Here is a 55,918-nt window from a genome sequence, read left to right as displayed (position 1 = left end):
CTACTTGCGTGTAAACGCGCTTGGCGCCGCGGTTCAGGTAGAACTCCTGTACGAGACCTAGCTCTTTCAGCTTATCCTTGGCGTTCTCCAACGAGCGTCTATTCAGCGCGAGATCCTCTTGCCAGTTGAGTGCGGTCAGGCTGAACCAGGGATACCCGGACTCGACGGACTTGCGCTGAAGCTGGAGCAGTCGCGACAGAAGTAGACCGGCGTTCACTCCGCCGGTCACGTCTGCCAGGATGCGGTGATACGCCGTAGTTGGCCCGAGCAGATCCCGCACCGCGCGCTCAGGCGCGCGCATGAACTCAAATGTGAGTTCGACAGGAAGGGCCTCCTTCCTGCACACCTCCAAGGCCCTCGCTATGTTCGGAAGGTTCATTCGATACCACAACGTGGCTGGCCGGCCCGCCAATGTCTCCTCTACGAAGCCGAGATTGCGGAGCCTGCGGCGCGCGGTGTCGAGCTCCGCGCGCGACAGGCCTGTCTCAAGCCACCACTGCTGCTGAGTTTTAAAGATCCAGCCGTTGGTTTGAGCTACGTCTCGTCCGGTTCGCGTCCAATGCGCGAGCTGGGACAGTACGATCGCCGCCTTCGGATTCCCGGTCATACGTGCCAAGAACAGTCCAAAGGCGATAGGCCGGCTCCGCTTCAGGGCCAGCCAAAGTCGGTCGTAGGCGATGTTGGTCGACATACGACTGTCAGCTACTCAGGCTCGGAGATGGACGCGCCAGCGCCGCGTTCGCGGCCTGTACGCGTAGTTCCCTATCCACTACCAGCCAGTTGACGCGAACGGCCGTTCGCGGGGGCATTCCGATGCGCATCGTTTCCAGAAAGCCGTTCCGCTCCAATAGTCTTCGCGCTGTGAGCTGCTCTTTGTAGGACAGTCCCAGGCGCGAACGCCATTCCTCCGCGTCGATATAGACCCAGTCGCCCGCTAGTTCGGTCAGGTCGGATTGGGCGGCAAGGTCGCTCAAGATGGCCGCAGCGTTGAGACTGCCTGCGAGCTCTACGAAGGCGCGATGGATGGTGATCGGCGCGTCCAAGACTCTTAGCAAGTAATGCTCGTTGGCCTGGTCGCGCTGGGCGACGGCATCCGTATCGGCGTTCGCTGTGTACTGTCGCCCGTAGGGATCGAGCGCAAAATCCCATGCTGTCATTGCGGACTCCCGTCTGGGCACACGTGCCGACCCTCGGTGACGAACTGAGGATCGTTCGCAGCGCTTCCGCGTCGATCAAAGAGGCGAATTGGGAACCACGCAGGGTCGATGGGCGAAGCCAAAGGTCCCAAGCCCCTCCTGGGCATTGGGAAGCAACTCAACAGCGACAGGATCCTAATCACGGCCGGCCCTCCACAGGCCGGCACGGCCTGACATCGCCTTCATAGGGGGCTGATCTGCCGCACGTTCCACGACCCGTTGCATCGCGAGTGTGTACGTCAGCGGGCGAAACGCCGGCGTGCCCTTGAGGACGGTGACCATGGCACCAGGAGCATCCTCGCCAGCGTTTGCGGGTAAGGCCCGCGGTGATTTTGTCGAAGTCATCGGCGATCTCCAGTTAGCGCTGATTGAGCGCGGCGAACAGTGTGAGAAGCGTGTGCTTTGGAAATGCCTCATGGAGTGCGAGATATCGCTCCCGGACGTCAGAAGTGGTCCCCTGCAGCTCCTTCCAAATGCTGTGCACCCGAAGGTATTCCGCTGGATCCAGCTCAACGGCTGGGCCAGGCGGACTTAGCCGCATATGCGCCCGCATCTGGTCCACTTCCGCTGCCGGTATTGCCGGAAACAGCGCGCGGATCAGCGATCCGCCCGCTTGTGCGCGGAGAAACCGTCGAAGCTGCGCCATGAGCTCCTGGCGTCGCTGGTGCTCGCTCTGTTGTTCCACCAGTGCTTCGGGGTCCACGTAGATGCGCACCGTGACTGCTGGAAGCATTGCATCAAGCCCTCGATCGCGAAGGCCAGCCAATAAAAGTTCCGCCGTGTGCTGTGGTAGCGCCCCGTCGGCATGTGCGCGCCGCCGGATCTGTTCGTTCAGCTCTCGCAGCGCTTTGCGTTTCAGGGTGGGATGGGTCAACTCCAGGAAATTCATGACGCGCCTCCAGTCAACTCCACCGGCACGCCCACCGATTGCCAGAATGAGTCCTTCGAACGCTCAGGAAATGCTTGATTGAACTGTCGGACGGCTTGGATCACCCTGAGATACACAAGCCCAGTGGCATCATCCGGGTCCGTCATTCGACGCACGACGTGGTAGGAGCCGTCTGCGTAAACCGGGTCTCCCAACAGGTTGTCGCACGCATCCTGCCAGGAGTCAGTGCTTTCGGCGTGGAGCTTGAAGTCTGACTCAAGGGACAGAGCCGCGAGGCCTGCGGGCGTGTTTTGTTGCGACAGAAGGACCAGCCACCACCACGCGTAATAACGTTCGGCGTAGTCCCCACCCTGCAGAGCTTGTTCTTGCAATGAGCCCAGGTCGCCGCCAACATCCTTGGGTATCTCGACCATGAAGCGCAAAGGCAGCTCGTCAACGGACAGGAGGCACCCTTGAAGATGGCTGACCGTCACGAGTTCCTCCAGCGCATGCCAGAGTTCCCGTTCGGCGGAGCCTCGACTGTCGGCGGGCGGCTGCTTCGAACTCGGCTGCGCGCCGGCGGCTTCAGTGTCGTGCTCACCATTCCGCCGCGAGGTTGAGGCATTGGAGGTTTCATGCTGCGGAGGCAGCTTCATCTGCGTGGCCACGTTCGCTGAATCACGGCCTGAACTTTCATCGGCACCGTCCGAGGCTTGCGTGTCTGCCAGGGAGCTGCCTGGTGCTGGCGCATGCTGCTTCGCGTCACGCACCAAGCTCGCGGATTCAGCGTCCGGATTAGCCTGGAGGATCTGCACCGCGCGTTGGAGCTCGTCCACCGTAAGACTGATGCGCTGGGCGAAGTTCTCGTCAAGACGAGCAGTGAATGCCGCGAAGTCCAGCGACTTGGTCGCGACGTAGCGCTCTCGCATGTGATCGATCGCGAGCGTCCAAGCCTGGTCGAGAGCCTCCTCGGCACCAAGCTTCGCCGCAATCGTCGCCAGCCGACTGCGTGCCGGTATGAAGCGGTCCTGCACATCGCGCCTGGAGAGCTGGCTGGCCGCGCACGCCAGGTCGGCCAGATGCTTCATGGTGAAACCATAGTGGCTCAGAAGCGCAGGGGACGCCTGTATTCCTTCACCTGCTTTGAGGTGTTCGGAAAAGTCACGCAAGCTCATCGGGCCGCCGCGTTCGCGCTCCACCTCCTGCTTCAGGTCAAAGGTCGAACGCGCTGCGTCCCAAAACAGCAGGCCCGAGCGTTGGTCGTTCTCCACCATATGGGCCGCGAGAAGGGCTGCCTCGCTGCGGTACGGAACCTTCACGAAGTCCATATGCAAGAACTGCATATGGCCTTCGGCGACCAGTTCCTGCAGGATTTCCAAGCGGGTGTTGCCGCCCTTAGCCGGGATGTACTGCTTCTCGCCAGGTCTCTGCGTAACAGCAATCATCTGATCGAGGCCGCGCGTGCGGATCGACTCCTTGATCTCGTCGTACTTTTCATTGCGAACCGTCCGCGGGTTGCGCTCGTACAGACGGCAGTCGTCTCGGACATTGAGGGTAATCACGTTGGTCAACGCCGAGTCGATTGCGGCAGGGTCCGGCGACCTTTCGCTCAGCCGCGAAGCGATCATTTGGTCCAGGTCTACTTTCTTCGATGCGGGCTTCATCAGTTGCCCCTCAGGATTGGCAGCTTTTCGTCCTCGCCAGCGAGGGCGGTGGCCATGAAAAGCAAGTCGTCTTCATCAAGCACGCCGAGGTTTCGATACGCGCTCACGGCGCCTAACACCACGCCCAAGTGCAGGGCGCGTTCGGGGGAGCCCGCGGTTGCACGATGCAAAAGATCGAGCTCGGTGCTCAAGTGCAGGAGAGCAAGCTCCTTGTTCGTGCTCATGCCTCTACCCTCCCCGAGCTGATGGCGGACCACGCTTTCAAGTAGGGCGTTGGGTCCGGCACGATAAAGATCGGGCGGTGGACCCAGCGATGGAGGACTGGGTCTTCAAAAATTCTTGCGGCCTCGGTCTCTGAGACGCCCATAAGGCTCATTTCGCTGAAGCTCACGACTTCGGAGGGAGCCGTCGACGTAGAATCAAGGCCGACGGGTCGCATCGCGAGGAGAGCGGTCTGCACTACGGCAGCAGCACGCGCGCGTCGCATTTCCAGGGGCGCGTGATCTGAAGACACGGCCACGTAAAACGTCAGGGGCGGCTGCTCTCCTCCAGCAGGCGCGGTTGCGCGGAACACGTCTCCGATGTCCGGCAGTTCGGGAAGTCTAATGGCTCTTTTCATTGCTCAAGCCCCCGCGTCACTAGGCTGGCCCTGACCGTCCACGTAGATGCCGTTCAATGCGGGGAAGAGCTCCCAAGCCAAGCGGTGCATGACGTCCCAGGGCGACTTGTCCCCCCTGCGACGGTCGTATTGATGAACCGGAATTCGTGCAGTCGTCGCAGCGGTATAGGCGGCTGCATGCGGAACGACCGTCTCTAGAATGCCCTTCACCTGCCGATGACCGAGGAAGCTTCGGCGAATTTGATCCGCAACGTGACGCGCGTTGTTGTTACGCTCCAGGGCGCTGATGACGACGTATAGGTCCCCACTGCGGAAGTCGGCGCCGAAGTCGGACAGACTGTTCAAAGACTCCATCATGCGCAGCGTGCCGTCTGCAAATTCAGCCGCAGACAGAACGTCAGGCTTGATCGGCGACAGGATCACGTCCGCCGCCATCGCCGCCGTCTTCTGCAGCTCGCCCGCCGCGCCCTGGGTGTCGATGATGATCGCGTGGTATTTCTCGACGGCCGCTGAGCGCCTCACTGCCCGGCGCATTATCAACAGACGATCTTCACGATCCTTCAGCCACGTTTGCAGATTCCCCGCGACAGCATCCGAGCAAACGATGTCGATTCCCGGAATCGCGGTCTTGCTGATGCAGTCTTCGGTGACGAGGCCACCGCGCGTAATAACTCGCGTCAGCCCGTGTTCAGCGCGCTGTTCGATGGGGTAGTACTTCGTCAGGCTGTTCTGTTCGTCCGCGTCGAACAACAGCACCTGCATGCCGAAATCGGCAAATATTCCTGCGAGATTTGCGCAGGTTGTGGTCTTCGTGACTCCACCTTTGGTGGACGCGACAGCGATCACGTGTGGCATGGCGTTCCTCTTTTCGGCGCTAGGCCATTCGGCCCAGTTGCATACCCGTTCAAGGGCGGTTATCGTTAGTCAAAACACGGTTCCGTGTTACACGATTTTGTGTAATTCAGGGCGACATTACCCGAATCCGTGTAATTCGGCAAGATAGGACTGGCGATGGAATATCAGGAATTTGTAGAAGCCGCGCTCAAGGGGCGCAGCGTGAACAGCATGGCGAAGGCGTGGGGTCTGAAACAGCAGACCCTGGATCGCTATGTGAAGGGCACGCACCTTCCGGACTACCGGACTGCTATGCTGATGGCTCAGGAAGCGGGCGTCGCGATCGATGCGACGTTCATCTTGCTGGCACAGGAAGAGAGCAAACGCAAAAAAGCCGGCGCCGCTTTCGCGGTTCCGGCTATTGCTGCTGGTGTCGAGAACACCACCAAGAATTCGACCACAGATAAGTGGTCGGGGCGAGAGGATTCGAACCTCCGACTCCTGCGTCCCGAACGCAGTACTCTACCAGGCTGAGCTACGCCCCGAGTCTTACTACCTTACTGCTGATCTCGTTGCGCTCAGTGCAACCAAACCATCTTCGCTTTGACAGAACCGCTACGTTTCAGGCTGCTGGGTTTCCCCAGATTTTTCGCCTAATTCGCTTAGCGATCTCTATTCACCGCGAAAGCGCAGAATTCTAACAGAGAATTTAGAAAAGGGGAAATGGGGTAGCCAGAAAGTGCCTGGCGAGCCAGATCGGCCTCGGCCACGGCAGCCTGGCGGGCGTGCTCCAGGGCGTCGGTGGCCTGGATGGCGGCGGCCACGGCGGCGAAGTCGGCGTCGCCGGTCTTGATGGCGTCGCGGATCAATTGCTGCTGTTCCGGGGTGCCCACTTCCATCACGCGGATCAGCGGCAGCGTGGGTTTGCCCTCGCGCAGGTCGTCGCCGACGTTCTTGCCCAGGGCAGCGGCGTCGCCGCTGTAGTCCAGCACGTCATCCACCAGCTGGAAAGCGGTACCCACGTGGCGGCCGTAGGCGGCTGCGGCGGTTTCCTGTTCGGGGGTGGCGCCCGCCAGCACGGCGCCCACCTGGGCGGCGGCCTCGAACAGCTTGGCGGTCTTGTAGCGCACGACTTGCAGGTAACGTTCCTGCGATACGTCCGGGTCATGCACGTTCAGCAGCTGCAGCACCTCGCCTTCGGCGATCACCGTGGTGGCCTCGGACAGGATGCTCATGACACGCATCGAGTTCGCTTCCACCATCATCTCGAAGGAGCGCGAATACAGGTAATCGCCCACCAGCACGCTGGCGGCGTTGCCGAAGACCGCGTTGGCGGTCTCGCGGCCGCGGCGCAGGTCGGATTCGTCCACCACGTCGTCGTGCAGCAGGGTGGCGGTATGGATGAACTCGACCACGGCGGCCAGCAACTGATGGTGCGTGCCCTCGTAGCCCAGCGCGCGCGCCACCATCAGCACCATGGCCGGCCGCATGCGCTTGCCGCCCGCTCCAATGATGTAGTCGCCGATCGTGCGGATCAGGACCACTTCGGAATTCAGCCGCTCGCGGATGACCGCGTCGACGGCTTTCATATCGTCTGCAATGGGGGCAACAAGCTCGGGGAGATTCAAGACGTATCCGGGAGAGTGAAACGAGCCGTGGCGCGGACGCGTGCCGGCTCTTACCGCTGGGCCCGCCGCAGAGGGCGGGGGATTCGACCAAGGATTATACGGGGAGTGACGGACCTGAGCCGTCACCCTGGCAGAATCGCCGACGGGGACGGCGCCCAGCGCGCCCTCCCCCTGCCCGGCGCCATCTTGCAGCGGATCAGGCCTCTTGCCGCAGCATGCCGCGGCCGGCCAGATTGGCATAGAGCGCGCGCACCCCGAAGGTCCAGGGCTCGATCTCGGTGGCCAGCCGCACTTCGTTGACCAGCGCCCCCAGGCGTTCGGAGGCGATCACGACGCGGTCGCCCAGCTTGTGGGTGAAGCCAGTGCCCGGACCCATGCGATCCTGGGTGGGCGAGAACATGGTGCCCAGGAACAGCATGAAACCGTCCGGATACTGGTGGTGCCTGCCGCAAGCCTGGCCCACCAGGTCCAAGGGATCCCGGCTGATTTCGCGCATGTGGCTCACGCCGTCCAGTTCGAAGCCGTCCAGGCCCTCAATGCGCAGGGACACATCAGCCTGGCGCACGCTGTCCAGGTTGAAGCCGCCATCGAACAGGCGGATAAAGGGGCCGATGGCGCAAGAGCCGTTGTTGTCCTTGGCCTTGGTCAGCAGTAAGGCGGAGCGACCTTCGATGTCGCGCAGGTTGACGTCGTTGCCCAGGGTGGCGCCGACAACTTCGCCGCGGCTGTCGACCGCCAGCACGATCTCGGGTTCGGGATTGTTCCAGCGGGATTCGGGCAGCACGCCGATCCGCGCGCCCGTGCCCACCGACGCCATGGGCGGCGCCTTGGAGAAGACCTCGGCGTCCGGGCCTATGCCCACCTCCAGGTACTGCGACCACTGGCCCCGCCCGGTCAGTTCGGCCTTCAGCTTGGCCGCTTCGGGCGAGCCCGGTCGCAGGCGGGACAGGTCCGAACCGATCAGCGCCTGCATGCGGACGCGGATTTCCTCGGCGCGGCTGGCGTCGCCGCCCGCTTCTTCCTCGATCATGCGTTCCAGCAGGCTGATGGCGAAGGTGACGCCCGCCGCCTTGACGGGTTGCAGGTCGCAGGGCGCCAGCAGGCGCAGTCCGTCCTGGCCCGCCAGGCTGGCGGCCATCAGGGTCCGCACGTCGCCCAGCGACTCGCCGGTGGCGCTGGCCGCCAACGCCACGCGGTCGGGACGGTCCAACAGGTCCGCCATGGTGGGCACGGCCGCCGTGATGTCGATCACCTCGCCCTGGCGGACCGCCACCACGCTGGGGCCATTCACCAGCCCCGGCCGCCACACTCGCCCCACCAGCAACGCCTGTTCCAGGTCGGCAGGTAGCGCCTTTGCTTGATCCATGAGTCTCCCTCGCCTTGCTCGAATGATGTGCGGGGCAGTCTAGGAGAGTTCGATTATCATGTCCAACACCCTGAATTAATGTCCAATATATTGGACAATCAACATGACTTCCGAGTACGACGTCCCCGCCATCCGCCGCACCCACGACATCCTGCGGGTGCTCGCCAGCCGCCGCGCGCCGGTCAAGGCATCCGAGCTGGCCGAATCCTGCCAGCTGGCCCGCAGCACGCTGTACTTGCTGCTGGATTGCCTGGAGCAACGGCGCTGGATCGAACGCCGCGAAGGCGGCTACGTCATCGGCATCGAACTGATGGCGCTGGGCTACGCCTACTTGCGCCAGGACGGGCTGCAAACCGCTTTCCAGGCGGCGGCGGGCGCCTTCGTGGCGCGCCACAATGAAGTGGTGCAACTGGCGACGCTGGACGGCTTCGACGTGGTCTATCTGGCCCGCGAGGATGCGCGCCGTCCGGTGCGGCTGGTGTCGGACCTGGGCTTGCGCCTGCCCGCGCACGCCTGCGCGCTGGGCAAGGCGCTGCTGGCCAGCCTGCCACCGGACGAACTGGCCGCCTGCCTGCCAGACGCGTTGCCCCGCGTCACCGAACGCAGCCTCGCCACCCGCGCCGCGCTCGACCAGGAACTGGAACAGGTGCGCAGCACCGGGCTGGCGCAGGACCAGGAGGAAGTGGCCACGGGCCTGGTCTGCTATGCCGCCTACGTCGGCATGACGCCGCTGGGCAAGCGGGTGGCCGTCAGCACCTCCATCCCCACGGACCGGCTGGATGCGGCGCACCGCCGCGACGTCATGGCAGGGATCCGGCTGGTGGCGCGCGACATCGCCCTGCGCGTGATCCCCGGCGCTTGAAGCGCGCACGCCACACCTAAGCCCTTAGCCTGCAACAGCTTTTTGACTTTCCGAAAGTCCCAGGCTAATATTCCTGATTCGGTCAGCAATGCTCGAATTACGTCGGTTGCATTTGCGTCACCCCTCTGGGTGCAGAGGTAGGCTTAGACCCGGTCTTAAATCCGGTTTTGGATCTTCCTCAAGCATCAAGGCCTTTTTTCTTTCCGCCAAACTCTGGCGCCAGATGAAAAGAGTGTCCCGCCAGAGCGGCAGTCCCGCCCAGCAGGGCAGGCAGCGCGGATGAACCCATTTACCTATTTAAGGAACACCCCATGTACGCGGTCGTAAAAACCGGTGGCAAGCAGTATCGCGTTGCCGCTGGCGAAAAACTCAAGATAGAACAGATACCGGCAGACATTGGGCAAGAAATCACCCTGGACCAAGTGTTGTCCGTGGGCGAAGGCGACCAGCTGAAAGTTGGCACGCCCCTCGTCTCCGGCGCCGTGGTCAAGGCAACGGTTCTTGCGCAAGGCCGCCACGACAAGGTCAAGATCTTCAAGATGCGCCGTCGCAAGCACTATCAGAAGCGTCAGGGCCACCGTCAGAACTACACCGAAATCCGCATCGAAGCCATCACGGCTTAAGAAGCGACTCGGTACCACTTAGCAGGAGCTAAACATGGCACAGAAAAAGGGCGGCGGCTCTACGCGGAACGGACGCGACTCAGAATCGAAGCGTCTGGGCGTCAAGGCATTCGGCGGCGAATTGATTCCCGCTGGTTCGATCATCGTGCGTCAGCGCGGCACGCGCTTCCACGCTGGCGTGAACGTCGGCATGGGCAAGGATCACACCCTGTTCGCGCTGATCGACGGCAAGGTTCAATTCGGCTTCAAGGGCGCGTTGAACAAGCAGACCGTTTCGATCGTCGCTGCCGAGTAATCGGACAAGCACGGTCAGCAACGCGGTTCGCCGCGTTTCAGAACGGCAAAAGCCCTGTCGCATGCGGCAGGGCTTTTTTGTTTTAGGCTTTTTCGTTTTAGGGCAGCAGCCGGACGGTTCCGGCCCCTGCCTCCTGGCGGCGCCCGATGACGGGCGTGCGCCCCACCACTCACTACACGCGCGGACATCATGAAATTCGTAGACGAAGCCACCATCGAAGTCGTCGCCGGCAAAGGCGGCAATGGCGTGGCGAGCTTTCGCCGCGAAAAATTCATTCCTCGAGGCGGCCCGGACGGCGGCGACGGCGGACGCGGCGGCACCATCTTCGCGGTGGCCGACCGCAACATCAATACGCTGATCGACTACCGCTACGCGCGCCTGCACCGCGCCAAGAACGGCGAAAACGGCCGCGGCTCGGACCAGTACGGCGCTGCCGCTCCGGACATCACGCTGCGCGTGCCGGTGGGCACCATCATCCATGACGCCGAAACCGGCGAAGTCCTGTTCGACCTGAACCAGCACGAGCAAAAAGTCGTGCTGGCCGCCGGCGGCCAGGGCGGCATGGGCAACATCCACTTCAAGTCCAGCGTGAACCGCGCGCCGCGCCAGTGGACGCCGGGCAAGGAAGGCGAACACCGCTACCTGCGCATGGAACTGAAGGTGCTGGCGGACGTGGGCCTGCTCGGCCTGCCCAACGCCGGCAAGTCCACGCTGATCACCCGCATTTCCAATGCAAAGCCGAAGATCGCGGACTACCCCTTCACCACGCTGCACCCCAACCTGGGCGTGGTGCGCACCTCGCCGTCGCGCAGCTTCGTCGTGGCCGACATTCCCGGCCTGATCGAAGGCGCCTCCGAAGGCGCCGGCCTGGGCCACCTGTTCCTGCGCCACCTGGCGCGCACCCGCGTGCTGCTGCACCTGGTGGACGTGTCCACGCCCGATCCCGATGCGGATCCGGTCGAGCAAGCCGTGGTGGACGCGCGCGCCATCGTCGAGGAACTGCGCCGCTACGATCCGGAACTGGCCGCCAAGCCGCGCTGGCTGGTGCTGAACAAGCTGGACATGGTGCCCGATCCCGAGGACACCAAGCGCCGCTTCCTTGAACTCTACGACTGGAAGGGTCCGGTGTTCGGCATTTCCGGCCTGTCGGGCGAAGGCACGCAAGACCTGATCTACGCGCTGCAGGACTACCTGGACGCCGAGCGCGAAAAGGAATACCTGTCGCAAGATCAGGCCGAAGCCGACTATGTCGCGCCGGACCCGCGCTTCGACGACAAGCGCTCGACCGCCGACCAGCGGCCCACGCCGCGCGGCGACGACGAATAAGCCATAATCGCAGTCCTTACGATTACGCCTTTTTTATCGCCGCAGCCGGCCGCCATCATGTCTGCTGAAACACCCGCCGTTTCCGTCGTCACCAACGCCCAGCGCCTCGTCGCCAAAGTCGGCTCGTCGCTGGTCACCAACGAAGGCCGCGGCCTGGACCGCGCCGCCGTGGCGCACTGGGCCGCGCAGATCGCTGCCCTGCACAAGCAGGGACGGCAGATCGTGCTGGTCTCCAGCGGCGCCATCGCGGAAGGCATGGCGCGCCTGGGCTGGCGCAAACGCCCGTCGGTCATGCACGAACTGCAGGCCGCCGCGGCCGTGGGCCAGATGGGCCTGTGCCAGGCCTATGAGGCGGCTTTCGCCGAATACGGCCTGCGCACCGCCCAGATCCTGCTGACCCACGAAGACCTGGCCGACCGCCACCGCTACCTGAACGCGCGCAGCACGCTGTTCGCACTGCTGCGCCTGGGCGTGGTGCCGATCGTGAACGAAAACGACACGGTCGTCACCGACGAAATCCGGCTGGGCGACAACGACACGCTGGGCGCGCTGGTCACCAATTTGATCGAAGCCGACACGCTGGTCATCCTGACGGACCAGCGCGGCCTGTACGACTCCGATCCGCGCAAGAATCCCGAGGCGAAATTCATGGCGCACGCCCAGGCCGGCGACCCGGCGCTGGAAGCCATGGCTGGCGGCGCTGGCAGCGGCATCGGCACCGGCGGCATGCTGACCAAGGTGCTGGCGGCCAAGCGCGCCGCGCACAGCGGCGCGCACACCGTGATCGCGTCGGGTCGCGAACGCAATGTGCTCACGCGCCTGGCCCAGGGCGAATGCATCGGCAGCGAATTGCGCGCCGTGCTGCCCGTGTGGTCGGCGCGCAAGCAATGGCTGGCCGATCACCTGCGCCTGCGCGGACGCGTGGTGCTGGACGACGGCGCCGTGCAGGCGCTGCTGCGCGAAGGCAAGAGCCTGCTGCCCATCGGCGTGACCGAGGTGGACGGCGAGTTCGGCCGCGGCGACGTGGTCGCCTGCGTGGATGGCCAGGGCCGCGAATGCGCCCGGGGCCTGATCAATTACTCATCGGCCGATACCCGCCGCATCCTGCGCCAGCCTTCGTCGCAGATCGCGCGCATCCTGGGCAGCATGACCGAACCCGAACTCATGCACCGGGACAACCTGGTAGTGCTCTGAAGCCCTGCCCTCTCGCAGCGCCCTCGGGCAGCAGGATGTAGCCCCATCCGCGCACCGCGAGCACGGGCAGGTCGATATTGAGACGACGCGCCTTGCTGCGCAGCCGCGACAACAGCACATCCACCCGCCGCGCCCCATCCAGGGATTTGCGCGTGCCGGCCGGGAAGAAGCATTCCCGGCGCAGGCAATAGCCTGGCGCGTTCAATAAGCGGACAAAAAAAGCGCGCTCCGTTACCGTCAACGGCAGGTACTCGCCAGCAGGCCCGGCCAGTGCGCCAGCATGCGGGTCGAGCCGCCAAGGCAGTGCGACGGCCGGCGTGCGCCGGTGCAGATTGCGCAGCAAAGCATCCCATTCCAGCACGTCCCTGTCTGCGGACATACAGACGTCCGCGCCCGCATCCAGCGCGGCGATGCGATCGGACGCGCTGGCCGCCGCGGCATGCCACAGCACCGCCGCGGCTGGCGCCGCACGACGCAACATGGCGATGAGAGCCGGCACGCCCTTGATACCTCCCAAAAGTACCAGGGCATCAGCCGCCTGGGCCTGCAAGTGTTCCAATACCCCGGCGGACGTATCGAAGACCCGGGCCTGCCAACGCAACAGACGCAAGGCCTCGGCGAAATCCTCGCCCGCCGTTTCGTCGAGCCGTACGACGAAGACGCTGCCTCGTTGCTCCATGCGCTCACCTTTGATAAATATCACTTAAGTAATATTTATAACCACCAAAGCGCGTGACCAGCAAGCTTCAATCGCCGGTGTGAAAACATTCTCAGACCGACTGAAGCATGCGCGCCTGCTGCGTGGCCACACGCAGAAGGATCTCGCCCGTCTGGCGCGCATTTCGCAAAGTGCCATCGGCAGCTACGAAAGCGACTTGCGGCATTCAAGCCGTTCGGCCCGCAAGCTGGCGCAAGTCCTGAAGATCGAGGTCGAATGGCTGGAAACCGGCAAAGGCCCCATGGAACTCCCCGTGGAAGGCTACGACCTCAGCAACACCCTGCCTGCACCTGGCGTGGCCGAACCCGCGCCGCGCCCCGGCGGCCGGCCGCGCCCGATGGCGCCCTGGCCCTTCCCGAATATTTCGCCTTCGCAGTTCGAATCGCTCACGGCTGACGACCGCCTGATCCTCGAATCGATCACGCAGGCCTATATCGAAAAAACCATCCTGCTCCGCCGCGGCACGAAGACGCGCGGCCGCAAGCCGGGTTGATCGCCGGCCATCTTTCCTGCAGGCGTAAAAAAGCCCGGCATTGCCGGGCTTTTTTTCGCTTGCTTCGCTCAGGGCTTGGCAGCGGGCGCCGGGGCGGCGCCGCCAGCCGGCGGCGTGGCAGCGTCGCCGCGGATCTTGGCGGCGATTTCGGAGGCGGCCTGGGCCGAGGCCACGCCGAAGGCGAGGACGCCGCGGTTCAGCGGTTCGCCGATGAGCGGGGCGGCGACCAGTTCCTGGTCGATCACGAGCGCCAGCATGTTGCCGACGTTCTTGGTGCTGACGTCATTGAGCTTGCGGGCGCCGGCTTCCGAGAAGCGCAGGCCGACGAAGTTCTGACCTTGGCGGTCGACCAGCGCGGCGGCGTCGGTGAGGTCGGCGCGCGTCAGGACAGGCACGGACTGCATGTAAAGCTTGCCGTCGGGCAGCGCGATTTCACGCAGGCCAGCGCCGGGCTGCTTCTGCGCCAGATAAAAGTCCACGGAGGCCGCGGCGGCGGGCTTGGTCGCTTCTTGGCCAGCTTGCGGCGTGGCGGTGTCGCCAGACGTCTTAGTCGGGGCGGTCTTGCAACCCGCTAGCGCCAACGTCACGACTACCAGGGCGGGCGCCAATTTGCGTAGGGTCAGTTGCATGCTCGATTCCTTCTTAAGTGGACTAAGACCAGGCCACTTCTCCATGGCCGGTAATGGGAAAAGTGTACCGAACCTGAATGACAGTGTCGCCCCAGTCTGAATCCAATTGTAAAGCGGTAATACCAGCTTCGGCCTGCACCGGTCTTCGCGGCGCAGCAGCCGCGCGATTCGTCGGAACGCGCGCCAGCCTCTATACTTCGGTTTCGCGCAGGGGTACTCGTCCCGCCTACAGGGCAGGACGTGTTGAGAGAGTCCCTTCGTACCAGTACGGATAATGCCGATGCTGGGAGCCGTATTCCCGCCATGCGTCTTTGCGCGCGCGGCGGGAGTTCCTTCCCGATCGGCTCCAACCACTCGCTTGGAGCTTTCCATGAACGCCAATCCCAAATTCCTGGCCGCTACCGCCGAAGTCGACGCGGCGGCCGTCGCACCGCTGCCCAAATCCCGCCGCGTGTATGAAGTGGGCTCGCGCCCCGACATCCGCGTGCCGTTCCGCGAAATCGAACAGGACGACACGCCGACGATGTTCGGCGGCGAGAAGAACCCGCCCCTGACCGTCTATGACTGCAGCGGCCCCTACACCGACCCGGAAGCCAAGATCGACATCCGCCGCGGCCTGCCCGAACTGCGCCGCGGCTGGATCGAAGAGCGCGGCGATACGGAAGTGCTGTCCGGCCCCACCAGCGACTACGGCAAGGAACGCCTGACCGACCCCAAGCTGACGGCCATGCGCTTCGACCTGCAACGTCCGCCGCGCCGCGCCAAGTCCGGCGCCAACGTCTCGCAGATGCATTACGCCCGCCGCGGCATCATCACGCCGGAAATGGAATACGTGGCGATCCGCGAAAGCCTGCGCCGCGAGCACTATCTGCAGACGTTGCGCGACAGCGGCCCCGATGGCGAAAAGATGGTCAAGCGCCTGCTGCGCCAGCACCCGGGGCAATCGTTCGGCGCCGCCATTCCCGCCGCCATCACGCCGGAGTTCGTGCGCGACGAGATCGCGCGCGGCCGCGCCATCATTCCGGCCAACATCAACCACCCGGAAGTGGAGCCGATGGCCATCGGCCGCAACTTCCTGGTGAAGATCAACGCCAACATCGGCAACTCCGCGGTCAGCTCGGGCATCGGCGAGGAAGTGGAAAAGATGACGTGGGCGATCCGCTGGGGCGGCGACACGGTCATGGACTTGTCCACCGGCAAGCACATCCACGAAACGCGCGAATGGATCATCCGCAACTCGCCGGTGCCGATCGGCACCGTGCCGATCTACCAGGCGCTGGAGAAAGTGGACGGCAAGGCCGAGGACCTGACCTGGGAGATCTTCCGCGACACGCTGATCGAACAGGCCGAACAAGGCGTGGACTATTTCACCATCCATGCGGGCGTGCGCCTGCCGTTCATCCCGATGACGGCCGACCGCATGACCGGCATCGTCTCGCGCGGCGGTTCGATCATGGCGAAGTGGTGCCTGGCGCATCACAAGGAAAGCTTCCTGTACGAGCGCTTCGAGGAAATCTGCGAAATCATGAAGGCCTACGACGTCAGCTTCTCGCTGGGCGACGGCCTGCGCCCGGGTTCTGGCTACGACGCCAACGACGAGGCGCAATTCGCCGAGCTGAAGACGCTGGGCGAGCTGACGCAGGTGGCGTGGAAGCATGACGTGCAGGTCATGATCGAAGGCCCGGGCCACGTGCCGATGCAGATGATCAAGGAGAACATGGAGCTGCAACTGGAACACTGCCATGAGGCGCCGTTCTATACGCTGGGGCCCCTGACCACCGACATCGCCCCGGGCTACGACCACATCACCTCCGGCATCGGTGCGGCGCTGATCGGCTGGTACGGCACGGCAATGCTCTGTTATGTGACGCCGAAGGAACACCTGGGCCTGCCGAACAAGAAGGACGTGAAGGACGGCATCATCACGTACAAGATCGCAGCCCACGCGGCGGACCTGGCCAAGGGCCACCCGGGCGCGGCGATCCGCGACAACGCGCTGTCCAAGGCGCGCTTCGAGTTCCGTTGGGACGACCAGTTCAACCTGGGGCTGGACCCAGACACCGCGAAGGAATTCCACGACGAAACGCTGCCCAAGGATTCGATGAAGGTGGCGCACTTCTGCTCGATGTGCGGACCGCATTTCTGCTCGATGAAGATCACCCAGGACGTGCGGGATTATGCGGCGGCTCAGGGGGTTAGTGAGAAGGATGCGTTGCAGAAAGGGATGGAGGAGAAGTCGATTGAGTTCGTTAAGAAAGGGGCCGAGGTTTATCATCGGCAGTGATGTTCTTGGGGCGTCTGTTTTGAGTTCTTGAGACGCACGGCGCGGCAGCGGCTTGCCGGGTGCGGGGCAACGATTGCGGTCCGGAGCGTTCGCTCCGGACTGCCCCGTCGTCATCCTCGTCCTCGCCTTCGGCGACTCCTTCGGATTCCCTCGGGCTTATCGACGCCCCGCACCCGGCAAGCCGCTGCCGCGCCGTGCTCTGTTTGTTGAATCTTCACGGACGCCGGGTCGGGCAGTGTGCTTGGCGTTTTCGCCACCGGTGGGGGTGGGCGAGGATCTTGCGGGGCCCGCCCCCGGCCGGCCGCGCGGGCGGCCTTTGGGGGCTTACGCGGTGTCTGACGTCAGGTAATGACGCTGCGCGCTGATGATGATCGCGTCGAATGGATGAAGTGGGTACAGGGATGCCCACAAGCGACGACACATTTCGCACGTACCCCATCATCGATGCATGCAGATCATGTTGGGGTGCTGGCAATTCGTCATTTCAACCCCGCCGCCGGATGGGCGGCGCGCGCGAGAGAATCTGCGCGCGCAAGCCACCATCCATCGCGCGCCGCCCATCACCGCCCCTCCCCCAAAACGGCGACAACCACTAGCAAACCACCCGCCGCATTCGCGCCAGCGCAACCTTCACAGCGCGCGAAACCGCGTATGCCGATTACGGCCGCCCGGGCGGCCGTAATCGGCGGGCCCCGCAAAACTCGCAACCGACCACGGCTCTAGCAGCGCATCAAACCGAAACGCGGGTAGCACGGCGGCGCGGGCGGCATGGCGGCGAGCAACCTCGATGCGCCCGAGGGAATCTGAAGGAACCGCCGAAGGCGGTGACGAAGATGACGAAGGGGCAGTCCGGAGCGAAGGCTCCGGACCGCAATCGTGGGCGCTCCCCGCCATGCCGCCCGCGCCGCCGTGCGGCCTACGAAGCCTCGTTCATACAAACCGAGCAGCAACCCAAAAGGCTCCGCTAAAAAGCGCCCCAAGAAATTACAGCAACTTCCCAGGATTCATAATCCCCGCAGGATCAAGAACAGCCTTTATCTCCCGCATCAACCGCAACTCCAGTGCATCCTTGCTATGCAAGAAATGGTCCCGCTTCAACTGCCCGATCCCATGCTCTGCAGAAATGCTCCCGCCATAACGATTCACCTCGTCCAGCACCGCATCCGTGATCGCCGCCCCATGCACCGCCACCCAGTCGCGGTCCGCGCCGGCGGGGCGTGACAGGTTGTAGTGCAGGTTGCCGTCGCCGAAGTGGCCGAAGATGAAGGGGCGGAGGTCCGGGTACAGCGCGCGCACGCGGGCTTCGGCGGATTCCATGAAGTCGGGGATGCGTTCGATCGGCAGCGACACGTCGTGCTTCAGGTGCGGGCCGTCGGCGCGCTGGGCTTCGGAGATTTCCTCGCGCAGCTTCCATAGCGCCTGCAGTTGCGCCAGCGATGCGGAGACAGCCGCATCCAGGCACAGGCCGCGTTCCAGCGCCGTGCCGATCACGTTTTCCACCAGGCCGTTCAGCGCGGCCTCGTCGGCTGTATCCGCCAATTCCACCAGCACGTAAGCCGGATAGCGCTGACCGAACGGTTCCTGCACGCCAGCGGCGTGCGCCAGCACCAGGTCCAGGCAATCGCCCGAAAAATACTCGAACGCCTGCAACCGCGCGCCGCATTGTTCGAACAGGATCTCGAACAGTTGCAGGGCCTGCGCCGGCGACTCGACGGCGGCCAGCACCACCGAGCGCACGTCGGTGCGCGGGAACAGACGCAGCGCGACCGCTGTGATGACGCCCAGCGTGCCTTCGGAGCCGATCAGTAATTGCTTGAGGTCGTAGCCGGTGTTGTCCTTGCGCAGCGTGCGCAGGCCATGAAAGATTTCGCCCGTGGGCAGCACGGCTTCCAGGCCCAGCACCAGTTCGCGCGCCATGCCGTAGCGCACCACGTTCACGCCGCCGGCGTTGGTGGCGACGTTGCCGCCGATCTGGCTGGAATCTTCCGCCGCCAGGCTCAGCGGCAGCAGGCGGCCGGCGTCCTGCGCGGCGCGGCGCAGGTTGCCCAGAATGGCGCCGGCCTCGGCCACCATGGTGTTGGCGATGGTATCGATGGAACGCACCGCGTTCATGCGGTCCAGGCTCAGTACCACGTTGCCCGCGCCGCCGTCCGGTGTGGCGCCGCCGCACAGGCCGGTGTTGCCGCCGCGCGGCACCACCGGCACGCCTGCCTCCTGGCATAGCGCCAGGCAGGTGGCGACCTCGGCGGTTGTGCGCGGGCGCACCACGGCCTGCGCGCGGCCCTTGTACAGGCCACGCCAGTCGGACAGCCAGGGCGCGATGTCGGCCTCGGCGGTGATGACGGTGTCGGGGCCCAGGGCCTGGACCAGGCGTTGCGGAAAGTCGGATGCGCTCATGATGTCTGCCTTGCGGCGGGAGGAAGTAGATCGAGTTGCAGGCGGCTGGCCGCCTGTTGCAGATGGCGGGCGGCGGCTTGCCGCGCCCGTTCGGGATCGCGCGCACGGATGGCATCGAACACGGCCACGTGCTCCTGGTGCACGGTGGCCGTCAGGCCGGCTTGCAGGCGGCTGTTGCTGCGCGCGGTACTGACGGCCAGCCTGAGTTGCAGGTTCAGATACTGCAGCAGGTCTTGATAGCAGCTGTTGTGGGTAGCGGCGGCAATGGCGCGGTGGAAAGCGATGTCGTGCTCCACGCCCCGCTCCGGATCTTCCAGATGCGACTCCAGGTCGGCCAGGGCGCGCGCCATGGCGGCCAGATCGGCGTCGTCGCGCCGCAACGCGGCCAGGGCTGCCGCGCCGCCTTCCAGTTCCATGCGCAATTCGTACACGCCGGCCAGTTGCTGGCGGTCCACCGCGATGCCGGCGGATAGCTGGAAGCCCTGCGCGCCGGTGCGCGACAGCACGGTGCTGCCGGAGCCCTGCCGGCTCTGGATCAGTCCTTGGGCGCGCAGGCGTTCGGTGGCCTCGCGGATGACCGCGGCGCTGACGCCGTATTGCTCCGCCAGGACGCGGCCCGCCGGCAGCTTGGCGCCCACGGGGTAGGCGCCCCCGGCGATGTCGGCGGCGATCTGGCGGGCGACCTGTTCGGTCAGAGTGAGGCTCTTGGTCAGCATCGGGACATTATAGACACACTTCTCAGGTTATCTGATAACTTTTGAGAAGCAAATCGCATGCGATCGAGGTTCAGGTTTCGTGGACCGCCGCGGGCAGCGTACTCAGGCGACGGCGGGTTCGCCGTCCGACACGGTCGTCTCGGTCTCTTCGGCCCCAGCCACGGCGCAGCAGCGGCCGCCTTGCGCCTTGGCGCGGTAGAGGGCGGCGTCGGCGGAATGCAGGGCCGTTTCCGGGTTGCGGTTGGCGCCGGACACGATGGAAATGCCGATGGACAGGCCCACACTGACCCGCGTGCCGTCCGCCAGCGTGATCGGCTGGGAGGCGTCATGCAGCAAATGTTCGCCCAGCTTCAACGCCGCCGTGGCGTCGATGCCGGTCACCAGCACGATGAACTCGTCGCCGCCGATGCGCGCGGCCACGTCGTCCACCCGCAGCATGGAGCGCATGCGCTGGGCGATGGTCATCAGCACCTGGTCGCCCGCTGCATGGCCGTAGGTGTCATTGATGAGCTTGAAGTCGTCCATGTCCATGTACAGCAGCGCCGCGGAGCTGTCCTGGCCGCGCGCGCTGGTGCAGACGCGCTCCAGCGCGGCCTGCAGGCCGGCGCGGTTGGCCAGGCCGGTCAGCGCGTCCTGGCTGGCGCGGCGCTCGCTGTCGCGCTCGGCCAGCATGGTGGACACCAGGATGCGGTTGAGCCGGTGCGAGGCGACGCTCATGCTGACCAGGTAGAACGGTATCTGGATGAAGACAATGGCCGTGACGTATTCGCCAGTGAAGGCCGCGCCCAGGCACATCGGCCCCAGGCTCAGGAAGATCATGGCGCCCACCAGCCGCGGCGCGCCGTAGTTCCGGAAGCAGATGCCGCCGGCCATGGCCCCGCAGGACACGCCGGCCAGGGTCGCGGCCAGCCAGTCGCCGTTGATGAAGGTGACGAAGACGCCGTAGCCCACGCTGAACGCCCACAGCAGCGCCAGCAGAATGTAGATGTCGGTATGGGTGTTGCCGCCCTTGGGCGCGGCGCGCAGGGCGGATCGCAGTATCAGGACGCGGACCAACGCCAGCACCACCTCCATCCCCAGCCAGGACAGGTACAGCGGCTCGGGGCGGCGCCAGGCGACGACGCCGGAAATCATAAGGGTGTTGATGACGCCGCCGGCAAAAATGGGGAGCGTGCCGAACAGACTGGCGATCAGGGCCGAGCGGATATCCGTGGGGGTATCGTGCCCGGAATGCGTCAACCAACGCGTCAGGCGCCATTTGGGCAAGCTGAACTTAAGTGCTGTATCCACGCGGTAACGTCCCTGGCCATCCACCCGATTTCGGGTAGGCTGGCTGGCGTTATAGCAGGTATTTCAAGCCTTTAATATTGTCCGCGGGGCCAATCCAGGCCATCGGATCAGTGCCCGCGATGCCCGCAGACGGCGCATTCGGGGTCGCGCTGGACGTTGACGCTGCGCCATTGCATGGTGCGCACGTCCAGCCACAACAGGCGGCCGGACAGGCTTTCGCCTACCCCGGACAACAGCTTGAGAGCCTCGGCGGCCTGCATGCTGCCAATGATGCCGACGACCGGCGCGAACACGCCCATGGTGGCGCAATTGGCTTGCTCGACATCGTCGCCTTCCGGGAACAGGCAGTGGTAACAGGGCGCGTTGTCGTCGCGCAGATCGTAGACGCTGACCTGACCGTCGAAGCGGATCGCGGCGCCGGATACCAGCGGCTTGCGGTGTTGCACGCAGGCGCGGTTGATGGCGTGGCGGGTGGCGAAATTGTCGGTGCAGTCCAACACCAGGTCCGCCTGCGCAACGGCGTCGGACAGGGCATGGCCTTCCAGCCGCTCGACGCGGGCATGGACCCGGGTCTGCGGATTGAAGGCCGCCAGCATGTCGCGTCCGGACTCGGCCTTGTGGCGGCCGACGCTGGCGGTAGTGTGCAAGATCTGGCGTTGGAGGTTGCTCAGCTCGACGACGTCGTCATCGGCCAGGGTGATGTCGCCCACGCCGGCGGTGGCCAGGTAGAGCGCGGCGGGGGAACCCAGTCCACCCGCCCCCACGATGAGCACACGCGCCGCCAGCAGTTTTTCCTGCCCTTCTATTCCCAGCTCGTCGAGCAGGATGTGGCGGGCGTAGCGCAGCAGTTGCTCGTCGTTCATTTGTCCTTGTTGGGCTCGACTCCGGTCGGCGTGATCTTCATGCGCTGGGGCGTGCCGCCGCCGGCCTTGGCGTCGGCCTTGGCCTGGGCGCGGGCCGAACCCTTCTGCACCGGCTTGCCGGCCAGCACGTTCAAGGCCTGTTGCAGCTGGAAGTCGTCCTTGCCGCCAAATTCGAACACCTTGGTCGGCACGTCGGCGTTGTCGTCGCCGCCGCTGGACTTCACTTCGTTGGCGGTCTGCTGGTTGGACAGGTGACGCTGCAGATCGGCTTCGCGCGGCAGGCGGAACAGGTCGCCTTCGGCCGTGTCGGCAACGACGTAGTCGGGTTCGATGCCGGTGGCCTGGATGGAGCGGCCGCTGGGCGTGAAGTAACGCGAGGTGGTGAGCTTGACCGCGGTGGTTTCGGACAGCGGCAGGATCACCTGCACCGAGCCCTTGCCGAAGGTGCGATTGCCCAGAACCTTGGCTCGCTTGTGGTCCTGCAGCGCGCCGGCCACGATCTCGGAGGCCGAGGCGGAGCCCACGTTCACCAGCACCACCATCGGCACCGTCTTGGTCCAGGCCGGCAGGCCGGCCAGGTAGTTGCTTTCGCCGCGGGCATATTCCGACGGCGTGGCCAGGTACTTGTGGCGGGCGTCGGGGGTGCGGCCGTCGGTGGTGACGACTACCGCGTCGGGCGGCAGGAAGGCGCCGGACACGCCGATGGCGCTGGTCAGCAGGCCGCCCGGGTCATTGCGCAGGTCCAGCACCAGGCCCTTGGGGGCTTCCTTGGCGCCCAGGTCCTTCAGTTGCTTGGCCAGGTCGGCGCCGGTCTTTTCCTGGAATTGGGCGACGCGAACGTAGCCGATGCCGTTGTCCAGCATCTTGCTGCGCACGCTGCGCACCTTGATGATGTCGCGCACGATCTTCAGCACGATGGGCTGCGGGCGGTCGGCGCGCATGATGGTCAGCGTGATCGGTGACTTGGGCGCGCCGCGCATCAGCTTGACGGCGTCGTTGAGCGTCATGCCTTTGGTGGGCGTGTCGTCGATCTTGATGATGAGGTCGCCGGCCATCACGCCAGCGCGGGCGGCGGGCGTGTCTTCGATCGGGGAGATGACCTTCACGAAGCCGTCTTCCGCGCCGACCTCGATGCCCAGGCCCCCGAATTCGCCTTGCGTGGCCGTCTGCATTTCGCGGAAGGCGTCGGCGTCCAGGTAGGCGGAGTGCGGATCCAGGTTCGACACCATGCCGGAGATGGCATTGTCGATCAGGGTCTTGTCGTCGACGGCTTCGACGTAGTTGTTCTTGATGGCGGCGAACACGTTGCTCAGTTGCCTGAGCTCGTCCAACGGCAGGGGACTGCCGCGCTGGGCGACCGCGGTCACGCCTACGCTGAGCAAAACACCAGCCACCGCACCGATGGCAATCAGACCGAAACCGCGAAACTTACGAGTGCCCATGCACACTTCCCGAATTTTGTTTTCGCCGATGGGGTTTGGTAATTACCAACGACATCAATCTACTGCGCCAGCCATTGTGCCGGATCCACAGGAGCGCCACGATGGCGAATTTCAAAGTATAGGCCGGATTCCACTTGGCCGCCGGTTGCCCCTACCGTAGCAATAGTATCGCCACCCGTCACCGAATCACCCACCCGTTTGAGCAGACTTTGGTTGTAAGCATAGACGGTCAGGTATTGCTGCCCATGATCCACAATGATGAGGTTGCCAAAACCGCGCAGCCAATCGGCGTAGACCACCGTACCGGGGGCCACCACCTTGACCGGCGTGCCTTCGGGCGCGCGCAGCACCACGCCGCGCCAGACACCGCCATCCGGACGATCGACCCCGAAGCGCCCCTGCACCTGGCCGCGCACCGGCATGGACAGCCCGTGGCGCAGGCCGTTGCCGCCACCGACTGGCGCGGCGCGGGCGGTCTGGGTTTGGGCCTGCTGCGCGGGCTCACTACGGCTTGGAGCGGGATTTTCCTGTACAGGTTCCGCCTTTTTGGGCGGGTCCGCGGGTTTAACCTGAGGCGGCGGTTCGCCAGTGGTCAGGCGGGACTGCTTCTGCTCGGCGGGACGCAATCCAGCCGCATCCGGGTCGGCCACGGCGACGGGGCCGCGGCCTTGGCGCGAGGCAGCCTCGACCTGCTCGCGCGCCTGGGCCGCATCGCGGGCGTCGCGGGCATCGCGCTCACGTTTGGCGTTGTCGGCCGCCAGCTTGGCCTTGTCGGAAGCGAGCTTGCGGTCGGCCTCGGCCTGCTTGCGGGCATCCTCGGCGGCGCGGCGCTCAGCGTCGGCGCGCTTTTTGGCTTCCTCGGCGGCACGGCGGGCTTCTTCCGCGCGGCGCACTTCCTCGGCCCGCTTGCGCGCTTCCTCGGCCTTTCGGGCGTCCTCGATCTGCTTGGCGATGGCCGCGTCCAGATCGGTGATGAGGCGCGACAGACGCTGGTCGTCGCGTCCCAATTTGTTGGCTTCGGCGCGCTGGGCGGCGATCTGCCCCTCCAACTGCGCCAGCAGCGTGGCGCGCTCTTTCTGCTGACCGACCAGCGCGGTCTTCTGCTCGGAGGTTTCGGCCACGACTTTTTCGATTTCGGCCCGGCGGGCGTCCGCGCGTCCCTGCAGGGCGGCCAGGCGTTCGATGTCCTCGCGCAGGGCCTGCACCGCGCTGGCGCGGGCCTGCGAGACGTAATCCAGATAGCCCAGGTTGCGCCCCAGCACCTGGGGATCGTCGCCGGACAGCAGCGCCGTCCAGGGGGACAGGCCGCTGGTGTATTGGGTGCGGAGCTGTTCAGCCAGTTCGGTGCGGCGCTTCGCCAGCACGACCTGCTGCGTGCCGATCTGCTTTTCCAGGCCGGTCAGGTCGGTCTGCGCCTGGCGGTTGGCCTCGGCCAGCTCCCGCAGGCGCAGGTTGATCTTGGAAATGGCCGACTCGGACTGCTTGAGCGCGTCGGCCGCCTCCTTGCGGGCAGCCTCGCGGTCATCGATGTCCTTTTGCAGATTCTCGATGCGGTCGCGCAAGGCAGCCTGCTGCTTTTCCGCGTCGGACTGGCGGCCGGCAAGGTCGTTGGGCGCGGCGCGAGCCGACAACGCCCCACCGGTCAGCATGACCGCCAACAACAACCCTGCCGCGCGACGCATAGAAATATCAGTCCTTCTTAGCCTTGCCCTGGGCTGCCACCGCAGCCATGGCCGCCTCGATCTCGGCGGCATCGCCCAGATAATAGTGGCGGATCGGGCGCAGGTCATCATCCAATTCGTAGACCAGCGGCTGGCCGGTAGGAATGTTCAGGTTGACGATGTCTTCGTCCGAGACGTTGTCCAGGTGCTTGATCAGGGCGCGCAGGCTGTTGCCGTGGGCGGCGATCAGGACATTGCGGCCGGCGCGGATGGCCGGGGAGATGGATTCGTTCCAGAACGGCAGCACGCGCTCCACCGTGTCCTTCAGGCATTCGGTGGCGGGCAGCTGATCAGCCGGCACCTTGGCGTAACGCTTGTCGAAACGCGGATGGCGTTCGTCGTCCAGGGGCAGCGGTTCCGGGGCGATGGCGTAGGCGCGGCGCCAGATCAGCACCTGCTCGTCGCCGTACTTGGCGGCGGTTTCGGCCTTGTTCAAGCCTTGCAGCGCGCCGTAATGGCGTTCGTTCAGGCGCCAGGTCACACCGACCGGGGTGTACATGGCGTCCATGGCGTCCAGGGCGATCCACAGGGTGCGGATGGCGCGCTTGAGCAGCGAGGAGTAGGCCAGGTCGAAGGTAAAGCCTTCTTTCTTGAGCAGTTCGCCGGCCTTGCGGGCCTGTTCGCGGCCGGTCTCGGTGAGGTCGACGTCGGTCCAGCCGGTGAAGCGGTTTTCCAGATTCCACTGGCTTTCGCCGTGGCGCATCAGAACGAGTTTGTGCATGATTTGGGACGCTTGTAACGCGGGTTAAAGTGAAGGAATGCGCTCATTTTATAATTGAGCGATTTTGCCCTTGATTTTGCCCCGGCGCACCCGCCCATTTCCGTGGCGCGGCGCTTCAGGGTTCGCCTATACCAGGCTAGTCGCCGCACTTCAGGATGCCCCGTGGACCTTTTGCAATTCTTGCTCGATAAAAACAACATCTTCATTGTCGCCGTTGCCGTGATCTCCGGCATCATGCTGGCCATTCCCGCCCTGCGCAAAGGCCGCAGCGGTTCGGCCGTGAGCACGACCGAGGCCATCCAGATGGTCAACCAACGCCAGGCCGTATGGGTCGACGTGCGCCCCGCCGAGCAGTTCCAGGCCGGCCACATCGCCCAGGCACGCAACGTGCCGGCGGCTGACATCGAGCAGAAGGCCGCCTCGCTGCCCAAGAACAAGCCGCTGGTCGTGGTTTGCGACAATGGCCGCGATTCGGCCCGCGCCGCCGCCAAGCTGCGCGCCCAGGGATTCGCCGACGTCGTGCCGCTGGATGGCGGCATGCGCGCCTGGTCGACCGCCAGCCTGCCGGTGACCCAGAAGGGTTGAAGCCTGGGGCCACGCCCCCATCTAGCTATTCTTGTCCCCCCAGGAGCGCCTATGAACAAAGTCGTCATGTACAGCAAGGACTATTGTCCCTATTGCTCCCGCGCCAAGGCCTTGCTCGAGCAGCGCGGCGTGACCGACCTGGAAATCATCCAGATCGACCGGGATCCGTCCCAGCGCGAAGTCATGATCGAACGCACCGGCCGGCGCACCGTCCCGCAGATCTTCATCGGCGATACCCATGTCGGCGGTTGCGACGACCTGATGGCCCTGGACCGCTCGGGTGGCCTCGCCCCCATGCTGTCCAGCTAATCGCCCCCCCTTTTTGCCCCTCCCACCAACGGAAACACTCATGGCTGATCAAGACCAAAACACCCAGCAAGAAGGCGGCAACGACGCGCCCTCGTTCAATCTGCAGCGCGTCTACCTGAAAGACCTTTCGCTGGAAATGCCGAATGCGCCCCACGTTTTCCTGGAGCAGGAAGCGCCCCAGGTCGAGGTGAGCATCACCGTGGGCGGCCAGCGCCTGGCTGAAACCGTGTTCGAAACCACGGTCACCGTCACGGTCACCACCCGCATCAATGAAAAGGTCGTGTACCTGGTCGAAGGCACGCAAGCCGGCATCTTCGAAGCCGCCAACATCCCCGAAGAGCAGCTCGATCCGCTGCTGGGCATCGTTTGCCCGACCATGCTCTACCCCTACCTGCGCGCCAACATCGCCGATGCGATCACCCGTACCTCGATGCCGCCGCTGCACCTGACCGAAGTGAACTTCCAAGCCCTGTACGAACAGCGCCTGGCCGAGCTGCAACAGCAGCAAGGCGCCGCCAACGGCAATGGCAGCGACTCGGGCATCATCCTGCCCCCCGGCGCGACCCGCCAGTAAAGCACGCCGCGGCGCCCCCTCATGAACAATCCCGTTGTGCCACGCTTGCGCGTCGCCGTCCTGGGTGCGGGAAGTTGGGGCACCGCGCTGGCGGCGGCCGCCAGCCGCCGCCACGCCACCGTACTCTGGGCGCGCGACGCCGCGCAGGCCGCCGACATGGCCGCCTCGCACGAAAACGCGCGCTACCTGCCTGGCATCGCACTGCCCCAGGCATTGAATATTTCCTCCGATCTCGACGCCACGCTGCGCAGCCTGCAAGAAGATGGCGCGCGCCGCCTGATCGTGCTGGGCGTGCCCGTGGCCGGCCTGACCGCCATCTGCGGCGAGCTGTCCCGCCGCCTGCCCGCGCTGGGATTGCAGGACACCCCCATCGTCTGGACCTGCAAGGGCTTTGAAGCCGACACGGCCAGGCTGCCCCACGAAATCATGCGCGAGGCCCTGCCTGGCGCGACCGGCGGCGCCTTGTCGGGCCCCTCGTTCGCGCGCGAAGTCGCGCAGGGTCTGCCGGTGGCGCTGACCGTGGCCAGCGACAATCCCGCCTTGCGCGAGGCCACCACCGCCGCCTTCCATGGCGCGGCGCTGCGCGTGTATGCCAGCACCGACCTGGTCGGCGTGGAAGTGGGCGGCGCGCTCAAGAATGTGATCGCCGTCGCCTGCGGCATCGGCGACGGCCTGGCGCTGGGCACCAATGCCCGCGCCGCGCTGATCACCCGCGGTCTGGCCGAGATGACCCGCTTCGGCGTGGCGCTGGGCGCGCAAGCCGAGACCTTCGCCGGGCTGACCGGCCTGGGCGACCTGGTGCTGACCGCCACCGGCGAGCTGTCGCGCAACCGCCGCGTGGGCCTGGAGATCGGCTCCGGCCGCAAGCTGGCCGACATCCTGGCCAGCGGCATCACGGCCGAAGGCGTGCGCTGCGCGCGTGCCGCGCTGGACCGCGCCCGCGCCATCGGGGTCGAACTGCCCATCACCGAGGCCGTCTGCGCCGTGCTGTTCGACGGCGTGGCCCCCATGACGGCCGTGTCCGCCTTGCTGGCGCGCGACGCCCGCTACGAAAGTGGGGCCAGCGGCGACCAGCCGGACGCGGCGCCGGATCGACAGCCCGACTGATCCGCCTGATAACAAACACCACGCATAACCCGAGGAGACATCCTTCATGACGCAAACCCGCAAGTTCCGGGTCGGCCCCCTGCTACGCGGCCTGTGCCTGAGCCTGGCCGCCGTCCTGCCGGCCGCCGCCCACGCCGACTGGCCCGACCGCCCGATCCACATGGTCGTGCCCTTCCCGCCCGGCTCGTCGCCGGACATCCTGGCGCGCACGATCTCGGAACCGCTGTCCCAGGCGCTGGGCCAGCCCATCGTGATCGACAACAAGCCGGGCGCCGGCGGCAACATCGGCACCCGCATCGTGTCGCAAGCCAAGCCGGACGGCTACACGCTGCTCTACACGATCAACGGCCCGCTGGTCACCGCGCCCACGCTGTACAAGAAGACGCTGGGCTACGATCCGCTGCGCGACCTGCAGCCGGTGTCGCTGGTGGGCACCAGCCCCAATGTGCTGGTCGTGCCCAGCAGCCTGAAGGTCGATAACGTCAAGGATTTCGTCGCGCTGGTGAAGGGCCGCGGCAATTCGCTGAACTACGGCTCCGTCGGCCCGGGCAGCTCGGCCCATCTGGCGATGGAGATGTTCAAGGAAAGCGCGGGCGTCGACCTGGCGCACATTCCCTATTCCGGCTTCCCGCAGGTCATTTCAGCCATTATCGGCGGCGACGTACAGGCCGGTTTCATGGTGCCCGCCATCGCCGTGCCCCAGGCGCGAGACGGCAAGGTAAAGCTGTTGGCCGTGACCAGCCTGCAGCCCAGCGAGGCCTTGCCCGGCGTGCCGACGATGGCGTCGCAGGGCTATCCGGACTTCGAAGCCATTTCCTGGAATGCCGTGCTGGTCCCGGCCGGCACGCCCACGCCCATCGTCGAGCGCCTCAACAGCGAGCTGGCGCGCATCATCGGCAGCGATGCGGTGCGCAAGCAGCTGGCGCTGCAGTACTTCACGCCCGCGCCGTCCACACCTGAAGCCCTGACCGCCCGCATCAAGAACGAAAAAGCGCGCTGGGACCAGGTGATCGAGAAGCTGAATCTGTCGCTGGACTGATTACAGGACCGCTAGTGGGTCAAGCGCGATAGGTAGCGGGGCTTTTGCCCCGCGTTTCTCGCGCGACTCCCGTCACACGCCCCCTTCATACCCCTGCTGCCGCCAGGCCTCGAACACCGTCACCGCGACGGCATTGGACAGGTTCAGGCTGCGCTGGCCGGCGCGCATCGGCAGCCGCAGACGCTGCTGGGGCGGGAACATCGCCTGATGTTCCTCCGACAAGCCCGCCGTTTCACGACCGAACACGAACACGTCGCCCGGCTTGAAGCCGATATCCGCCACGCTGCGCTGCGCGTGCGTGGTCAGCGCGTAAATGCTGGAAGGCGCAGCGCCGGTATCGGCCAGCGCCTCCTGCAAGGTGTCATGCACGCGCACCGGCTGCCATTCGTGGTAGTCCAGCCCGGCGCGGCGCATACGGGCGTCATCGAGCTCGAAGCCCAAGGGGCGCACCAGATGCAATTGCGCACCCGTATTGGCGCACAGGCGGATGGCATTGCCGGTATTGGGCGGAATTTCGGGACAGACGAGGATGACGTGGAACATGGCGCTGGGAGCTCGAAACGGCTTGCGGCTGGAAGATCGCCGCACACCTGGAATTGTCGCCGATTTGCCGGCGGGCAGACTCAGGGTGTGCGCGCTGCAACCAGCACCGTGACACTCGCCGCGCCCGCAGCCACCAAGGCGGCAGCAGCGGCATTGGCCGTGCTGCCCGTGGTCATGACGTCGTCCACCACGACGAGGTGCCGTCCGCGCACCTCACCCACGCAATAGAACAGGTTTTGCGCGCCGAGCCGGCGGGCGCGGCGCCCCTGCGCGGTCTGCCTGGGGGTCTCGCGGCGCCGCCGCAGCAAGCCGCGCGCCAGAGGCAGTCCGAGTTCGACCGCCAGGCTGCGGGCGATCTCAGCCGCCGGGTTCATGCCGCGCTGGCGCAGCGATGCGCGGCTGGCCGGAATGGCCACCAGCAAGGCGCCATCAGCCAAGGGGCCATCGCGGCCCACGGCGGCCGCGATCAGCCGGGCCAGCACCGGCGCCATGCTGAGCCGCAGCCGGGTCTTCAACATCAGGATCAGGGTATCGGCGGGCGGCGCGTAGTCGAACGCGGCGACCGTGCGCGAAAAGGCCCGGGGAGTGCCCAGGCAGCTGGCGCAGTGCGGCACGCCCGGGCGCAGGCGCAACGCGCAACGAGGGCAGCGCGACAAGGCTTGCTGGCGCGCCGTGCAAGGAGCGCCGAGGGACGCCCCGGGGATGGCTGGCCCGCAGGTGGCCGCCTCGCCGATGTCTGCATCGTGCGTATCGGTTTCGTGGATGCCGCGCTCCCGGATGTCGGTCTCGCAGATGTCGGCTTCGCATCCCGCGCAGAGCCGCGCCCCCGCCACCCGGGCGCCGCACAGGGGACACTCGCAGCCGACCCGCGACAGCAGCCACCGCCCCATGGCCCGTAGGGGCAATCGGAAGCCGCGGCCCGGATGCGCAATAATGGATGCCATCCCTCATGAAACCATGATCCGCCCGCGGTGTAGACGCGGGCGCGACCGAAATGTCCCTGCCAGAATCCGCAACGCTCCCCTCCCTGCCTATCGTCAGCGCCGACGTGCCCAGGCAATTCGCCCGTCGCGGCGACCTGTCCGACGCCCAGTTCCTGTACGGAGAAGTCGCCCGCCGCATGCTGGGGCGCCTGCAATACATCCGCGTACAGCCCCAGGCGATGCTGGACGCCGGCTGCGGCGCGGGCGACAACCTGCCGTTGCTGCGCGAACGCTACCCCGACACCGCCTATACCGGCCTGGACAACTGCGAGCCGCTGCTGGAGCAGGCCCGCAAGCGCCACGCGCCCGCCGGCCTGTCGGCCTGGATCGGCAAGCTGGCGCGCCGCGGCCCGGCGGCCCCGGCCTTCGTCAACGCCGACCTGGCGGCGACCGGGCTGGCGCCCGAATCGCTGGAAGTGGTGTGGTCGAACCTGGCCATGCACTGGCACCGCGCCCCGCACGCCGTGCTGGCGGAATGGCGGCGCATCCTGAAGGTGGGCGGGCTGGCGATGTTTTCCTGTCTGGGGCCGGCCACGCTGCGCGAGCTGCGCCAGGCCCTGGACGACGCCGGGCTGCGCACCGCCACGCCGTCCTTCGTGGACATGCATGACTTCGGCGATCTGCTGGTGGAAAACGGCTTCGCAGACCCGGTCATGGACCAGGAGATCCTGACCCTGACCTACCGCAGCCCCGAAAAACTGCTGCAGGATGTGCGCGCGCTGGGCGGCAACCCCGCCGAAGGCCGGCGCGGCGGGCTGGTGGGCCGGGATTGGCGCGACCGCCTCTGCGCCGCCCTGGAAGCGCAGCGCCGACCCGACGGCCTGATCGTCTTGAGCATCGAAGTCGCCTACGGTCACGCCTGGCGCGCCGCCGCGCATCGCACCACAACGGGCGAAACCCGGCTGTCGATCAGCGCGATCGGCGGCCGGCACCACGCGCCTTGAGATTGGGCTGGACGGGGTTTGCCCGCCCCGCGGCTGGTCGGTGGCCGGTGCTCCGTCGAGCGCCGGCCAACTGGCTCAGTGCAAGCGCTCTGGCAACGGCACGCTGACCCCGGGCTCGGAAGCCGGCAAGGCCGACATAGGCTCGGAGGTGGCGCGGATGCGGCGCCTCAGAACCGCCGTGGGTTCAGCCGGTCCTACCCCAGGCGCAGCCACGCCGCGCCACGCGTTCGACATGGCCTCCACCACCAGCGGCAGGTCGCGCAGGCGATGGAACTGGCTGCGCAGCCAGCGGGAATCGTTGCCGCTGCGCATGGATTCGTCGCGCAAGGCGGCAATCATGTCGCCCGTGCCCAGCTCTTCGGCCACCGGCATCAGGCGCTGGAACAGGTTGCGCAGGTGATCCATCAGCCGCAGGCGCTGCCCGTCAGGCGTCACGTAGCTGCCTTGCAGACCGAAGCGGCAGGCCTGGAAGTGGTTGCTGCGATAGGACAACCAGGCGCCGTCGCCCGGATCGCCCTCGCGCATCAGCAGCACCGCCAGGGCCTGGGCGAAGGCCGCCAGCTGGCAAGCCCGCTCGACCGTCAGCGGCGTATCGCACACGCGGATCTCGACCGTGCCGAATTCCGGCTTGGGACGGATGTCCCAGTACAGGTCCTTGATGCTTTCGGCCAGGCCGTAGGCCCGCAGCTGCGCCAAATGAGCCTCGAACTGGTACCAGTCCTTCACTTCGGGCGGCATGTGGCCAGCCAGCGGGAAGCTGTTGACCGCGTTCAGGCGCGAGCACGAGAACAGCGTGTCCACACCCTCGCAATACGGCGAGGACGCCGACAGCGCGATGAAATGCGGCACGTAGGGCGACAGGCGGCGCAACAGTTTGATGGAATCGTCGCCGCTTTTGACGCCCAGGTGGATGTGCTGGCCGAAGACCGTAAATTGACGCGCCAGGTAACCGTACATTTCGGCCAGGTACTGGAAGCGCGGGGTGTCCGAAATGGAGCGCTCCTGCCAGCGCATGAAAGGATGGGCGCCGCCGCCGGCGACCGACACGCCCACGGCGTCCGCCGCTTCGATCAGGGCGTCGCGCATCTCGCGCATCTCGGCCAAAAGCCCCATGGGGTGCTCGTGCACCGAGGAATTCAGTTCGATCATGGACCGCGTGATTTCCGGTTTAACGCGGTCGGCGATAGGATGGTTGGCCATTTGGGCCAGCAGCTCGTCCGAGGCTGCGGTCAGGTCAAAACTGCGAGGGTCTATCAGTTGCAGCTCGAGCTCGATGCCCAGGGTGTTGGGGGCCGACGAAATGAACGGGATCTGTTCCATCTCGGACTCCTTTCTGAATGTTTGATGAGGGTGTGCGCCGTTCGACCTTGAAGCCCGGCAACATCCCGGGGGGCACTAGACGGCAGCTTGTGCACGCATGATAGCCGCTGTTTTGTGGCAAGAAGATGGAAAATCGTGACATTTATGTGCAACATCACGAAGCAATCAGTTTTTCCCTGTGAAGAAAAGTGAGCGAGCGCTCACGGCATAGAAACGGCGCGGGCTCCCGGCCCGCGGCGGCCGGATAGCGAGCGTGGAAGGGGCTTCCGGAAGGGGGTGGGACAACCCTTATGCGGGTTATCCCCAGCCTATTTTCGCCAGAAAATAGGGGTGAACAGCACCAGCACCGTCAGCAGTTCCAGGCGCCCGATCAGCATCGCGAAGGTGCAGACCCAGATCTGGAAATCGGACAGAACGGCGAAGTTGCCCATGGGGCCGACCGGCCCCAGGCCTGGGCCTGTATTGTTGACGCTGGCGAAAACGGCCGAGAAGGCCGTGATCGGGTCCAGGCCGGACAGCAGCAGCAGGCTGGTGAACACGGCGATGGACAGGCCGTAGAACAGCATGAAGGCCAATACCGACGACATGGTGCGGGTCTCGACCGCCCGGCCGTTGATGCGCACCGGGCTGACCGCGTGCGGATGCAACATTGTGACCAGTTCGTTGCGTGCCTGCTTGACCAGCAGGATCGCCCGGATCATCTTGATGCCGCCGCCCGTCGACCCGGCGGAGGTGGCGAAGCCCGACAGCAGCAGCATGGTCAGCGGGGCGAACAGCGGCCACTGCGCGAAGTCGGTATTGGCGTAGCCCGTGGTGGTCGCCATGGAAATCGTGTTGAACATGCCGTAGCGCAGCGCCTGCAGCGGATCGTCATAGACCCCCTTCAGGAACAGGAACACCGAGATGACCAGTCCGACTCCCAGCACCACCACCAGGTAGGGAATCGCTTCCGGACAGCGCAGATAGGCGCGCCCGCTGCGCTGGCGGAAGGCATTGAAGTGGGTGGCGAAGTTGATGCCGGCGATCAGCATGAACACCATCGCCACCATTTCCACGGCCACCGAATCGAAGTGGGCAAAGCCGTCGTCCCAGGTCGAAAAGCCGCCCAGGCCCATGGTGGTGGCCATGTGGCACCAGGCTTCGAACCACGATAGCCCGACCGCCCGGTAGGCCAGGAAACACAGGATGGAGAACACGAAATAAACCGCGTACAGCGCCTTGGCGGTGCTGGCGATGCGCGGCGTGAGCCGCTCGTCCTTCATCGGTCCGGGCGTTTCGGCCCGCACCACCTGATGTCCGCCCACCCCGAGCAAGGGCAGAATGGCCACCGCCAGCACCAGGATACCCATGCCGCCGATCCAGATCAGCGTGGCGCGCCACAGATTGATCGACGCGGGCAACGTGTCCAGGTTGGTCAGGACCGTGGCGCCAGTGGTGGTCAGGCCCGACATGGCCTCGAAGTACGCCCCGGTAAACGACAACGGCAAGCCGGCGCCGTGGAAATAGAGCAGCAGCGGAATGGCCGCCAGCAGGGGCAGGCCCGCCCACACGGCCGACACCAGCACGAAGCCGTCGCGCGCGCGCAGCTCGCAGCGGGCGCGGCGCGTCACCGCCGCCAGGCCCCCGCCTATGCCCACCGAGAGCAGGAACCCGTCCAGGAAGGCCTCGCGCGCCGCGTCGCCTCCCACGTAGGCGACGGTCAGCGGGATCAGCATGGTGAGCGCGAACATCACCATCGTCAGGCCCAGGATGTAGAGGGTGCCCAGGACGCGCTTCATGGAGCTATCCGGCCGCGCGCGGCCGGCGCGAAAGGAAGGAGGCGGCACCCATCAGAAGAAGGACGCCGAGACTTGGAACAGCTTTTCCACGCGCGGCATCTGCCGGCGCGAAGGCACGAAGACGATGACGTGGTCGTCGGATTCGATCACGGTATCGGCGTCCGGCAGGATGATTTCGTCTTCCCGCACCAGCGCGCCGATGCTGGCGCCCTTGGGCAAGCTGACCTGCCCGACCGCGCGCCCCACCACCTTGGAGGTGGAACGGTCGCCATGGGCGATGGCCTCCAGCGCTTCCGCCACGCCCTGGCGCAACCGGTGCACGGCGGCCACGTCGCCGCGGCGCACGTGCCGCAGCAGTTCGCTCATGGTGGCCTGGGAGGGCGACACGGCGATGTCGATATGGCTGCCCTGCATCAGCTCGCCGTAGGCCTGGCGGTTGATCAGGGCGATCACCTTGCGCGCCCCCAGACGCTTGGCCAGCAGCGAGGACATGATGTTGTCCTCGTCGTCGCTGGTCAGCGCCAGCCAGGTGTCCATGTCCTCGATGTTCTCGCGTTCCAGCAGCGCCTCGTCGGTGCCGCTGCCGTGCAGGACCAGCACGCTGTCGGGCAGCTGGGTCGCCAGGTACTCGCAGCGCTTCTGGTCGCGTTCGATGATGCGGACGCTGTATTTTTCCTCGGCCAGTTGGCGCGCCAGGCGCAGGCCGATGTTGCCGCCGCCCGCGATCATCACGCGGCGCACGGCGCGCTCGGCCTCGCGCAACTGCCGCACCGCGCGGCGCGCATCGCGCGAATCGACCACCAGCACGACTTCGTCACCCGGGGCGATGACGGTGCCGCTGCCGGCCCGCAGCGGCCGGCCGCCGCGCAGCACGTCGATCACGCGCGCCTTCACGTCGGGCCAGACGTCGCGCAGCTTGTCGACGGGGGAATGAGCCATCGGGCTGCCGGCTCCGACCCGCACGGTCACGACGCTGACCCGCCCTTCGGCGAACTCCACCACCTGCAGGGCCTCGGGGAATTCGATCAGGCTATGCAGATAGGTGGTGACGCTGCGCTCGGGACTGATCAGCGCGTCAATGCAAAAGCCCTCTTCGCTCATGAGCTCCGGGTGTTCGGCGAACTCGACCGAGCGGATGCGGGCGATGCGGCGGGGAATGTTGAACAGCTGGCGCGCGATCTTGCAGGCCACCATATTGGCCGAATCCGAGGCCGCACAGGCGATCAGCAGGTCGGTATCGGCGGCGCCGGCGGCCTCCAGCACCGATACCTGCGAGCCGTCGCCCAGGACGACGCGCAGGTCGAAGTGTTCTTGCAAGTATTGAAGCTGGACAGGATCCGAATCGATCACCGTGATGTCGTTCTCTTCGGACACCAGGTTCTCGGCCACGCTGGTGCCTACGCGGCCAGCGCCCATGATCAGGATCTTCATGTGCTCCGCTTGCGGGCGGACTCGATGCCCAATTGCTTGAGCTTGCGGTACAGGTGGGTGCGCTCCAGCCCGGTGCGTTCCGATACCCGGGTCATGCTGTGGCTTTCGCGGACCAGGTGGTATTCGAAATAGATGCGCTCGAATTCGTCGCGCGCCTCGCGCAGCGGCTGGTCCAGCGAAATGCTGCCGAGCTGGCCGTTGGACGTGACCGGGACTTCGTTGGCCGGCGCGGCGGCCAGGACCGGGGGATCCAGTTCGTCTTCCAGCGCCACGGCGGCGCTGGCCACGGCCTGATTCGACACGGCAGGCGCCGGGTGCGGCGCGCGGCCGCGGGCCAGGCCAGCGGCGACGGTCTTCAGCAGGCGCTGCAGCGTGATCGGCTTTTCGAGGAAGTCCATGGCGCCGATGCGCGTGGCTTCGACCGCCGTGTCGATGGTGGCATGGCCGCTCATCATGATCACGGGCATGTCCAGCAGGCCTTGCGAGCCCCATTCCTTGAGCAGGCTGACGCCGTCCGTGTCGGGCATCCAGATGTCCAGCAACACCAGATCAGGGCGCATGCGCAAGCGTGCAGCGCGCGCTTGCGCCGCGTTTTCAGCCAGCTCGACCGTGTGTCCTTCGTCGTAAAGGATTTCCGACAAAAGCTCGCGTATACCGACTTCGTCGTCAACCACCAGAATTCTGGCCATAAAGCATCCACCTATTGCGTAGCCGCATTATCCTTTGCTTGCGCGGTCGCGTCTATTGTATCGGCCTCGGAAGCCAGCCGGGTCAACAAGATCGAGATCCGCGCGCCTCCTTCCTTGCGGTTGGCAAGGTCGATACGCCCACCGTGTTCTTCCACGATCTTGCGTACGATTGCCAATCCTAACCCAGTCCCGTGGGACTTGGTGGTTACGTAGGGCTCGAACGCGCGCTGCATGACCTGGGGCGGAAAGCCCGGCCCGGTATCGGCGACGGTAAACCTGAGGGCCTGCTGGTCCGCGCGGTCGGGCTGCTCGCTGCGCATGAGTTGCGTGGTCACGCTGACCCGCCCTTGCCCGCCCTGCTCCGCGATCGCGTCGCGGGCATTGGACATCAGGTTGTGAATCACCTGGCGCAACTGGGTGGGATCGCCTTCGATGAGAGGCAGGTCCGGCGCCAGCGTCACGTCCAGGTTCAGGGCCTTTTCAGCCAGGCGCGGCGAGCCGCCTTCGGGCTCCCAGCCGTACAGCGACAGCACGTCCGCCACCAGGGCGTTGAAGTCGATGCGCTGCATCACCGCCGGCGGCGTGCGGGCGTATTCGCGGAAGTCGTCCACCATCTGTTTGAGCGACGCCACCTGATTGACGATGGTGTTGGTGGAACGCTCGACGATCTGGGCCTCGGCGGGGGGCAGCTTGCCTTCCAGCTTCATGGCCAGACGTTCCGCCGACAGCTGGATCGGCGTCAGCGGATTCTTGATCTCGTGCGCCAGGCGGCGGGCGACCTCGCCCCAGGCCACGGTCCGGTTGGCCGAGATCACTTCCGTAATGTCGTCGAACACCACCAGATAGCCGTTGCCGCGCCCGTCCACGCGCAGATGCGTGCCACGCGCCAGCAAGGTCAAGGGCTGCGCCCCTGCCGGCGCCTCGCCCTGGCCCGGGGCGATCTCGAATTGCTGCTGCCAGTGCTGGCGCTCGGACCCCACCGCGGCATGGGCGGAAAAAGCCTGCCGGACAATATTGGCGAAATCCAGCATGCCGGCCACCGTTTCCAGCGGACGGCCGATCACCGAGCGCAGATCCGCCCCAAGAATGGTCTGGGCGCCCTGATTGACCGTGGTGACGCGGAACGACTCGTCGAACACCAGCACCCCGGAAGACAGGTTCGACAGCACGCTTTCCAGATAGACATTGGAGCGTTCCAGCTGCTGCCGGTTGCTCTCGACCATGCGGCGGGCCTCGTCCAGCTGGCGCGTCATGGCGTTGAACGAACGCGTGAGCTGGCCGACTTCGTCACGCTCCGGCGGTTCGGGCAGGGGCCGGTAGTCGCCCACGCCCACGGCTTGCGTGCCGCCCGCCAGGCTGAGCAGCGGACGCACCAGCCGCTTGGACAGCGACAACGCCACGGCGATGGCGCCAAAGGCCGCCAGCAGCAGGGCCAGGGTCAGGGTGATGCCATACAGCTTGCGCAGGCCCAGCCGCGACAGCGCCAGTTCCTGGTAGTCGCGAAAGCCCTGCTGCACCAGGTTGGCGTTGTGGGCGATCTGCTCGGGCACCGGCTGCATCAGCTGCAGCCAGCGGGGCTCGGACGCCGCCCCCAGCAGGTTGTCATAGCGGTCCGGCCCCGTGAGCGGAATCACCACCCGCAGGTGCAGCCCGCCTTCGGCGCCGGGCGTGACCGGATCGTCGGCTTCGGCTGCGGAATAGCCCCGCGCCAGCCGCAGCTGATTGATGACCGTGGACGGCGGCGTCGCCGGCAGCAACTGGCCGTACTGGCTGGTGGAAAACGCGATCATGCGCCCGCTGCCGGTGAACACCATGGCTTCCTGCACGCCATTGGCCTCGCGCAGCCGGGTCAACGCCAGCGTCACGCCGCTATCGGAGTTGCGGTTCAGTTCCATGGCCATGGAGCGGGCGCGGGCGTCCAGGTCCGCCAGCAGCGAGTCCAGCGCGGCGCGGCCCAGGTTCAGGCCTGCCTCCAGGGCCGTGTCCACCCGCACGTTGAACCAGGATTCGATCGAGCGCGACATGAACTGCACCGACACGGTGTAGATCAGGGCGCCGGGCACCACGCCGATCAGGGCGAAGGCCAGGGAAAAACGGGCCGTCAGCCGCGCGCCGAACTGGCGCCGGCGGATCTGCCGCGCCAGCCGCACGGTCAGCGCCACCACCCAGACGAAGAGCGCCAGCGCAAAAATGCCGTTCAGCACCAGCAGCGTGTCGTAGTAGCGCGCAAAGCGCGAGGCATTGCCGGTAGACCACGCCAACAGGCCCAGCAATGCCAGGCCGCTCGCCGCGCCAACCATCAGGGCCAGCCGAAGCAATAGCCTCATGACGGGTCTTTCTCCTTGTCGCTGAGCACGAACGTGAAGTCCAGCCAGGGCGTCGCCTGCACCCACGAACTGCTGTTCAAGGCGTTGACCTGGAAGGGCCGCGGCAACAGCGAGGTATCCAGGCGCAAGCGCAGCTGGCCGCCGTAAAGCACGCCCGCGTCGAAGTCGTCGGCGTCGCCCACCGGCCAGTTGCGGATATGGCGGATGACGCCCATGGCGTCGTCCAGGGAGGCGACCGGGAAGGTCAGTTCACCCACGCCGACCCGCCATTGCCGGGTCAGGGCGTTGTAGATGACGCGCCAGGTGCGGGAGGTGTCGACCAGGGATTTGTCAAACCACCACCAGCGTTCGCGGTTGATGTTGAGATCCGCCGTGAAATAGAGCGGAACCCCGCGCTGGGCCGCGTCCCGCAGTTGCTGGTTCAGTTCGAACTCGATGTCCGCGTCGATTTCCAGCTTGCCGTCGCGCACCGCCGGGCGAACTTCGGTGACCTTCGGTTCGGCCCCATGCGCCTGCCCGCCCGGCACGAACGAAAGCAAGGCAGATGCGAGCAACAACCCGAGAAATAAGCGCGGAATAATGGACATACGGCACCGGAACTACGTCATGCCCCCTATTCTTGGCGATTCAGGACTGCTTGGCAAACAGGGCGTAGAAAAACCCGTCGTGCTGGGCCGCAGGTGTTGCATCGACCGCAACTGGCAGCAATTGCCCGGGCGCCTCCAGACGCTGCGCGTCAGGGTGGCGCTGCATGAACTCCAGCGCCTGGCGCGCGCCCTCGATCGGGAAGATCGAGCAGGTCACGTAGAGCAGCCGCCCGCCGGGCGCCACCGTGCGCCAGAGCGCGTCCAGGATGCTGGCCTGCAGGGTGGCCGTGCGGCGCACGTCGTTCTCGCGCCGCAGCCAGCGGATGTCCGGGTGGCGGCGCACGATGCCCGAGGCGGTGCAGGGCACGTCGGCCAGCACCGCGTCAAAGGGCTTGCCGTCCCACCAGGCGTCCAGGTCGGCGGCATCAGCCGCTTTCAACTGGACACGATCGCTTGCCAGGCCCAGCCGGTCCAGGTTCTGCCCGACGCGGGCCAAGCGGTCGGCGTCGGCATCCAGGGCCAGCAGGTCGATGTCGGCCAGTTCCAGCAGATGGGCGGTCTTGCCCCCCGGCGCGGAGCAGGCGTCCAGCACCCGCATGCCGTCGGCGGGGGCCAGCAACTCGGCCGCCAGTTGCGCGCCGGCGTCCTGCACCGACCACCAGCCTTCGGCAAAGCCCGGCAATTGCGTCACCGGCTTGGGCGTGGCCAGCACCAGGCCGGACTGGCCCACGGGCTCGGCCGCCAGACCGGCGGCCTGGAACGCGGCCAGCACCTGCTCGCGGCTGGCGCGGCGGCGGTTGACGCGCAGGGTCAGCGGCGCGGGCAGGTTGGCCGCAGCCAGGATCTCGCGCCATTCGCGCGGATAGGCCACGGTCAGCTGCTTGACCCACCAGCCGGGATGGTTCCATTGGGCTTCGGGGCTGTCGGCCACCGCGGCCTCCAGCGCCACGCGTTCGCGCAGAAAGCGGCGCAGGCAGGCGTTTAGCATGCCTTTGAAGGAGGCCAGTTCGCGGCTGCGGGACGCGGCCGTCACGGCCTGGTCCACCACCGTGTGGGGCGCGTAGACCGGCATGCCCGGCAGGGCCGACGCGGCCTCGCCTTCTTCTTTCAGCAGGGTCAGCGAGACCAGCAGCAGGGATTCGAACAGCACGCTGGGATAGCGCTGCACCATTTCGCGGCCCACGGCATCGGCCCAGCCCAGATAGCGCATGGCATGGAACGACACGGCTTGCGTGGCGGGCCGCAGGGACGACTCCACGCCGGCCAGCGCGTCCGTCAGGGAACGGCCGTCCAGCACGCCCTCGACCACCTCCGCGCTGGAAAGCAGGACGGAGGACAACGGGGGGGCCAGATTGGGGGAGTCGGAACGCGTGGACATGGTGCAAATTCAAGAGATAAGACCGCTATGGTAGCCGGACCTGGACGAACCGCGCCTGCCACGGCACACTGGCCCCAGCCACGGAGCCCCCCATGACCCTCGCCACCCTGCTGCTCTTCATCCTGGCCTCGGCCGTCACCATCATCACGCCGGGCCCCACCGTCCTGCTCGCCATGAGCAACGGTTCGCGCCACGGCGTGCGCGCGGCCTGCTGGGGCATGGCCGGCGCGGTGCTGGCCGACCTGGTCCTGATCGGCGCGGTGGCCTCGGGCCTGGGCGTGGTGCTGGCGGCGTCGGAAGTCGCCTTCCAGCTCATCAAATGGGTGGGCGCGGCCTATCTGGCCTATCTGGGCTGGAAGATGCTGCGCTCGGACGCGGCGCTGGTCATGCCTGCCGCCCAGACGGACGCCCGGCGTCCGGCGGGCCTGACGCTGGGCCTGCGCAGCTTCGCGGTGGCGCTGACCAATCCCAAGGCGCTGCTGTTCATGTCCGCCTTCCTGCCCCAGTTCATCAATCCGGCCGCGCCCCTGCCCGCACAGTACGCCGTGCTGGCCGGCGTCATGGCCCTGATGAACATCGCCGTGATGCTGGCCTACGCGGCGCTGGGCGCGCAGATGGTGCGCGCCTTCCAAGGCGCCGGCCTGCGCTGGCTGAACCGCATCTGCGGCGGCTTGCTGATCGGGCTGGCGGGGACGCTGGCGCTGTACCGGCGCGGCACGCCTTGAGCGGCCGGCCCCTCGGCCGGTGCACCGCCCGCTAGGCCCGCCCCAGTTGGCGCGATAGAAAGCTGCAGGTCGCCACCAGCAGCTTCGCGCATTCGGCCACATTGCCCTCCATGCGATGCTTGGGTCCGGCAACCGCGACGGCCAGCGTTTCGTTGTTGATGGTGAGCGTCGTCGCGACCGCCCACACGTCATAGACGTTCTCGCCCCGCGTCACGAAATAGCCGTTCTTCCGGCTTTCCAGAATGTCCTGGATCAGCGCCTCGTGCCCGGTCTTGGTCTCCGGCGTGATTGCGGCCAATTGCTGGTCTTCCAGCCAGGCGCGCAGGTCGCGCTCTTTCAGCGTGCCCAGAAAAGCCTTGCCGATCGAGCTCGAATGCAGCGGCTTGAACTCGCCGGGCTTGGCCGAATAGCGGATGGAATGCAGCCCTTCGATGACCTGCAGGTAGATCGCCGATTCGCCCAGGCGCTTGCCCAGGATCACGGTTTCGCGGGTGGAATCGCGCAGCCGCTCCAGGACCTGAGTGACGTGCTCGATGAACGGGTCCTTGGCCAGGATGTCGCTCGTCACGTCATACATGCGCTTGGTGGGATACAGCGTACGCGGACGGTTCAGCGTGTACAGGTAGCCGCGCGCGGTCAGCGTCGAGACGATGGCATGGCAGGTGCTCTTCGGGATGCCGGCCGCCTCGGCCAGATCGGTCAGTGATAGCGGCCGTTCATTGGCCTGAAACGCTTCGAAGACGTCGAGCACACGCTCGACTCCGGTCACCGTGACTCCAGACATGGCGCTTCCTTTTAGGGAAAGTGGGATGGCCGCAATTCAGCCCGCTGAATAAATCCGATAAATCCGTTCCGTTTCCGATTTGCCGCACGGTTTTGTTCGTAATACCGAACAACCGTCCTTGTTCCCGAATATTTTGCTTCATACCATCCTCAGCACGCAATACACCTCGACGGAGATCAGAAAGCGTGCAGACGAACAAGGACATCGCGGTAGAGGAGCGCGCCGGTGGCGAGGTGTGGATCACCATCGAACGGCCGCACAAGCACAACGCGCTCGCCCGCCAGGTGCTCGCCGAACTCGGACAGGCGGTGCTGCAGGCAGGCGCGCGCATGGACACGCGCTTCATCGTCCTGACCGGCGCTGGCGACCGCTACTTCGCCGCCGGCGGCGATCTGGTGGAACTGGCCCAGGTGCGCGATGAAGCCTCCACCGGCGACATGGCCGAGCAGTCCCGCGCCGCCCTGGACGCGGTGCGCGCTTGTCCCGTGCCCGTACTGGCCTACCTGAACGGCGACGCGATCGGCGGCGGCGCCGAACTGGCCCTGGCCTGCGACATGCGCATGCTGGCCAGCCACGCGCACATCGGCTTCATCCAGGCGCGCCTGGCCATCTCGTCGGTGTGGGGCGGCGGCGTCGATCTGTGCCAGTTGGCCGGCAGCGCCAGGGCCATGCGCATGATGAGTCGCGGTGAATTGATAGACGCGCCGCTGGCGCTGGACTGGGGCCTGGCCGACGCCATCGTCGCCGGCGGGCCAGCGGGCGCGGACATGCAGGCTTTCCTCAAACCGCTGCGGCTCTGCGCGCCCCAGGTGCTGCGTGCCATCAAGGCGCAAACCGCGGCCTGGCGCCAAGGCGCCTCGTATGAGGCCCGCCGCGCCGTCGAACGGCAGCAGGTGATGCATACCTGGCTGCACGACGATCACTGGCGCGCGTCCGACGCCTTTCTCGCGAGGAGTGCGAAATGAGCGCCGAACAGCATCGCGAAGCGCGCGACATGGAGCCGCAGCTGAGCGCCACCAGCCCCAGCGGCATCGACGTGCCGACCAGCGTCGGCGCGGACGCCGTCGACCCGGCCCGCATCGGCGCGCCGGGCGAGTACCCCTACACGCGGGGGATTTTCCCCGACGGCTACCAGGGCCGTCTCTGGACTATCCGCCAGTACTCGGGCTTCGGCACCGCCGAGGAGTCCAACGAACGCTACAAGTTTCTTCTGGAAAAGGGGCAGACCGGCCTGTCCGTGGCGCTGGACCTGCCCACGCAGTGCGGCCTGGATCCGGTGCACCCGATGGCGCGTCCCGAGATCGGTAAGGTGGGCGTCTCGCTGTCCAACCTGAGCGAGGCCGAGATCCTGTTCAAGGACCTGGACCTGTCGAAGATATCGACCTCGTTCACGATCAACGGCACGGCCGCCATCATCTACGCGATGTATCTGGCCGTGGCGGACAAACAGAATGTCCCACGCGACAAGCTCACCGGCACCATCCAGAACGACATCCTGAAAGAGTACGTGGCGCGCGGCACCTGGATCTTCCCGGTACGCCCTTCGATGCGGCTGATCGCGGACTCCATCCTCTATTCCAACGAAGTCTCGCCGCGCTTCAATCCGATCAGTATCGCGGGCGCCCACGTGCGCGACGCCGGTTCGACCGCGGCCGAGGAAATGGCCTACACGTTGGCCAACGGCCTGGCCTATGTGGAGGAACTGCGCGCGCGCGGCGGCGACGTCGAGAAGTTCGCCAAGCGCCTGTCGTTCTTCTTCTACGTCCACATGGACTTCTTCGACGAGATCGCCAAGTTCCGGGCGGGCCGCAGGCTATGGGCCCGCCTGATGAAGGAACGCTACGGCGTGCAAGATCCAAAGGCCCAGCACTTCCGCTTCGGCGTGGTCTGCGGCGGCTCGTCGCTGGTGGCGCCGCAGCCCTACAACAACGTCGTGCGCGTGGCGGTGGAAACCATGGCCGCCGTGTTGGGCGGCGCGCAATCCATCTTCACCTGCGCCTTCGACGAGGCCTTCCAGATCCCCACGGAATTCTCGGCCGAGCTGGCCGTGCGCACGCAACAGATCATCGCTTTCGAAAGCGGCATCGGCCGCACGGTCGATCCCCTGGGCGGCAGCTACTTCCTGGAGCAGCACACCGACCGGATGGAAGAGCAGATCACCAAGGTAATGGATGAGATCGACGCCTACGGCGGCGTTATCCCGGCCATCGAGGACGGCTGGATCCAGCTGCGCCTGGCCGAACGCGGCCTGGAACGCAAGCTCAACACCGACTCCGGCCGCAACGTGATCATCGGCCAGAACTACTTCAGGAAGGCGGACGAAGAGATCAAGGTCGGCGAGGTCTTCAAGCTGGACCCGACCGTGGCCGAGCGCGCGCTGGAGAAGTACCAGCGGGTGCTCGACACGCGCCGCCAATCCGAGGTCGACCGCGCGCTGTCCCGGCTGTCCGCCGTGGCCGCCAAGGACAACGAGAACATCATGCCCTACCTCGTGGAGTGCTGCCACGCCTACGCCACCGTCGGCGAAATGGTGGAGCGCCTGAAGGACAAGTGGGGCGAATTCAAGGAGCCGGTGAATCTATGAGCGCCCAACAGACCTCTGCCGCCCTGGCGGCCAAGCGTATCCTGATCGGCAAGCCCGGCCTGGACGGCCACGACATCGGCGCCAAGATCGTCGCGCTGACGCTGCGCAACGCCGGGGCGGAAGTCATCTATACCGGCTTGCGCCGCAGCCCGCTGCAGATCGCGCAAGTGGCGGTGGACGAAGGTGTGGACGCGGTCGGCCTGAGCATCCTGTCCGGCAGCCACCGCGAGCTGGTCGCCGAAGTCATGGCGCAGCTGCGCGAACTGCGGGCGCACAGCGTGAAGGTCTTCGTCGGCGGCACCATCCCCGCGGAAGACTGGCCCTACCTGAAAGAACTGGGTGTCGCCGCGATCTTCACCGCCGACATGCCGCTGGACGACATGGTCCGCACCTTGGCGCAGAGCTTGTCATGAACGCGCCGCTCGCGGGGATCCGGATCATCGAAGTCGGCCATATGCTGGCCGGCCCCTACTGCGGCCTGATGCTGGCCGACATGGGCGCCGAGGTCATCAAGATCGAAACGCCCGAGGGCGACATCGGCCGCAGCGTCAGCCCGCATTTCGTGGGCCCGCACAATGCCTACTTCGCCAGCCTGAACCGCAACAAGAAAAGCGTGGTGCTCGACCTGGCAAGCATGGAGGGACGCGAGGCGCTGGGGCGCATCGTCGAAACCTCGCATGCGCTGGTGACCAATTTGCGGCCTTCCGCGATTCGCAAGCTCGGCCTCACCTATGACGCGTTGCGGCGCTGGAACGAACGGTTGGTCTGCGTGGCGCTGACGGGCTACGGGCTGGACGGCCCTTACGCGGACAACCCCGCCTACGACTACGTCATCCAGGCGATGACGGGTGTCATGGCCTTGACCGGCGATCCCGAGGCGCCGCCCACCAAGGCCGGCTACTCGGCGGTGGACAACTCGGCGGGCCTGGTGGCCGCGGTCGGGCTGCTGGCCAAGATCGTGCAGGGCGAAGGCGGCCAGGTCGATGTCGCGATGTACGACGTCATGCTCTCGCAGCTCAATTACCTGGCGGGCGCGGCGCTGAACGCAGGCGAAACCATAGAACGCCTGGCGGACTCGTCCCACCCCTATGTGGTGCCGGCGCAGATATTCGCGACGGCGGACGGATGGCTCACGCTGTTCATCACCCACGACAGGTTCTGGAAAACGTTCTGCTGCGAAATCGGCCGTCCCGAATGGGTGACGGACCCGAAGTTCGCCACCATGGCGGGGCGCAGGACGCACCGGACCGAAGTCATAGCCGCCATCGCGCAGGTACTTCGCCAGGCGCCCGCCCGCGCATGGGTGCGCCGCCTGAGCCCGCTGGGCGTGGTGGCGGCGGAAGTCGGCACCTTGAACGCGGCGCTCTCCAGCGACATCGCCGCCGCGCGCGCGCTGGTGGTCGCGCTGGGCGACGGCAGCCTGCCGCTGCAGGCCGTGGCCAGCCCGATCCGCTTCCAGGGGTATGCGCCGGTCTACGGCCTGCCGCCCCTGCTGGACGAGCACGGCGACGAAGTGCTGGGCAGGGTCAGGACATGAACGCACCGGGCCGCCCCAAGCACGAAGCGGATCTGGCGGAAACGCCGCCCCTGGACCGCTGGGCGCTGGGCCGCGCGCTGACGCGCATGGCCAACGCCGACGCCGCGGAAGTGGCGCGCTTCGCGCTGCGCGATGCGACCGCGCACGCCGCCCGCCGGATCGGCATCACCGGTGCGCCGGGCGCCGGCAAAAGCACCCTGGTCGGGCATCTGGCGCTGGAGCGCGCGCCGACAGGCCGCCTGGGCGTCTTGGCCGTCGATCCGAGCAGCCCGAAGAGCGGCGGCGCGATCCTGGGCGACCGCGTCCGCATGGACGACCTGGCCGGCATCGGCGATCTCTACATCCGCTCGCTGGGTTCGCGCCGCACCTGCGACGGCCTGGCCGACAACCTGCCAGAGATGCTTGACATCATGGACGAGTTCGGCTTTGACGAAGTGCTGCTGGAGACGGTCGGCATCGGCCAGGCCGAGTATGCGGCGCGCGCGCAGGTCGACACGCTGGTCCTGGTCCTGCTGCCCGAAAGCGGCGACATGGTCCAGGCCATGAAGGCCGGCATCATGGAAATGGCCGACATCTACGTCGTCAACAAGTCGGACCTGCCGGGCGCGAAAAAAATGGCCACCGACATACAGCGCATCGCCGCGGTGAGCCAGCAGCCCGAGGGCGCATGGCGTGCGCCGGTGCTGCTGGCCTCGTCCACGCAGCCGGACTCGATCCGCGTGCTATCCCAAGCCATAGACCGGCATCAGGCCTGGCGCGCCACCGATCCAGAGCGGCGCCAGCGCCTGCGCGCCCAGCGGCAGCGCTACCGGCTGCGGCGCATGCTCGAAATGCGCATCGCGCACGCCATCGCCCACGCCGACGACGCACTGTTCGACGCTCCGCTCGGGCAGCAGATGGGCCGGATACTCGCGGCCGCCGCCACGCTCGATTCTTGACTCCTGGAGAGCCGCCATGCTCATGCGCCTTTTCGCATCGTTGTTGACCGCCGTCTGCACCGCCGCGCCGGCCGCGAGCCCGGGCGCGGCATTTCCAGACAAGCCGGTCAGGATCATCGTCCCGCAGACGCCTGGCGGCGCCTCCGACGTGCTGGCCCGCATCATCGGCCAGAAGCTCACGGCGAAATGGGGCCAGCCGGTGGTGGTAGAGAACCACGCCGGCGCGGGCGGCAATGTGGGCATGGAGCTGGTCGTCCGGGCGGCGCCCGACGGCTACACCCTGCTGATGAGCTACGTCGGCACCCAGGCCATCAATGGCGCGCTGTACCGCAAGCTGTCCTTCGATCCAGTCCAGGATTTCGCGCCCGTCGCCACGCTGGCCACCCTGCCCTTCGTCATGGTGACGCGGCCGGATTCACCATTCAAGACCGTCTCCGAAGTCGTGGCGGCCGCCCGCAACTCGCACATCAACTACGGCTCGGCCGGCAACGGCTCCGTCAATCACCTGCTGGGCGAGATGTTCAACGCCGCGACTGGCGTCAAGCTCGCGCACATTCCCTACCGGGGCGCGGCGCCGGCGCTGCAGGATCTGATGGGCGGACGGATCCAGGTGGTGTTCACCAGCCTGCCGTCCGTCATCGGCGCCCTCAAGAGCGCCACCCTCTATCCGATCGCGGTCACCAGCGCGCGCCCTGCCGCGGCATTCGACAGCATTCCGACCATCGCGCAAGCCGGCTTCAAGGACTTCGATGTCAATCCATGGTTCGGCCTCATGGCTCCCGGACGCACGCCGCCGGATCTGGTGCGGAAAATCAACAGCGATGTGAACGACATCCTGCGCCTGCCGGAAGTCGCGGCCAGCTTCGCGGCGCAGGGCGCGGAGCCCTACATCACGCAACCGGACGAGTTCGCGCGCGTCCTGCGTGCCGATGCGCTGAAGTGGGGCGAGGTGGTACGCGCCTCGGGCGCGCAAGTGGACTGATCCATGTCGCGCGCACTGATCCGGTCGCTGAAGAAAACGCAGCGCGTGGGAGCCCAGGCCCAAGCGTCAGCGGCGCAGCAGCAGGACGCCCGCTCGGCCGCGCTGTCCCTGCTGCGGCGCAGTGTGAGATTCAAGCATGACCGCCTGGCCGTCCTGCGGCTGGCCAACGCAGTACAGCTGGGCGCCAACGTCGACGAGACGCTGTGGGAGTACTGCCATGCGGTAGCAAGCGGCATGGCCGACCCGACGCAGTTGCAGAAGGTCCTGACGCTGCGCCGCGGCACGACGGACCAGCCGACCGGCGGCATAACGCCGGCGGAATCGAACCCCAGGAGACAAGAATGAAAACTTCTTCCTATAGCTGTTCGTTGCGCAAGCGCACCTCGTCGGGCCGTCGCGTCGTGGTGTCCCTGTTCTGCATCGCCGCCTGCGTCCCGGCATGGGTCCAGGCGAGCGGCGACGTTGTAAAGATCGGCGTGCTGGCCGACATGTCGGGCATCTACTCCGACATGGGCGGCGCCGGCATCACGGAAGCGGTGAAGATGGCCATCGCCGATTTCGGCGGCAAGGTCAACGGCAGGAAGATCGAGGTCGTGACGTCCAATCACTCGGCCAAGCCCGACGTCGCGGCAACCGCGGCGCGCGGCTGGTTCGACACGCAGGGCGTGGACATGATCATCAGCGGCCCAAGTTCAGGCACCAGCCTGGCCATCGCCACGGTCGCGGCGGAGAAGAAGAAGATCGTCATTGTCACAGGCGGCGTCGCCGCCCAGCTGACCAACGAGGAATGCTCGCCCTACACCGTCCATTACCTTTACGACACGGTGGCCCTGGCCCGCGGCACCGGCGCGGCCATGACGCGCCAGGGCGGCAAAACCTGGTACTTCCTGACGGTCGATTACGCCTTCGGCAAGTCGCTGGAAAAGGAAACCACGGAGGTCGTCCGGGCCAATGGCGGCAGCGTGCTGGGCAGCGTGCGCCATCCCCTTTCCACCCCCGATTTCTCGTCCTTCCTGCTGCAGGCCAAGGCCTCGGGCGCGCAGGTCCTGGGACTGGCCAACGGCGGCTCCGACACCATCAATTCGGTCAAGGCCGCGAGCGAGTTCGGACTGTCTTCATCAATGAAGCTTGCGGGCCTGATGCTGTTCATCACCGACGTGCATGCCCTGGGCCTGGAGCAGACCCGCGGCATCAACCTGACCGAGGCCTGGTACTGGGACTCGGACGACAAGTCGCGCGCATGGGCCGCCCGCTTCCAGCAGAAGATGAGCAAGATGCCCACCAGCATGCAGGCGGCCAGCTACTCGGCGACGCTGCATTACCTGAAGGCTGTCCAGCACGCGCCCAGCAACCAGGCCGAGGACGTGATGGCGCAGATGAGGAAAGAAAAAATCAACGACATGTACACCCAAAACGGCTCCATCCGGGAGGACGGCCGCATGGTCCACGATCTGCGGCTCATGGAGATCAAGAGCCCGGCCGAATCCAAGGGGCCTTGGGACTACTACAAGCAGGTACAGATGATTCCTGGAGAGCAGGCGTTTGCCTCCAAGGCGGAATCCAAGTGCAAGTTCTGGAACTGATGAAAACGCCGTCCGAGTGTTTGAAGACCAGAGTGGTTTGGTAATTGCCCATACATCAAGGAGACATCGATCATGACTACTGCAACAAATCAGGTAAGCGCGTCGGAAAGCGTCAAGCAAGCCATAAAAAGCGGCCAGGGACTGCCCATCCTCGACGTGGGTCCGTATCTTGCCGGCAAGCCCGGCGCGCTCGAGCAACTGGCGGCGGACGTGCGCTGGATCCAGGAGAACCTGGGCTTCTTCGCCATCGTCAACCACGGCATTCCCCAGGGGCTCATCGACGAATCGTTCCGCCAGACCGCCAAGCTCTTCGAGATTCCCATGGAAGAGAAGCTCAGGCATCGGGTCGGCTTCCACCACCAGGGCTACCTGCCGCCCAAGGCGTCCATCCTGCAATCGACCGCCATCATGGAGAAGATCGCGCTCAACACCAAGAAGGACACCAACGCCGCCTGGCTTTTCATGCGCAACCGCACTGCCGACGACCCCAAGGTGGTGGCCAACGTCCGCCACCGCGGCTTGAACCAATGGCCGGAAAGCCTGCCAGAGTTCCGCAAGACCTTGTACGAATACCAAACCTCCATGGAGGCGCTCGCGCTCAAGCTGCTGCCCATCTATGCACGGGCGCTGGACCTTCCGGCCGACCATTTCAACCACATGTTCAAAGCGCCGGAGTACTACCAGCGCTGCGCCTACTACCATCCGGAAGAGCGCCTGGAGGAAGGCCAGTACGCCCTGGCACCACACTCCGACGGCAGCTTCCTGACGCTGCTGCCGATGACGCCAGTGCCGGGCCTGCAGGTCATGACCCCCTCGAAGGAATGGCTCAACGTCACCTACGTCAAGGACGCGCTGATCGTGAACACCGGCCAGGTCCTCAACCGCCTGTCCAACGACCGCTTCATCGCCACGCCACACCGCGTGGTCAACCCCCCGATGAAGCGCTACGCGCTGACGTTCTTCTTTTACCCGGACGATGACGCCAACGTGGGTCCCATCCCCGCCTGTGTCATGCCGGGAGAAAAAGCCAAGTACGACTCCCGCTCCTTCTACGACTTCTTCGTGCCCTACCTGGACGATCTCTACCACTACAACGATCCCAAGTTCATGAGCGAGGTCGAACCCGAAGGCATCCGTTCCCAGGCCTGACGGCGTGCCGCCGCCGACGGCAGCGCGCCTTTGCGGGCCGCGGCCGTCGTCTCAATCTCAAGGAGCAACGCGTGAGCAAATTGTTGATCGACGGCCGCTGGGTCGATGCGCTTGACGGCGAAACCATGGATGTCATCGACCCCTGCACCGGGCAGGCTTTCACGCGGATCGCGCGCGGCCGGGCCGCGGATGTGGATCTGGCGGTCACGGCGGCGCGGCGCGCGCAGGAAGGCGCCTGGGGCAGGATGACGGCGACCGGGCGCGGCCGGATCCTGCAGCGCCTGGGGCAGATCATCCTGGATCATGGCGAGGAGCTGGCCGAACTGGAGGCCCGCGATACCGGCAAGCCCATGTCGGTGGCGCGCGCGGACGCCGGGGCGGTGGCGCGCTACTTCGAGTTCTACGGCGGCGCGGCCGACAAGATCCACGGGCAGACCATTCCCTACCTGGCCGGCTACAACGTCAGCGTGGTCCGCATTCCGCACGGCGTCACGGCCCACATCATTCCCTGGAACTATCCCGCACAAATGATGGGGCGCACGCTGGCGCCAGCGCTGGCCATGGGCAACGCGGCGGTGGTCAAGCCCTCCGAAGATGCCTGCCTGACCGCCTTGAAACTGGGCGAACTGGCGCTGCTGGCCGGGCTGCCGGCCGGCGCGCTCAACATCGTGACGGGCTACGGCGCGGAAGCCGGCGCGGCGCTGACCTCGCACCCTGACATCAACTTCGCGACCTTCACCGGTTCCCCCGAAGTCGGCGTCCAGGTCCAGCAAGCTACCGCGCGCAATCACGTTCCGTGCGTGCTCGAACTGGGCGGTAAATCGCCGCAGATCGTATTCGACGACGCGGACCTGGCCAAGGCCGCGCCGATCATCGTCCGGGCCATCGTCCAGAACGCGGGCCAGACCTGCTCCGCCGGCAGCCGCCTGCTGGTGCAACAGGGCATCTACGACCGTTTCGTCCACACCATCGCGGCCGGCTTCGAAGCGCTGAAGGCTGGCACGCCGAAGATGGATCTGGACTGCGGTCCGCTGATCAACGCACGGCAGCGCGACAAGGTGCAAGCCTTCATCGCCGAGGCCGCCGCCATGGGCGTGCCGCTGCTGGCGGAGGGCCGCCTGGCGCCGGACGCGCCCGGCGGCGGGTATTTCGTCAAGCCGGCGCTGTTCGGGCCGGTACCCCGCGACCACCGGTTGGCCTCGCAGGAAGTGTTTGGCCCGGTGCTGTCCGTCATGCCGTTCAACGACGAAGACGATGCCCTGCAACTGGCCAATGCGACGGACTACGGCTTGGTCGCGGGCGTCTGGACGGAGAACGGCAGCCGTCAGTCCCGCATGGCGCAGCGCATCGCCAGCGGCCAGGTATTCATCAATTGCTACGGCGCGGGCGGCGGCGTGGAGCTGCCCTTCGGCGGTGTCAAAAAAAGCGGCTATGGCCGCGAGAAGGGATTTCTCGCCCTGGAAGAAATGAGCACGACCAAGACCATTGTTCAACACTACGCATAAGGAATACCACCATGTCCGGATTGAGCAACAAGATCACGATCATCACGGGAGCAGGCAGCGGCTTCGGCGCCGCCATCGCCCGCGCCTACGCCAAGGAAAACGCCAAGGTCGTCCTGGCCGACCTCAATCTCGAAGCTGCCCAGCGGGTCGCTCGTGAGCTGGGTGAAAACGCCAGCGCCGTCGCGTGCGACGTGAGCAACGGCGACCAGGTGCAAGCCATGGTCCGCCACTGCGTGGAACACTTCGGCGCGCCCGACGTGGTGATCAACAACGCCGGCACCACGCACCGCAACCAGCCCATGCTGGAGGTGGACGAAGCGACCTTCGACCGCGTTTTCTCGGTCAACGTAAAGTCGATCTATCTCATGACGCTGGCCGTGGTTCCGTTGATGAAGGAAAAGAAAGACGGCGTGATCATCAACGTGGGCTCGGTAGGCGCCATCCGTCCGCGCCCCGGCCTGACCTGGTACAACAGTTCGAAAGGCGCGGTCAGTGTCATGACCAAATCGATGGCCGCCGAACTCGCGTCGGACGGCATCCGCGTCAATCTCATTTCGCCGGTCATGGCGCCCACCGGACTGCTCAACGACTTCATGGGCGTGGCCGACAATGCCGAGAACCGGGCGCGCTTCGTATCGACGATACCGCTGGGCCGGATGTGCGACCCGGACGACGTGGCGAACGTGGCCGTATTCCTGGCCAGCGCCGAGGCACGCTTCCTGACCGGCGTCGAGCTCCCGGTCGACGGCGGCCGCTCCATCTAGGCCGGGCGCACGCGCCCGTCAGACAGGAAGAAAACCATGGCCAACCGCTTATCCGTCATCGCCACCCGCACCGGCGATGACGGCACCACCGGACTGGGCGACGGCTCGCGCACGCCCAAGGACGCGCCCCGCATCACCGCCTTGGGCGAGGTGGATGAACTGAACAGCGTCATCGGCGTGCTGCTCGCGGAGAACCTGCCCGACGAAGTCGCGAAGGATCTGCACACCATCCAGAACGACCTGTTCGACATGGGCGCCGAACTCTGCATCCCTGGGCATCGCGCGCTGCACCAGGCGCAGATCGCCCATCTGGACGGCCGCCTGGCGCATTACAACGCCGCCCTGCCGCCGCTGAAGGAATTCATCCTGCCGGGCGGCTCGCGCGCATCCGCGCATTTCCACGTGGCCCGAACCGTCTGCCGCCGCGCCGAACGCGCGGTGGTGGCACTGACCCGCACGGACGGTCTCAACCCGACGGTGCGGCAGTACCTGAACCGGCTCTCGGACCTGATGTTCGTGCTGGCGCGGGACATGAACCGGCGGCTGGATTTGTCGGATGTGTACTGGAGCAGCCGGCATTCGCGGCCCTCTTGACCTTCTCACAGTGTGAAGGTGTCCACTGCCGGACAAGGAGGCATCCATGGCCCATCAAGACCCCGGCAGTTCCCATGCCGCATTGGCGACGGCACTCAGCAACCCGGACGCATCGGTTCGCCTCGCGGCCGCCCTGCGCGCCGGGACAACCCCCGATCCGGCCACTATCCCGTTACTGGTGACCCGCTGCGGCATGGAACCGGATTTTTTCGTGCGCGACATGCTCACCTGGGCGCTGACGCGGCATCCGCACACAGACACCTTGCCCTTGCTACTGGCGGAGCTGAACTCGTCCCTCGCCCCGGCACGGAGCCAGGCGCTGCACACGCTCTCGAAGATCGGCGATCCCGGCTCCTGGGCTGCGATCACACCCGCACATCTGCACGATCCGGATCCGGAGGTCGCGCGAACCGCGTGGCGCACCGCCGCCGGGCTGGCGCCGGCTGCGCAGCGCAACAGTCTGGCGCGGGAGCTTGTTTGCGAACTGGGCCGCGGCGATACGGATCTCAAGCGCAGCCTCGGCCGCGCCTTGGCGATGCTGGGAGACACCGCAATCGCCCTGCTCCAATCCGCCGCAGGGCACCAGCGCCCGGAAGTGCGTGTCCATGCTTGCGCCACTCTCAGGCTGATCGCCGATCCGGAAGGCCCGTTCGTGCTCGACCCTGCGGACGCCCGGCCCTTGGCACCGTCCTCACCCCATGCAATGGATCGCGCGCAGCCTTCCGGACAGCGATAATTGTCCGGCTAGCAGCCACAGCAACCGCGGGCGCGGGTATCAACGGCACGGCTCGGACCAACACGGGAGACAGCCTTCATGCGCATCAGCGAACTGGCCAAACGTTCGGGGATCAGCGCGCGCATGCTGCGCCACTACGAGTCGCTCGGGCTCCTCAAGCCTTCAGGCCGCACCATGGCGGGATACCGCGAGTACTCGGAAGCCGATGTCTGGCGCCTATTCCAGGTGGCAAGCTTGCGTTCGCTCGGCCTCGGACTTGCCGAGGTCGGCCAGGCGCTGGGTCAACAAGCGCCTCGGCCCGACGTGCTCATCGACGAACTCATCTCCCGCAGCCAGCAGCGACTTGCTGCGGAACAGGAGCTGCTTGCCCGCCTCAGTGCCGTGCGCGCAGCGCTTCCCGCGGACTGGCCGGGTGTGCTGGACGTCGTCCAGCTGTTGAACAAGCTTGACTCGGCGCATGCGCCTGTACGGCAGCGTGCGGCGCTCGATGCGGCGATCAGTGGCGCGCCCCTGGCCGAAGGGGTCGCGCAGGCCTTGCTTCAAGAGCAGGAGCCAAACGTTGCGGGAGCCTTGCGCTGGGCATTGGGTAGGACCGAAGGCAACGGCATCGGTGTGCTGGGCGCGGCCCTTCGGTCGGCCGATGCCGACGTGCGCGAACGCGCCGTGCTGGCGCTTGCCTACGTCGGCAGCGCCG

General features: G+C 66.0%; 55 protein-coding genes and 1 tRNA gene (2 of these 56 cut by a window edge). 28 read left to right on the top strand and 28 right to left on the bottom strand.

Annotated elements, in window-relative coordinates; translation table 11 throughout:
- From IPU70_RS21080 to IPU70_RS21040, 9 genes are all read right to left on the bottom strand, one after another.
- A protein-coding gene (locus tag IPU70_RS21080) for a hypothetical protein (RefSeq protein WP_006224642.1) crosses the window boundary here: on the bottom strand, positions 1–691 show its start. 767 nt of this gene lie to the left of the window's left edge; the window shows 691 of its 1,458 coding nt (coding positions 1–691); it begins with the start codon at positions 689–691; its stop codon lies beyond the left edge, outside the window.
- A gap of 7 nt (positions 692–698) precedes the next feature.
- Positions 699–1,157 (bottom strand): hypothetical protein, encoded by a 459-nt coding sequence (locus IPU70_RS21075; protein ID WP_006224643.1) that lies wholly within the window; start codon positions 1,155–1,157, stop codon positions 699–701.
- Between the two features lie 397 nt (positions 1,158–1,554).
- Positions 1,555–2,085 (bottom strand): hypothetical protein, encoded by a 531-nt coding sequence (locus tag IPU70_RS21070; protein ID WP_006224644.1) that lies wholly within the window; start codon positions 2,083–2,085, stop codon positions 1,555–1,557.
- Complete coding sequence (locus IPU70_RS21065; RefSeq protein ID WP_006224645.1) at positions 2,082–3,728, bottom strand: ParB N-terminal domain-containing protein; 1,647 nt, start codon at positions 3,726–3,728, stop codon at positions 2,082–2,084. Before IPU70_RS21065 ends, IPU70_RS21070 begins: the two co-directional genes overlap by 4 nt.
- Entirely contained in the window at positions 3,728–3,952 is a 225-nt protein-coding gene (locus IPU70_RS21060; protein WP_006224646.1) for a hypothetical protein, read from the bottom strand. The genes IPU70_RS21065 and IPU70_RS21060 overlap by 1 nt, the downstream gene beginning before the upstream one ends.
- Before the next feature lie 398 nt (positions 3,953–4,350).
- Positions 4,351–5,202, bottom strand: coding sequence for a ParA family protein (locus tag IPU70_RS21055; RefSeq protein ID WP_006224648.1), 852 nt, complete (start codon positions 5,200–5,202; stop codon positions 4,351–4,353).
- A 447-nt stretch (positions 5,203–5,649) separates the two neighbouring features.
- Positions 5,650–5,726 (bottom strand) — tRNA-Pro (locus IPU70_RS21050).
- A gap of 117 nt (positions 5,727–5,843) precedes the next feature.
- Positions 5,844–6,809, bottom strand: a complete 966-nt coding sequence (gene ispB, locus IPU70_RS21045) for an octaprenyl diphosphate synthase (protein ID WP_207469991.1) — start codon at positions 6,807–6,809, stop codon at positions 5,844–5,846.
- 196 nt (positions 6,810–7,005) lie between these two features.
- Entirely contained in the window at positions 7,006–8,175 is a 1,170-nt protein-coding gene (locus tag IPU70_RS21040) for a fumarylacetoacetate hydrolase family protein (RefSeq protein ID WP_207469989.1), read from the bottom strand.
- 103 nt (positions 8,176–8,278) lie between these two features.
- On the opposite strand from IPU70_RS21040, the gene IPU70_RS21035 reads away from it, so the two are divergent.
- From IPU70_RS21035 to proB, 5 genes are all read left to right on the top strand, one after another.
- Positions 8,279–9,037: an IclR family transcriptional regulator gene (locus IPU70_RS21035; protein ID WP_207469987.1), complete on the top strand. Its 759-nt coding sequence runs from the start codon at positions 8,279–8,281 to the stop codon at positions 9,035–9,037.
- 311 nt (positions 9,038–9,348) lie between these two features.
- On the top strand, positions 9,349–9,660 hold the full coding sequence (rplU, locus tag IPU70_RS21030) for a 50S ribosomal protein L21 (RefSeq protein ID WP_006216228.1): 312 nt from the start codon (positions 9,349–9,351) through the stop codon (positions 9,658–9,660).
- Positions 9,661–9,694: 34 nt separating this feature from the next.
- Positions 9,695–9,955 (top strand): 50S ribosomal protein L27, encoded by a 261-nt coding sequence (gene rpmA, locus IPU70_RS21025; RefSeq protein ID WP_006216229.1) that lies wholly within the window; start codon positions 9,695–9,697, stop codon positions 9,953–9,955.
- Between the two features lie 189 nt (positions 9,956–10,144).
- Positions 10,145–11,281 (top strand): GTPase ObgE, encoded by a 1,137-nt coding sequence (gene obgE, locus IPU70_RS21020; protein WP_207469985.1) that lies wholly within the window; start codon positions 10,145–10,147, stop codon positions 11,279–11,281.
- A gap of 57 nt (positions 11,282–11,338) precedes the next feature.
- Positions 11,339–12,475 (top strand): glutamate 5-kinase, encoded by a 1,137-nt coding sequence (gene proB, locus IPU70_RS21015; protein ID WP_207469982.1) that lies wholly within the window; start codon positions 11,339–11,341, stop codon positions 12,473–12,475.
- On the opposite strand, the gene IPU70_RS21010 is transcribed toward proB, so the two are convergent.
- On the bottom strand, positions 12,444–13,154 hold the full coding sequence (locus IPU70_RS21010; RefSeq protein WP_207469980.1) for a transcriptional regulator: 711 nt from the start codon (positions 13,152–13,154) through the stop codon (positions 12,444–12,446). The two genes, proB and IPU70_RS21010, sit on opposite strands and share 32 nt — an antisense overlap.
- Positions 13,155–13,233: 79 nt before the next feature.
- Here IPU70_RS21010 and IPU70_RS21005 point away from each other — a divergent pair, with 79 nt between their 5' ends.
- Positions 13,234–13,686, top strand: coding sequence for a helix-turn-helix transcriptional regulator (locus tag IPU70_RS21005; RefSeq protein WP_207469978.1), 453 nt, complete (start codon positions 13,234–13,236; stop codon positions 13,684–13,686).
- A 68-nt stretch (positions 13,687–13,754) separates the two neighbouring features.
- On the opposite strand, the gene IPU70_RS21000 is transcribed toward IPU70_RS21005, so the two are convergent.
- The gene (locus tag IPU70_RS21000) at positions 13,755–14,315 is read right to left on the bottom strand and encodes a preprotein translocase subunit SecD (RefSeq protein ID WP_207469976.1); all 561 of its coding nucleotides are present in this window, start codon (positions 14,313–14,315) and stop codon (positions 13,755–13,757) included.
- Positions 14,316–14,685: 370 nt separating this feature from the next.
- Here IPU70_RS21000 and thiC point away from each other — a divergent pair, with 370 nt between their 5' ends.
- Positions 14,686–16,599, top strand: a complete 1,914-nt coding sequence (gene thiC / locus IPU70_RS20995) for a phosphomethylpyrimidine synthase ThiC (protein ID WP_013396649.1) — start codon at positions 14,686–14,688, stop codon at positions 16,597–16,599.
- Positions 16,600–17,583: 984 nt separating this feature from the next.
- On the opposite strand, the gene IPU70_RS20990 is transcribed toward thiC, so the two are convergent.
- From IPU70_RS20990 to gpmA, 7 genes are all read right to left on the bottom strand, one after another.
- Entirely contained in the window at positions 17,584–18,996 is a 1,413-nt protein-coding gene (locus tag IPU70_RS20990) for an FAD-binding oxidoreductase (RefSeq protein WP_207469973.1), read from the bottom strand.
- Positions 18,993–19,712, bottom strand: coding sequence for a FadR/GntR family transcriptional regulator (locus IPU70_RS20985; RefSeq protein ID WP_207469972.1), 720 nt, complete (start codon positions 19,710–19,712; stop codon positions 18,993–18,995). Before IPU70_RS20985 ends, IPU70_RS20990 begins: the two co-directional genes overlap by 4 nt.
- Positions 19,713–19,814: 102 nt before the next feature.
- Positions 19,815–21,002, bottom strand: a complete 1,188-nt coding sequence (locus IPU70_RS20980) for a GGDEF domain-containing protein (protein WP_207469971.1) — start codon at positions 21,000–21,002, stop codon at positions 19,815–19,817.
- 107 nt (positions 21,003–21,109) lie between these two features.
- The gene (locus IPU70_RS20975) at positions 21,110–21,865 is read right to left on the bottom strand and encodes a molybdopterin-synthase adenylyltransferase MoeB (protein WP_207469969.1); all 756 of its coding nucleotides are present in this window, start codon (positions 21,863–21,865) and stop codon (positions 21,110–21,112) included.
- Entirely contained in the window at positions 21,862–23,307 is a 1,446-nt protein-coding gene (locus IPU70_RS20970) for a S41 family peptidase (RefSeq protein WP_207469967.1), read from the bottom strand. Before IPU70_RS20970 ends, IPU70_RS20975 begins: the two co-directional genes overlap by 4 nt.
- Before the next feature lie 59 nt (positions 23,308–23,366).
- Positions 23,367–24,989 carry a peptidoglycan DD-metalloendopeptidase family protein gene (locus IPU70_RS20965; protein WP_207469964.1) on the bottom strand — a complete coding sequence of 541 codons (1,623 nt, stop codon included), beginning with the start codon at positions 24,987–24,989 and terminating at the stop codon, positions 23,367–23,369.
- A 7-nt stretch (positions 24,990–24,996) separates the two neighbouring features.
- Positions 24,997–25,749 (bottom strand): 2,3-diphosphoglycerate-dependent phosphoglycerate mutase, encoded by a 753-nt coding sequence (gpmA, locus tag IPU70_RS20960; RefSeq protein WP_207469962.1) that lies wholly within the window; start codon positions 25,747–25,749, stop codon positions 24,997–24,999.
- Between the two features lie 162 nt (positions 25,750–25,911).
- Between gpmA and IPU70_RS20955 the strand changes: the two genes are divergently transcribed.
- Genes IPU70_RS20955 through IPU70_RS20935 form a run of 5 tightly spaced genes read left to right on the top strand, consistent with a single transcriptional unit; the run spans position 25,912 to position 29,363 of the window.
- Positions 25,912–26,334 carry a rhodanese-like domain-containing protein gene (locus tag IPU70_RS20955; RefSeq protein ID WP_207469960.1) on the top strand — a complete coding sequence of 141 codons (423 nt, stop codon included), beginning with the start codon at positions 25,912–25,914 and terminating at the stop codon, positions 26,332–26,334.
- A 51-nt stretch (positions 26,335–26,385) separates the two neighbouring features.
- Positions 26,386–26,643, top strand: a complete 258-nt coding sequence (gene grxC, locus IPU70_RS20950) for a glutaredoxin 3 (RefSeq protein ID WP_207469958.1) — start codon at positions 26,386–26,388, stop codon at positions 26,641–26,643.
- A gap of 40 nt (positions 26,644–26,683) precedes the next feature.
- Positions 26,684–27,217, top strand: a complete 534-nt coding sequence (gene secB / locus IPU70_RS20945) for a protein-export chaperone SecB (RefSeq protein ID WP_013396659.1) — start codon at positions 26,684–26,686, stop codon at positions 27,215–27,217.
- A gap of 21 nt (positions 27,218–27,238) precedes the next feature.
- The gene (locus IPU70_RS20940; protein WP_207469948.1) at positions 27,239–28,324 is read left to right on the top strand and encodes an NAD(P)H-dependent glycerol-3-phosphate dehydrogenase; all 1,086 of its coding nucleotides are present in this window, start codon (positions 27,239–27,241) and stop codon (positions 28,322–28,324) included.
- 46 nt (positions 28,325–28,370) lie between these two features.
- The gene (locus IPU70_RS20935) at positions 28,371–29,363 is read left to right on the top strand and encodes a tripartite tricarboxylate transporter substrate binding protein (protein ID WP_207469946.1); all 993 of its coding nucleotides are present in this window, start codon (positions 28,371–28,373) and stop codon (positions 29,361–29,363) included.
- Between the two features lie 72 nt (positions 29,364–29,435).
- On the opposite strand, the gene IPU70_RS20930 is transcribed toward IPU70_RS20935, so the two are convergent.
- Both IPU70_RS20930 and IPU70_RS20925 read right to left on the bottom strand, forming a co-directional pair.
- Entirely contained in the window at positions 29,436–29,906 is a 471-nt protein-coding gene (locus tag IPU70_RS20930) for a tRNA (cytidine(34)-2'-O)-methyltransferase (protein WP_013396662.1), read from the bottom strand.
- A gap of 80 nt (positions 29,907–29,986) precedes the next feature.
- A complete protein-coding gene (locus tag IPU70_RS20925; RefSeq protein WP_242702616.1) occupies positions 29,987–30,850 on the bottom strand; it encodes a ComF family protein in 864 nt (287 codons plus the stop codon).
- A gap of 50 nt (positions 30,851–30,900) precedes the next feature.
- On the opposite strand from IPU70_RS20925, the gene IPU70_RS20920 reads away from it, so the two are divergent.
- Entirely contained in the window at positions 30,901–31,833 is a 933-nt protein-coding gene (locus IPU70_RS20920; RefSeq protein WP_207469944.1) for a methyltransferase domain-containing protein, read from the top strand.
- 75 nt (positions 31,834–31,908) lie between these two features.
- Here IPU70_RS20920 and IPU70_RS20915 read toward each other — a convergent pair whose 3' ends face one another.
- The 7 genes from IPU70_RS20915 to rsmB form a co-directional block, all read right to left on the bottom strand.
- Complete coding sequence (locus IPU70_RS20915) at positions 31,909–33,153, bottom strand: YbdK family carboxylate-amine ligase (RefSeq protein WP_013396665.1); 1,245 nt, start codon at positions 33,151–33,153, stop codon at positions 31,909–31,911.
- A gap of 308 nt (positions 33,154–33,461) precedes the next feature.
- Positions 33,462–34,931, bottom strand: a complete 1,470-nt coding sequence (locus IPU70_RS20910; protein WP_013396666.1) for a TrkH family potassium uptake protein — start codon at positions 34,929–34,931, stop codon at positions 33,462–33,464.
- A 51-nt stretch (positions 34,932–34,982) separates the two neighbouring features.
- A complete protein-coding gene (gene trkA, locus IPU70_RS20905; protein ID WP_207469943.1) occupies positions 34,983–36,362 on the bottom strand; it encodes a Trk system potassium transporter TrkA in 1,380 nt (459 codons plus the stop codon).
- Positions 36,359–37,051: a response regulator gene (locus IPU70_RS20900; RefSeq protein ID WP_207469942.1), complete on the bottom strand. Its 693-nt coding sequence runs from the start codon at positions 37,049–37,051 to the stop codon at positions 36,359–36,361. The genes trkA and IPU70_RS20900 overlap by 4 nt, the downstream gene beginning before the upstream one ends.
- A gap of 11 nt (positions 37,052–37,062) precedes the next feature.
- On the bottom strand, positions 37,063–39,378 hold the full coding sequence (locus IPU70_RS20895; RefSeq protein ID WP_207469940.1) for an ATP-binding protein: 2,316 nt from the start codon (positions 39,376–39,378) through the stop codon (positions 37,063–37,065).
- On the bottom strand, positions 39,375–39,965 hold the full coding sequence (locus tag IPU70_RS20890) for a DUF4390 domain-containing protein (protein ID WP_207469939.1): 591 nt from the start codon (positions 39,963–39,965) through the stop codon (positions 39,375–39,377). The genes IPU70_RS20895 and IPU70_RS20890 overlap by 4 nt, the downstream gene beginning before the upstream one ends.
- 40 nt (positions 39,966–40,005) lie before the next feature.
- The gene (rsmB, locus tag IPU70_RS20885) at positions 40,006–41,343 is read right to left on the bottom strand and encodes a 16S rRNA (cytosine(967)-C(5))-methyltransferase RsmB (RefSeq protein ID WP_207469937.1); all 1,338 of its coding nucleotides are present in this window, start codon (positions 41,341–41,343) and stop codon (positions 40,006–40,008) included.
- Between the two features lie 92 nt (positions 41,344–41,435).
- Here rsmB and IPU70_RS20880 point away from each other — a divergent pair, with 92 nt between their 5' ends.
- Positions 41,436–42,068: a LysE family translocator gene (locus IPU70_RS20880; protein ID WP_207469935.1), complete on the top strand. Its 633-nt coding sequence runs from the start codon at positions 41,436–41,438 to the stop codon at positions 42,066–42,068.
- 31 nt (positions 42,069–42,099) lie between these two features.
- On the opposite strand, the gene IPU70_RS20875 is transcribed toward IPU70_RS20880, so the two are convergent.
- Positions 42,100–42,852 (bottom strand): IclR family transcriptional regulator, encoded by a 753-nt coding sequence (locus IPU70_RS20875; protein WP_207469934.1) that lies wholly within the window; start codon positions 42,850–42,852, stop codon positions 42,100–42,102.
- A 185-nt stretch (positions 42,853–43,037) separates the two neighbouring features.
- Here IPU70_RS20875 and IPU70_RS20870 point away from each other — a divergent pair, with 185 nt between their 5' ends.
- The 14 genes from IPU70_RS20870 to IPU70_RS20805 form a co-directional block, all read left to right on the top strand.
- The gene (locus IPU70_RS20870; RefSeq protein ID WP_207469932.1) at positions 43,038–43,817 is read left to right on the top strand and encodes an enoyl-CoA hydratase/isomerase family protein; all 780 of its coding nucleotides are present in this window, start codon (positions 43,038–43,040) and stop codon (positions 43,815–43,817) included.
- Positions 43,814–45,436: a methylmalonyl-CoA mutase gene (locus IPU70_RS20865; protein WP_207469930.1), complete on the top strand. Its 1,623-nt coding sequence runs from the start codon at positions 43,814–43,816 to the stop codon at positions 45,434–45,436. The genes IPU70_RS20870 and IPU70_RS20865 overlap by 4 nt, the downstream gene beginning before the upstream one ends.
- Complete coding sequence (locus IPU70_RS20860) at positions 45,433–45,849, top strand: cobalamin B12-binding domain-containing protein (RefSeq protein ID WP_013396676.1); 417 nt, start codon at positions 45,433–45,435, stop codon at positions 45,847–45,849. The genes IPU70_RS20865 and IPU70_RS20860 overlap by 4 nt, the downstream gene beginning before the upstream one ends.
- Entirely contained in the window at positions 45,846–46,973 is a 1,128-nt protein-coding gene (locus IPU70_RS20855; protein WP_207469928.1) for a CaiB/BaiF CoA-transferase family protein, read from the top strand. Before IPU70_RS20860 ends, IPU70_RS20855 begins: the two co-directional genes overlap by 4 nt.
- Entirely contained in the window at positions 46,970–47,911 is a 942-nt protein-coding gene (locus IPU70_RS20850) for an ArgK/MeaB family GTPase (RefSeq protein ID WP_207469926.1), read from the top strand. Before IPU70_RS20855 ends, IPU70_RS20850 begins: the two co-directional genes overlap by 4 nt.
- Positions 47,912–47,927: 16 nt before the next feature.
- Complete coding sequence (locus tag IPU70_RS20845; RefSeq protein ID WP_207469924.1) at positions 47,928–48,893, top strand: tripartite tricarboxylate transporter substrate binding protein; 966 nt, start codon at positions 47,928–47,930, stop codon at positions 48,891–48,893.
- Positions 48,894–48,896: 3 nt separating this feature from the next.
- The gene (locus IPU70_RS20840) at positions 48,897–49,238 is read left to right on the top strand and encodes a hypothetical protein (RefSeq protein WP_207469922.1); all 342 of its coding nucleotides are present in this window, start codon (positions 48,897–48,899) and stop codon (positions 49,236–49,238) included.
- Complete coding sequence (locus tag IPU70_RS20835) at positions 49,235–50,476, top strand: ABC transporter substrate-binding protein (RefSeq protein ID WP_207469920.1); 1,242 nt, start codon at positions 49,235–49,237, stop codon at positions 50,474–50,476. Before IPU70_RS20840 ends, IPU70_RS20835 begins: the two co-directional genes overlap by 4 nt.
- 72 nt (positions 50,477–50,548) lie before the next feature.
- Complete coding sequence (locus IPU70_RS20830) at positions 50,549–51,625, top strand: isopenicillin N synthase family oxygenase (RefSeq protein ID WP_207469918.1); 1,077 nt, start codon at positions 50,549–50,551, stop codon at positions 51,623–51,625.
- Positions 51,626–51,696: 71 nt separating this feature from the next.
- Entirely contained in the window at positions 51,697–53,130 is a 1,434-nt protein-coding gene (locus tag IPU70_RS20825; RefSeq protein ID WP_207469916.1) for an aldehyde dehydrogenase family protein, read from the top strand.
- 11 nt (positions 53,131–53,141) lie between these two features.
- Positions 53,142–53,894 carry a glucose 1-dehydrogenase gene (locus tag IPU70_RS20820; protein WP_207469914.1) on the top strand — a complete coding sequence of 251 codons (753 nt, stop codon included), beginning with the start codon at positions 53,142–53,144 and terminating at the stop codon, positions 53,892–53,894.
- Between the two features lie 36 nt (positions 53,895–53,930).
- Positions 53,931–54,488, top strand: a complete 558-nt coding sequence (locus IPU70_RS20815; RefSeq protein ID WP_207469912.1) for a cob(I)yrinic acid a,c-diamide adenosyltransferase — start codon at positions 53,931–53,933, stop codon at positions 54,486–54,488.
- Positions 54,489–54,534: 46 nt separating this feature from the next.
- Positions 54,535–55,224, top strand: coding sequence for a HEAT repeat domain-containing protein (locus tag IPU70_RS20810; RefSeq protein ID WP_207469903.1), 690 nt, complete (start codon positions 54,535–54,537; stop codon positions 55,222–55,224).
- Between the two features lie 78 nt (positions 55,225–55,302).
- Positions 55,303–55,918, top strand: the 5' portion of a protein-coding gene (locus IPU70_RS20805; protein ID WP_207469901.1) for a HEAT repeat domain-containing protein. 395 nt of this gene lie beyond the right edge of the window; the window shows 616 of its 1,011 coding nt (coding positions 1–616); its start codon is at positions 55,303–55,305; its stop codon lies beyond the right edge, outside the window.

This window comes from Achromobacter sp. SD115 (genome assembly GCF_017355315.1).
Lineage (GTDB): Bacteria > Pseudomonadota > Gammaproteobacteria > Burkholderiales > Burkholderiaceae_B > Achromobacter > Achromobacter xylosoxidans_B.
This window is presented reverse-complemented; position numbering and strand designations above follow the sequence as displayed.

Coding starts and splice junctions, on each gene's coding strand:
- IPU70_RS21035 (WP_207469987.1), top strand. CDS start 8,279: ATGACTTCCGAGTACGACGTCCCCGCCATCCGCCGCACCCACGACATC.
- rpmA (WP_006216229.1), top strand. CDS start 9,695: ATGGCACAGAAAAAGGGCGGCGGCTCTACGCGGAACGGACGCGACTCA.
- IPU70_RS20875 (WP_207469934.1), bottom strand. CDS start 42,852: ATGTCTGGAGTCACGGTGACCGGAGTCGAGCGTGTGCTCGACGTCTTC.
- gpmA (WP_207469962.1), bottom strand. CDS start 25,749: ATGCACAAACTCGTTCTGATGCGCCACGGCGAAAGCCAGTGGAATCTG.
- IPU70_RS21010 (WP_207469980.1), bottom strand. CDS start 13,154: ATGGAGCAACGAGGCAGCGTCTTCGTCGTACGGCTCGACGAAACGGCG.
- IPU70_RS20830 (WP_207469918.1), top strand. CDS start 50,549: ATGACTACTGCAACAAATCAGGTAAGCGCGTCGGAAAGCGTCAAGCAA.
- IPU70_RS20930 (WP_013396662.1), bottom strand. CDS start 29,906: ATGTTCCACGTCATCCTCGTCTGTCCCGAAATTCCGCCCAATACCGGC.
- rsmB (WP_207469937.1), bottom strand. CDS start 41,343: ATGTCCACGCGTTCCGACTCCCCCAATCTGGCCCCCCCGTTGTCCTCC.
- IPU70_RS20910 (WP_013396666.1), bottom strand. CDS start 34,931: ATGAAGCGCGTCCTGGGCACCCTCTACATCCTGGGCCTGACGATGGTG.
- IPU70_RS20985 (WP_207469972.1), bottom strand. CDS start 19,712: ATGCTGACCAAGAGCCTCACTCTGACCGAACAGGTCGCCCGCCAGATC.
- IPU70_RS20820 (WP_207469914.1), top strand. CDS start 53,142: ATGTCCGGATTGAGCAACAAGATCACGATCATCACGGGAGCAGGCAGC.
- IPU70_RS20840 (WP_207469922.1), top strand. CDS start 48,897: ATGTCGCGCGCACTGATCCGGTCGCTGAAGAAAACGCAGCGCGTGGGA.
- trkA (WP_207469943.1), bottom strand. CDS start 36,362: ATGAAGATCCTGATCATGGGCGCTGGCCGCGTAGGCACCAGCGTGGCC.
- secB (WP_013396659.1), top strand. CDS start 26,684: ATGGCTGATCAAGACCAAAACACCCAGCAAGAAGGCGGCAACGACGCG.
- IPU70_RS20895 (WP_207469940.1), bottom strand. CDS start 39,378: ATGAGGCTATTGCTTCGGCTGGCCCTGATGGTTGGCGCGGCGAGCGGC.
- IPU70_RS20880 (WP_207469935.1), top strand. CDS start 41,436: ATGACCCTCGCCACCCTGCTGCTCTTCATCCTGGCCTCGGCCGTCACC.
- IPU70_RS20815 (WP_207469912.1), top strand. CDS start 53,931: ATGGCCAACCGCTTATCCGTCATCGCCACCCGCACCGGCGATGACGGC.
- IPU70_RS20975 (WP_207469969.1), bottom strand. CDS start 21,865: ATGAACGACGAGCAACTGCTGCGCTACGCCCGCCACATCCTGCTCGAC.
- IPU70_RS20935 (WP_207469946.1), top strand. CDS start 28,371: ATGACGCAAACCCGCAAGTTCCGGGTCGGCCCCCTGCTACGCGGCCTG.
- grxC (WP_207469958.1), top strand. CDS start 26,386: ATGAACAAAGTCGTCATGTACAGCAAGGACTATTGTCCCTATTGCTCC.
- IPU70_RS21040 (WP_207469989.1), bottom strand. CDS start 8,175: ATGGATCAAGCAAAGGCGCTACCTGCCGACCTGGAACAGGCGTTGCTG.
- IPU70_RS20850 (WP_207469926.1), top strand. CDS start 46,970: ATGAACGCACCGGGCCGCCCCAAGCACGAAGCGGATCTGGCGGAAACG.
- IPU70_RS20855 (WP_207469928.1), top strand. CDS start 45,846: ATGAACGCGCCGCTCGCGGGGATCCGGATCATCGAAGTCGGCCATATG.
- IPU70_RS20835 (WP_207469920.1), top strand. CDS start 49,235: ATGAAAACTTCTTCCTATAGCTGTTCGTTGCGCAAGCGCACCTCGTCG.
- IPU70_RS20990 (WP_207469973.1), bottom strand. CDS start 18,996: ATGAGCGCATCCGACTTTCCGCAACGCCTGGTCCAGGCCCTGGGCCCC.
- IPU70_RS20915 (WP_013396665.1), bottom strand. CDS start 33,153: ATGGAACAGATCCCGTTCATTTCGTCGGCCCCCAACACCCTGGGCATC.
- IPU70_RS20925 (WP_242702616.1), bottom strand. CDS start 30,850: ATGGCATCCATTATTGCGCATCCGGGCCGCGGCTTCCGATTGCCCCTA.
- IPU70_RS20810 (WP_207469903.1), top strand. CDS start 54,535: ATGGCCCATCAAGACCCCGGCAGTTCCCATGCCGCATTGGCGACGGCA.
- IPU70_RS20860 (WP_013396676.1), top strand. CDS start 45,433: ATGAGCGCCCAACAGACCTCTGCCGCCCTGGCGGCCAAGCGTATCCTG.
- IPU70_RS20970 (WP_207469967.1), bottom strand. CDS start 23,307: ATGGGCACTCGTAAGTTTCGCGGTTTCGGTCTGATTGCCATCGGTGCG.
- thiC (WP_013396649.1), top strand. CDS start 14,686: ATGAACGCCAATCCCAAATTCCTGGCCGCTACCGCCGAAGTCGACGCG.
- IPU70_RS20865 (WP_207469930.1), top strand. CDS start 43,814: ATGAGCGCCGAACAGCATCGCGAAGCGCGCGACATGGAGCCGCAGCTG.
- IPU70_RS20920 (WP_207469944.1), top strand. CDS start 30,901: ATGTCCCTGCCAGAATCCGCAACGCTCCCCTCCCTGCCTATCGTCAGC.
- IPU70_RS20940 (WP_207469948.1), top strand. CDS start 27,239: ATGAACAATCCCGTTGTGCCACGCTTGCGCGTCGCCGTCCTGGGTGCG.
- rplU (WP_006216228.1), top strand. CDS start 9,349: ATGTACGCGGTCGTAAAAACCGGTGGCAAGCAGTATCGCGTTGCCGCT.
- IPU70_RS21055 (WP_006224648.1), bottom strand. CDS start 5,202: ATGCCACACGTGATCGCTGTCGCGTCCACCAAAGGTGGAGTCACGAAG.
- IPU70_RS20900 (WP_207469942.1), bottom strand. CDS start 37,051: ATGGCCAGAATTCTGGTGGTTGACGACGAAGTCGGTATACGCGAGCTT.
- IPU70_RS21000 (WP_207469976.1), bottom strand. CDS start 14,315: ATGCAACTGACCCTACGCAAATTGGCGCCCGCCCTGGTAGTCGTGACG.
- IPU70_RS21075 (WP_006224643.1), bottom strand. CDS start 1,157: ATGACAGCATGGGATTTTGCGCTCGATCCCTACGGGCGACAGTACACA.
- IPU70_RS21060 (WP_006224646.1), bottom strand. CDS start 3,952: ATGAGCACGAACAAGGAGCTTGCTCTCCTGCACTTGAGCACCGAGCTC.
- obgE (WP_207469985.1), top strand. CDS start 10,145: ATGAAATTCGTAGACGAAGCCACCATCGAAGTCGTCGCCGGCAAAGGC.
- IPU70_RS20890 (WP_207469939.1), bottom strand. CDS start 39,965: ATGTCCATTATTCCGCGCTTATTTCTCGGGTTGTTGCTCGCATCTGCC.
- IPU70_RS21065 (WP_006224645.1), bottom strand. CDS start 3,728: ATGAAGCCCGCATCGAAGAAAGTAGACCTGGACCAAATGATCGCTTCG.
- IPU70_RS20845 (WP_207469924.1), top strand. CDS start 47,928: ATGCTCATGCGCCTTTTCGCATCGTTGTTGACCGCCGTCTGCACCGCC.
- IPU70_RS20965 (WP_207469964.1), bottom strand. CDS start 24,989: ATGCGTCGCGCGGCAGGGTTGTTGTTGGCGGTCATGCTGACCGGTGGG.
- proB (WP_207469982.1), top strand. CDS start 11,339: ATGTCTGCTGAAACACCCGCCGTTTCCGTCGTCACCAACGCCCAGCGC.
- IPU70_RS21070 (WP_006224644.1), bottom strand. CDS start 2,085: ATGAATTTCCTGGAGTTGACCCATCCCACCCTGAAACGCAAAGCGCTG.